A 43,077-nucleotide genomic window follows, 5' to 3' on the forward strand; every position below is an offset into this window, starting at 1 on the left:
GGTCCTAAGACATCAATCATCTGCTCTCCAATGACTAGTCTAAAAACTAGTATTAAGACTATCACTTATTTAAGTGATATTGGTTGTCTGGAGATTCAGGGGGCCAGTCTACTTACACTACAGAATCCCATACTTGGGATAACAATATTAATGTCTCTAACTCAACCGTAACCACCGGTTCAAATACCGTGTTGGAAAGTTCTGGTTATGGTCATTTCGGTAACTCTGGTGAGCCGAGTGATTATGCTGGTCCGGGTGACGTTGCATTGTCTTTCACTGACAGTACTTCAGACTATGCAATGAAGAACAATGTATATTTCAGCAATTCTACTCTGGTGGGTGATGTTGCGTTTACCAGCACCTGGAATGCTAATTTTGATCCAAGTGGTCATGATTCTAACGGTGACGGCGTAAAAGATACCAATGCTGGTTGGGTTGATGATAGCCTGAACGTTGATGAGCTGAATATTACTCTTGATAATGGAAGCAAGTGGGTTGGACAGGCTACATTCAATGCTGAAACCATTTCTCCAGACACAATGTATGATGTTGCAACTAACAGTTTGACCCCTGGTGGAACAGCTGAAGCTAATGGTTGGAATCGCATCATCGATAATAAAGTATTCCAGAGTGGTGTATTTAACGTAGCGTTGAACAACGGTTCTGAATGGGATACTACAGGTCGTTCCGTCGTTGATACCTTGACAGTTAATAATGCTTCTCAGGTTAATGTTTCGGAATCTAAATTAACTTCAGATACTATCGATTTAACTAACGGTTCTTCGCTGAACATTGGTGAAGATGGTTACGTTGATACCGATCATCTGACTATTAACTCCTACAGTACTGTTGCGTTGACCGAATCTACAGGTTGGGGTGCTGATTACAACCTGTACGCCAATACCATCACCGTAACTAACGGTGGTGTATTGGATGTGAACGTTGATCAGTTCGATACTGAAGCTTTCCGTACTGACAAACTGGAACTGACCAGCGGCAACATTGCTGACAATAATGGTAATGTAGTATCCGGTGTATTCGATATCCACAGCAGCGATTATGTTCTGAACGCTGACTTGGTGAACGACCGTACCTGGGATACTTCCAAGTCTAACTACGGCTACGGTATTGTTGCTATGAACTCTGATGGTCATCTGACTATCAATGGTAACGGCGACATGAACAACGGCGACGAACTGGATAACAGCTCTGTAGACAACGTTGTTGCTGCAACCGGTAACTATAAAGTTCGTATCGACAACGCAACTGGCGCTGGCGCAATCGCTGATTACAAAGATAAAGAAATTATCTACGTAAACGACGTCAACAGCAACGCGACCTTCTCTGCTGCTAACAAAGCTGACCTGGGTGCATACACCTATCAGGCTGAACAGCGTGGTAACACCGTTGTTCTGCAACAGATGGAGCTGACCGACTACGCTAACATGGCGCTGAGCATCCCGTCTGCGAACACCAATATCTGGAACCTGGAACAAGACACCGTTGGTACTCGTCTGACCAACTCTCGTCATGGCCTGGCTGATAACGGCGGCGCATGGGTAAGCTACTTCGGTGGTAACTTCAACGGCGACAACGGCACCATCAACTATGATCAGGATGTTAACGGCATCATGGTCGGTGTTGATACCAAAATTGACGGTAACAACGCTAAGTGGATCGTCGGTGCGGCTGCAGGCTTCGCTAAAGGTGACATGAATGACCGTTCTGGTCAGGTGGATCAAGACAGCCAGACTGCCTACATCTACTCTTCTGCTCACTTCGCGAACAACGTCTTTGTTGATGGTAGCTTGAGCTACTCTCACTTCAACAACGACCTGTCTGCAACCATGAGCAACGGTACTTATGTTGATGGTAGCACCAACTCCGACGCTTGGGGCTTCGGTTTGAAAGCCGGTTACGACTTCAAACTGGGTGATGCTGGTTACGTGACTCCTTACGGCAGCGTTTCTGGTCTGTTCCAGTCTGGTGATGACTACCAGCTGAGCAACAACATGAAAGTTGACGGTCAGTCTTACGACAGCATGCGTTATGAACTGGGTGTAGATGCAGGTTATACCTTCACCTACAGCGAAGACCAGGCTCTGACTCCGTACTTCAAACTGGCTTACGTTTACGACGACTCTAACAACCATAACGATGTGAACGGTGATTCCATCGATAACGGTACTGAAGGGTCTGCGGTACGTGTTGGTCTGGGTACTCAGTTCAGCTTCACCAAGAACTTCAGCGCCTATACCGATGCTAACTACCTCGGTGGTGGTGACGTAGATCAAGACTGGTCCGCGAACGTGGGTGTTAAATATACCTGGTAATATTCTTCACTCTGAAGAAATAGGTTATTTAATCTAAATAATGCCCGTCAAGGATTTGACGGGCATTACTGCAAAGGACGCGCAAATGTTATCTGTAGTTAAACCTCTTCAGGAATTTGGTAAGCTCGATAAATGTTTGTCCAGATATGGCACGCGCTTCGAGTTTAATAATGAAAAGCAAGTTATATTTTCAAGTGATGTCAATAGCGAAGATACTTTCGTTATTTTAGAGGGCGTTATCTCTCTGCGTAGAGAAGAAAACGTACTTATCGGTATTACCCAGGCTCCTTATATTATGGGGCTAGCTGATGGTTTAATGAAAAACGATATACCATACAAATTAATATCAGAAGGAAATTGTACGGGATATCATCTGCCAGCCAAACAAACCATCACCCTTATTGAACAAAATCAACTCTGGCGAGACGCTTTTTACTGGTTAGCCTGGCAAAATAGAATTCTGGAATTACGTGACGTACAGCTCATTGGGCATAATTCCTACGAACAAATCCGCGCAACGTTATTATCAATGATTGACTGGAATGAAGAATTACGCTCACGTATTGGTGTGATGAATTATATCCATCAACGTACACGCATATCGCGTTCTGTCGTCGCAGAAGTTCTCGCTGCTTTACGTAAAGGCGGCTATATCGAAATGAATAAAGGCAAACTGGTCGCTATCAACCGTTTGCCTTCAGAGTATTAATCAGGACGCGGGGATGACCAACGGTTTATTCCCGCTCAGTTCGGTCACCAGGTCATTGATGCCATCGCTCATATTTTTAAAGCGCGTCAATGGAGAACGAGTGACCACCACAAATGCGCCAATATTCTTCTGCGGGATCATCGCCATATAGGTAATGAAACCGCCACCACCGCCTGTCTTCTGAATAATCCCCGGACGACCCTCTTTCGGGGCCATATATACCCAGCCTAAACCAAGCGCATCCGCTTTGCCGGGGACATCCATGCCAATCACTTTCGTAAACTGCGCGCGCTGATAAATCAACGTCTGCATGCGATCTGCCTGATTACTGCGCTGATAAAAATCAGATGACAAATACTGCTGCATCCAGCGCATCATATCGCCAGGCGTGGAATAGACGCCGCCGCTGCCAATTGCCGCCAGCGTGTTATTGCATGGACTGGCACCGCGCTCTGCCACCATTAAACGGCGGCACTGATCCGGCGAGGGGGTGTAGGTGGTGTCTTTCATCCCCAATGGACGGGTAATCTGCTCTTCAAACAACTGGGTATAAGGCTTGCCGGACGCATTCGCCAGTGCATCTGCCAGCAGATCGAATGCGAGGTTGGAGTACGCGGCCTGGCTGCCCGGCGCGGCTTTTAGTTTGGCAGTGGAAAGGTATTTCCAGCGTTGCTCGCGCGTTGGCCAGACAAATACCGGACGATGTGCCGCGCCACCGGGCTGTTCACGGGGCAGGGCGCTGGTATGGGTTGCCAGATTCACCAGCGTAATGGGCGTCCCATTGTAGGTTGGCACGCGTGCGCCTGGCGGAGCATATTTACTTAGCGGATCGTTTAACTTCACGGTCCCCTGGTCGAGCAATTTCACCAGCATTTCACTGGTCATTAGCTTGGTGAGGGAAGCAATACGCACTACCGAATCCAGCTGCGGGCGAACGTTATTACCAGGTCGCGTTTCGCCATAACTGCGAAAGACGCGCTGGTTACCGTCGATAACAACCAGCGCCATCCCCGTGGCACCGCTGCCGTAAAAAATATGATCGGCATAACGATCGACAATATCAGAGGCGAACTCCGGTTCAGTGATCGGCTGCGCCGCATGGACGGAGGTCAATGACGCCGCACACAGCACGGCAGAAAAAAGCAGACTACGTTTCAACGGTGGTGTCCATAAATTGAATGAAGGTAACTGAGCGTATTTATACTACTCATTGATGGATTGCAAAGGGCGAATTAGTGCAATAATAGTGTTAAAAACGTAACGGCGCGTAAACACGATCTTTTTCCTGCTCACCAATGCCTGCATTTGTGATCCTGCGCGTGTTAATCCGCTTATGTAAACAATCTTTGGTTTGTGAAATCCGTCGAAACAATTCTTATGCTCAGGCTGGCGAACTAAGCGCCTTGCTATGGGTCACAATGGGCGGTTTCATTTGGCTGACGCTTTGTAGCGGTCATGCGGTTAATACACAGCAGTTGTTAAAACGATAAGAAGTTAGCAGGAGTGCATATGTTTAAGTCTTTTTTCCCAAAGCCGGGACCGTTTTTTCTCTCGGCCTTTGTTTGGGCATTGATTGCCGTTATCTTCTGGCAAGCCGGTGGGGGGGATTGGGTGGCGCGTATCACCGGAGCTTCCGGGCAGATCCCGATTAGCGCCGCGCGTTTCTGGTCGTTGGATTTCTTGATTTTTTACGCTTACTACATTGTTTGCGTAGGACTTTTTGCATTGTTCTGGTTTATCTACAGCCCGCATCGTTGGCAATACTGGTCAATACTCGGTACTGCACTGATCATCTTCGTCACCTGGTTTTTGGTGGAAGTCGGGGTCGCCGTCAACGCCTGGTATGCGCCGTTCTATGATCTGATTCAAACCGCGCTAAGTTCGCCGCATAAAGTCACCATCGAACAATTTTACCGCGAAGTGGGCGTCTTTCTGGGGATTGCGCTGATCGCGGTGGTGATCAGTGTGCTGAACAACTTCTTTGTCAGTCACTACGTGTTCCGCTGGCGTACGGCGATGAACGAATATTACATGGCGAACTGGCAACAACTGCGTCATATCGAAGGTGCCGCACAGCGTGTGCAGGAAGACACCATGCGTTTTGCTTCAACGCTGGAGAATATGGGCGTCAGCTTTATCAACGCTATCATGACGTTGATCGCCTTCCTGCCGGTGCTGGTAACGCTCTCCGCGCATGTGCCGGAGCTGCCGATTGTCGGGCACATTCCGTATGGTCTGGTGATTGCCGCTATCGTCTGGTCGCTGATGGGGACCGGATTACTGGCAGTGGTAGGGATCAAACTGCCGGGGCTGGAGTTTAAAAACCAGCGTGTAGAGGCTGCCTACCGTAAAGAGCTGGTTTATGGTGAAGACGATGCCACGCGCGCGACGCCGCCTACGGTACGCGAGCTGTTTAGCGCCGTACGGAAAAACTATTTCCGCCTCTATTTTCACTATATGTATTTCAACATCGCCCGCATTCTCTATTTGCAGGTCGATAACGTTTTCGGTTTGTTCTTGCTGTTTCCGTCAATTGTTGCCGGTACGATTACGCTCGGCCTGATGACGCAGATTACCAACGTTTTTGGTCAGGTTCGCGGAGCTTTCCAGTACCTGATTAACTCATGGACCACACTGGTTGAGTTGATGTCTATCTACAAACGTCTGCGCAGCTTTGAACATGAGCTGGATGGTGACAAAATTCAGGAAGTAACCCATACCTTGAGCTAAAAAGGAGAAGTAATGTCGCGCGTCAATCATCTATCTTCGCTGTCATTGTTGGCGGTTCTGGTTTTAGCGGGGTGTAGTAGTCAGGCTCCGCAACCGTTGAAAAAGGGCGAAAAAGCGATAGATGTGGCGAGCGTCGTGCGGCAGAAGATGCCTGCGAGCGTGAAAGACCGCGATGCCTGGGCGAAAGATCTCGCCACCACGTTTGAAAGTCAGGGGCTGGCACCGACGCTGGAAAACGTCTGCTCGGTGCTGGCGGTGGCGCAGCAGGAGTCAAATTATCAGGCAGATCCGGCCGTTCCGGGCTTAAGCAAGATCGCCTGGCAAGAGATTGACCGTCGTGCTGAACGGATGCACATTCCTGCTTTTCTGGTGCATACCGCGCTAAAAATCAAATCGCCAAACGGCAAAAGCTATAGCGAACGGTTAGATTCGGTGCGTACTGAAAAGCAATTGAGCGCGATTTTTGACGATCTGATCAGCATGGTGCCAATGGGGCAGACGTTGTTTGGTTCGCTTAATCCGGTGCGCACCGGTGGGCCGATGCAGGTCAGCATTGCCTTTGCCGAACAGCATACCAAAGGGTATCCGTGGAAAATGGACGGTACAGTCCGTCAGGAAGTCTTCAGTCGTCGCGGCGGGTTGTGGTTTGGTACTTACCATTTACTGAATTATCCCGCCAGCTATAGCGCGCCGATATACCGTTTTGCTGATTTTAACGCTGGCTGGTACGCCAGCCGTAATGCCGCGTTTCAGAACGCGGTCAGTAAGGTCAGCGGCGTGAAGCTGGCACTGGACGGTGATTTAATTCGTTACGACAGTAAAGAGCCCGGGAAAACCGAACTGGCAACGCGCAAACTGGCGGGAAAACTGGGGATGAGCGACAGTGAAATTCGCCGCCAGTTAGAGAAAGGGGACAGCTTCTCTTTTGAGGAGACGGCGCTGTACAAGAAAGTTTATCAACTTGCCGAAGCGAAAACGGGTAAATCACTACCCCGCGAAATGTTGCCTGGCATTCAACTGGAAAGCCCGAAAATCACCCGCAACCTGACTACGGCCTGGTTTGCGAAGCGCGTAGACGAACGGCGGGCGCGTTGTATGAAACAGTGATCAAACAGGAATGTCATGCCAGATAAAGCGTTTTAGGTCCTATCTGGCAAGTAAATCTTACTGGCGGCGATGTCGCCAGTGCAGCCATAACGCCACTACTGCAAAAATGAGGCAGCCTACTAAAAACGGGATCAGCCCGAAAATGGTGCCGACACCTAAACCAATTTCCACCCGTGGGCGACCTGTTTCCTGGACCTGCATTAAACGCTCATAGACGCCGGGCGCATGCACTAGCAGGTTCAGCAATTGCGCCCCAGCCCAAAAGCAAAACAGCACAAACAACGCATAGGCAATATTGCCAGGCGTTGAAGAGGCATTGCGATATTTTCCGCTAAACAGCGATTTTGACAGGGTGAAATCAGCCATAAAAACCTCCGGAAGTCATCTGCTTCTCTTCTGGTGTGATACCAGCGGCTTATGGCAAGTCTGACAGGTCATTAAGATTGTCAATATCAGAATCATGGTAAATTGATGTTGGGAATATTCCCGAAGCGTGAATCTTCGTCGTGAGTCACAAAATGACAACCTTAAGTTAAATTTATTAACAATTACGGAAATGTTGTCTACGCCACAGACGGATGTTGCAGAATATGCAAGGATGTTGTTTTTCGTTAACGGAGCTGCCATGAACTTGCCTGTAAAAATCCGCCGTGACTGGCACTACTATGCGTTCGCCATTGGCCTTATATTCATTCTTAATGGCGTGGTGGGTTTATTGGGATTTGAAGCAAAAGGTTGGCAGACCTATGCCGTCGGTCTGGTGACGTGGGTGATTAGTTTCTGGCTGGCGGGGCTGATTATTCGTCGTCGCGATGAAGAAACTGAAAACGCCCAATAAGAATATTACCGGGCGTTTGAATATTACATTGTGGTTTTCAGTGCGTTATCTGCAGCGTGACGCTCCAGCGCCAGCTCAATCAAACGCGTGATCAGGTCGGTGTAACCCAGACCGCTGGCTTGCCACAACTTCGGATACATACTGATGTTGGTGAAGCCAGGCAGGGTGTTGATCTCGTTGATCACCACTTCGTTCTCTGGGGTTAAAAACACGTCTACACGCGCCATGCCTGCGCATCCCAACGTTTGATAGGCCTGAACGGCAATCGCCCGGATCTTATCGTTGATTTCTGGCGCAATGGCTGCCGGAACAACCACTTTCGCGCCATCTTCGTCAATGTACTTGGTGTCGTAGGCATAGAAATCGCTGGTGAGTACGATCTCGCCACAGGTGCTGGCTTGCGGATTGTCGTTGCCCAGAACTGCGCATTCGATCTCACGACCTTTGATCCCTTGCTCAACGATCACTTTATGGTCGAACTCGAACGCCAGATCGACGGCAATTGCGTACTGTTCTTCACTGGTTACTTTGCTGACACCAACAGAAGAGCCCTGATTAGCCGGTTTTACAAACAGCGGTAACCCCAGTTTAGACTCCACTTCGGCAAAACTGATGTTGTGACGATTAGCGCGCGTCAGGGTAATAAATGGCGCAATGTTCAGCCCGGCATCGCGCAGCAGACGTTTGGTGACATCTTTATCCATACAGGCCGCTGAAGCCAGAACATCAGAACCTACAAACGGTAAATTGGCGACCCGCAGCATTCCCTGCAAGGAACCATCTTCGCCCAGCGTACCGTGGACAATCGGGAAAATGACATCCACCGTCGGCAACGGCTGACCGTTTTGCGCGTCGATAAGCTGATGTTCATGTTTACCAGGCACCTGCGCAAGGCTGGTCGCCGAAGGGCGCAACGCAATATGGGCAGGATCGTCTGCATTTAGCAGATAATTGCTGGCATCGCTGACGTGCCATTGCCCTTGTTTATCAATGCCCAGCAGCACAACGTCGAAGCGACTTTTATCAATGGCATCGACAATGTTTTTTGCCGATTGCAGAGACACTTCATGTTCCGCTGATTTACCACCAAAAACGATTCCTACCCGCAGTTTTTCCATCTTAAAAACCTATCCCGTCTAACACAAAGTGCATACATTACCACGACAAAACGGGGGATTCGCGGCCTTCTGACAGAATGTTGCAATCTTCTGCTGACAAAGCGTGCAACGTACTGGTGAAGAAAGTGCGTTATCTCAATGATGTGCGCAAGATCACAAAAATGATGAACGGGAAGCTAATTTATTCCTGGCTTGTATGGCCATGCAGTGAGTTTTTTTCTCTTAATTATAAGTTAACGAAGAGAATATATTTCATAACTTTTATTTATAATAAAGGTTGATAATTAAAAGCCTATATTTTGTGTGGGTAATTATTAAAATAAGAGAAACGTTTCGCTGGTAATCAAACAAAAAATATTTGCGCAAAGTATTTCCTTTGTCATAAAAATAATACTTCCAGACACTATGAAGTTGTGAAACATAATGTTAACTTCTCCATACTTTGGATAAGGAAATACAGACATGAAAAATCTCATTGCTGAGTTGTTATTTAAGCTTGCCCAAAAAGAAGAAGAGTCGAAAGAACTGTGTGCGCAGGTAGAAGCTTTGGAGATTATCGTCACTGCAATGCTTCGCAATATGGCGCAAAATGACCAACAGAGGTTGATTGATCAGGTAGAGGGGGCGCTGTACGAGGTAAAGCCCGATGCCAGCATTCCTGACGACGATACGGAGCTGCTGCGCAATTATGTAAAGAAGTTATTGAAGCATCCTCGTCAGTAAAAAGTTAATCTTTTCAACAGCTGTCATAAAGCTGTCACGGCCGAGACTTATAGTCGCTTTGTTTTTATTTTTAATGTATTTGTACATGGAGAAAATAAAGTGAAACAAAGCACTATTGCACTGGCACTCTTACCGTTACTGTTTTCCCCTGTGACAAAAGCCCGGACACCAGAAATGCCTGTTCTGGAAAACCGGGCTGCTCAGGGCGATATTACTGCGCCCGGCGGTGCTCGCCGCTTAACGGGTGATCAGACCGCCGCTCTGCGTGATTCTCTTAGCGATAAACCTGCAAAAAATATTATTTTGCTGATTGGCGATGGGATGGGGGACTCGGAAATTACTGCCGCACGCAATTATGCCGAAGGTGCGGGCGGCTTTTTTAAAGGTATCGATGCCTTACCGCTTACCGGGCAATACACTCACTATGCGCTGAATAAAAAAACCGGCAAACCGGACTACGTCACCGACTCGGCTGCATCAGCAACCGCCTGGTCAACTGGTGTCAAAACCTATAACGGCGCGCTGGGCATCGATATTCACGAAAAAGATCACCCAACGATTCTGGAAATGGCAAAAGCCGCAGGTCTGGCGACCGGTAACGTTTCTACCGCAGAGTTGCAGGATGCCACGCCCGCTGCGCTGGTGGCGCATGTGACCTCGCGCAAATGCTACGGTCCGAGCGCGACCAGTGAAAAATGTCCGGGTAACGCTCTGGAAAAAGGCGGAAAAGGATCGATTACCGAACAGCTGCTTAACGCCCGTGCCGATGTTACGCTTGGCGGCGGCGCAAAAACCTTTGCTGAAACGGCAACCGCCGGTGAATGGCAGGGAAAAACGCTGCGTGAACAGGCACAGGCGCGTGGTTATCAGTTGGTGAGTGATGCTGCCTCACTGAATTCGGTGACGGAAGCGAATCAGCAAAAACCCCTATTAGGACTGTTTGCTGACGGCAATATGCCAGTGCGCTGGCTAGGACCGAAAGCAACGTACCACGGCAATATCGACAAGCCCGCAGTTACCTGTACGCCTAATCCGCAACGTAATGACAGCGTACCGACCCTGGCGCAGATGACCGACAAAGCCATTGAATTGTTGAGTAAAAATGAGAAAGGCTTTTTCCTGCAAGTTGAAGGTGCATCAATCGATAAACAGGATCACGCTGCGAATCCTTGTGGGCAAATTGGCGAGACGGTCGATCTCGATGAAGCCGTACAACGTGCGCTGGAATTCGCTAAAAAGGATGGCAACACGCTGGTCATAGTCACCGCTGATCACGCCCACGCCAGCCAGATTGTCGCGCCGGACACCAAAGCGCCGGGCCTCACCCAGGCGCTAAATACCAAAGATGGCGCAGTGATGGTGATGAGTTACGGGAACTCCGAAGAGGATTCACAAGAACATACCGGCAGTCAGTTGCGTATTGCAGCGTATGGCCCACATGCCGCCAATGTCGTTGGACTGACCGACCAGACCGATCTCTTCTACACCATGAAAGCCGCCCTGGGGCTGAAATAAAACCGCGCCCGGCGGTGAATTTTCGCTGTCGGGTGGTTTTTTTGCTGTTAGCAACCAGACTTAATGGCAGATCACGGGCGCAAACGCTCATGGTTAAAACATGAAGAGGGATGGTGCTATGAAAATAACATTACTGGTTACCTTGCTTTTCGGACTGGTTTTTTTAACCACCGTCGGCGCTGCCGAGAGAACCTTAACCCCGCAACAACAGCGTATGACCTCCTGTAATCAGCAGGCGACGGCGCAGGCGTTGAAAGGGGATGCTCGTAAGACCTACATGAGTGATTGCCTGAAGAACAGCAAGTCTGCGCCTGGTGAAAAAAGTTTGACGCCACAGCAGCAAAAGATGCGCGAATGTAATAATCAAGCAACGCAACAATCTCTGAAAGGTGATGATCGTAATAAGTTTATGAGCGCCTGCCTCAAGAAAGCCGCCTGATACCTGATAGTGCTAACGGGTGAGCTACGAAAATGGCTCACCCGAAATTTCATACTTCTGCCTTTAGCCCCGTCTCTATAATTTGGGAAAATTGTTTCTGAATGTTCCCAAAAATAATGAATGATGAAAACTTTTTCAAAAAAGCGGCGGCGCATGGGGAGGAACCTCCTTTAACTCCTCAAAACGAACATCAGCGATCCGGGCTGCGCTTCGCTCGTCGCGTCAGACTACCCCGCGCGGTTGGCCTGGCTGGCATGTTCTTACCGATTGCTTCAACGCTGGTTTCGCACCCGCCGCCGGGCTGGTGGTGGCTGGTGTTGGTCGGCTGGGCGTTCGTCTGGCCGCATTTAGCCTGGCAGATAGCGAGCAGGGCCGTCGATCCGCTTAGCCGGGAAATTTACAACTTAAAAACCGATGCAGTATTAGCGGGAATGTGGGTAGGCGTAATGGGCGTAAACGTGCTGCCTTCCACCGCGATGTTGATGATTATGTGTCTGAATTTGATGGGGGCAGGCGGCCCCCGTCTGTTTGTCGCGGGTCTGGTGTTGATGGTGGTTTCCTGCCTTGTCACCCTCGAACTGACGGGCATCACCGTGTCGTTCAATAGTGCGCCGCTGGAATGGTGGCTCTCCCTTCCCATTATCGTCATTTATCCTCTGCTGTTTGGCTGGGTCAGCTACCAGACGGCGACTAAACTGGCGGAACACAAACGCAGGTTGCAGGTCATGAGTACCCGCGACGGTATGACGGGCGTGTATAACCGACGTCATTGGGAAACTATGTTACGCAATGAATTTGATAACTGTCGGCGGCATAACCGCGATGCGACATTACTGATTATCGATATCGACCATTTCAAGAGCATCAACGATACCTGGGGCCATGATGTGGGCGATGAAGCGATTGTGGCGCTTACCCGACAGTTACAAATAACCCTGCGCGGTAGCGATGTGATTGGTCGGTTTGGCGGCGATGAGTTTGCGGTAATCATGTCCGGTACGCCAGCTGAGAGCGCCATTACCGCCATGTTACGAGTGCATGAAGGGCTAAATACATTACGTCTGCCGAATACGCCACAGGTAACTTTACGGATTAGTGTGGGGGTTGCGCCGCTGAACCCACAAATGAGTCACTATCGTGAGTGGTTGAAATCGGCAGATTTGGCGCTTTACAAAGCAAAGAAAGCCGGACGTAACCGCACCGAAGTGGCGGCCTGACGTCCGGCAAAAGTCATCAGGATTTACTGAGTTTTTCTGATTTTTCCATACACTTCGTCATCGCTTCGATCACTGCGGCACGGAAGCCTTTCTCTTCCAGTACGCGTACCGCCTCAATGGTGGTGCCTCCCGGTGAGCAGACCATATCTTTCAGTGCCCCTGGATGTTCTCCCGTTTCCAGCACCATTTTTGCGGAACCCATTACCGCCTGAGCGGCAAATTTATACGCCTGGGCGCGTGGCATCCCGCCCAGCACGGCGGCGTCGGCCATCGCTTCGATAAACATAAAGACGTAGGCTGGCGAAGAACCGCTCACACCGACCACCGGGTGGATCATCGGCTCGGCAATTACTTCCGCTTCGCCAAAGCAGCGGAAAATATTCAGCACATCAGCGGTATCTTCTGGGGTTACCAGCGCGTTTGGCGTTACGGAGGTCATCCCGGCATTAACCAGCGCGGGAGTGTTCGGCATGGCGCGGATAATTTTCCGGTCATGGCCCAGCGCGCGGGCAAGCTGGTCGAGTGTGATACCTGCAGCAATAGAAACGACCAGAGAGTCTTTATTCAGGCTGGAGGTGATTTCGCTAAGCACTTTAATCATGATGCCAGGTTTAACGGCGGCAAAAATGATGTCGGCGATTTGCGCTACTTCTTGCGCCGATTCTGCGGCGTTGATGCCGAACTGGTCATGCAGGGCGGCGACTTTATCCGGGGAGGGGGTATATACCCAGATTTGCCCTGGAAGCACCTGACCGCTGGCAATCAGACCGCCGAGAATGGCTTTTCCCATATTGCCGCAGCCAATAAAACCGATTTTCTTTTCCATTGCCTCACTCCTGCCGTGAAATTCATTGTTTTGATAATCGCTGGCAGAAGCATAAACAGAACTATGCCGGAAGGCAAAAGCGCGACACAATAGAGGATTACCCAACAAAGGATGACTTTATGACAATTTGGGTGGATGCCGACGCGTGTCCCAATGTAATTAAAGAGATTTTGTATCGCGCGGCGGAACGTATGCAGATGCCGCTGGTACTGGTAGCAAACCAGAGTTTACGCGTGCCGCCATCGCGATTTATTCGTACGCTGCGCGTCGCGGCAGGTTTCGACGTTGCCGATAACGAAATTGTCCGGCAGTGTGAAGCGGGCGATTTGGTGATCACCGCAGATATACCTTTGGCTGCTGAAGCCATCGAGAAAGGCGCGGCGGCGCTTAATCCTCGCGGCGAACGTTACACACCAGCGACCATTCGTGAGCGCCTGACGATGCGCGATTTTATGGATACCTTACGCGCCAGTGGGATCCAGACCGGGGGACCAGATAGCCTTTCACAACGTGACCGCCAGGCCTTTGCCGCGGAGCTGGAGAAGTGGTGGCTGGAAGTGCAACGTAGTCGTGGCTAAATGTAATTTATTATTTACACTTCATTCTTGAAAATTTATTGGTATAGTAAGGGATGTATTAAAATTTTCACTTTAAGTGGAATTTTTTCTTTACAATCGAAATTGTACTAGTTTGATGGTATGATCGCTATTCTCATGACACCGGCTTTCGCCGCATTGCGACCTATTGGGGAAAACCCACGATGACACAACCTCTTTTTCTGATCGGGCCTCGGGGCTGTGGTAAAACAACGGTCGGAATGGCCCTTGCCGATTCGCTTAACCGTCGATTTGTCGATACCGACCAGTGGTTGCAATCACAGCTCAATATGACGGTCGCGGAGATCGTCGAAAGGGAAGAGTGGGCGGGATTCCGCGCCAGAGAAACGGCGGCGTTGGAAGCGGTAACTGCGCCATCCACCGTTATCGCCACGGGCGGCGGCATTATCCTGACGGAATTTAATCGTCACTTTATGCAAAATAACGGGATCGTGGTTTATTTGTGTGCGCCAGTATCAGTCCTGGTTAACCGACTGCAAGCTGCACCGGAAGAAGATTTACGGCCAACCTTAACGGGGAAACCGCTGAGCGAAGAAGTTCAGGAAGTGCTGGAAGAACGCGATGCGCTATATCGCGAAGTTGCGCATATTATCATCGACGCAACAAACGAACCCAGCCAGGTGATTTCTGAAATTCGCAGCGCCCTGGCACAGACGATCAATTGTTGATTTTCGAGCGCCTATACTTAACGTTCATCCCGTGAAATAAGGAAGAACGATGCCAACGAAACCGCCTTATCCTCGTGAAGCATATATAGTGACGATTGAAAAAGGAAAGCCAGGACAGACGGTAACCTGGTACCAACTCAGAGCCGATCATCCTAAACCAGACTCGTTGATCAGTGAACATCCGACCGCTCAGGAAGCGATGGATGCGAAAAAACGCTATGAGGACCCTGACAAAGAGTGACCGCATCAGACTGCTCGGAAGGGATTCTGAGTGCCACCACAAGGGATCTGCGTCACATTTTTCACAATTCATGTTTTTCAAATAATTAGAATATTAAACAATAACAATCCATTACTGGAATCATTTGGAATCTTTACATTATGCCGTGCAGGTCTGCTGCTACGCTTTTTGTCATTTGTAGCACAGGTAAGTGTCAGCAGTGGTGCTTAGCGCTTGCCCGGTAATTAACGACGAAATAAAAGTAAGGTGGAAGAACAATGAGTGCGTCGTTGGCGATCCTGACCATCGGCATTGTACCTATGCAGGAAGTTTTGCCGCTCCTGACAGAATACATTGACGAAGATAATATTTCCCATCATAGCCTGCTGGGGAAGTTAAGCCGCGAAGAAGTGATGGCGGAGTACGCGCCAGAAGCAGGTGAAGACACAATTCTCACATTATTAAATGACAACCAGCTGGCCCATGTTTCGCGTCGCAAAGTGGAACGAGACCTGCAAGGTGTGGTTGAAGTGCTCGATAATCAGGGTTATGACGTCATTTTATTAATGAGTACAGCAAACATTAGTAGTATGACTGCGCGTAATACGATCTTTCTTGAGCCGTCGCGAATATTGCCTCCGCTAGTTTCCTCTATTGTTGAAGATCATCAGGTGGGGGTTATCGTACCGGTTGAGGAGTTGCTGACCGTTCAGGCGCAAAAATGGCAAATTTTGCAGAAACCGCCAGTATTTTCATTGGGTAACCCCATTCATGATTCGGAACAAAAAATCATTGATGCCGGGAAAGAATTACTGGCAAAAGGTGCAGATGTCATCATGCTGGATTGTTTGGGATTTAACCAGCGTCATCGCGATTTACTGCAAAAACAGCTCGATGTTCCTGTCTTGCTCTCTAACGTATTGATTGCACGGCTGGCTGCGGAATTACTGGTGTAATTTTGCGTGACAGCCAGCGCCTCTGGCCCCTATAGTGAAGTAGATGTTCAACTACCAGACAGGGCCAGTTTATGCTTCAAAGTAATGAGTACTTTTCCGGCAAAGTGAAATCGATCGGCTTTTCCAGCAGCAGCACTGGTCGCGCCAGCGTGGGTGTTATGGTTGAAGGTGAATACACCTTCAGCACCGCTGAGCCTGAAGAGATGACGGTAATCAGTGGCGCGCTGAATGTGTTACTGCCTGACGCGACCGACTGGCAAGTGTATGAAGCCGGTTCGGTGTTTAATGTTCCCGGTCACAGCGAGTTTCATCTGCAAGTTGCCGAACCCACCTCTTATCTGTGCCGCTATCTGTAATTCCTCGCCTTCCCCTTGAACGGGAGGGCATTTTTCTGAAATGTCCTCTCTTTAACCCATAATAATATTTCCTTTGCTGGGATTTTTTCGATTTCCGATATATTCATAATTCATCAAGGTTGATATAAATATCAGCGAAGATCTCCAGATATTGTTGCGGAACTGGCGACGATAAAAGATAAATCAGATGATGAATGGTGGCGTGCATTGCTGCAAAGTCGCAATGTTCATTTGCGCCAAACGGCATTGCGCAACGCACATACCCCGGTGTTGTTAACGACATTGACTGAGTCTCAGGATCGGTCGCTGGCTATTAATAATCCACAGCTGGCTGCCGATGTGAAAACGGCGTGGCTAAAAGAGGAGCCATCATTACTTTTATTTGTCGATCAACCCGCTCTTTCGCAGTTACGGGATTTAGTGAAAATCGGGGCAACGCGGAAAATTCGCAGTGAAGCGCGTCACCGGCTTGAGGAAAAACAATGAAACAACGCCCCTGGAGCAAGTTACAGCGTAAAACGCATAATATTGCTGCGCTAAAAATTATTGCCCGCCGTAGCGAATGATTATATGCCTGGTGTGGATTCGTACGCCGGATAAGACGCCGCAGGCGTCGCATCCGGCATTAAAGGCAAATCAGCAATTAACGTTGTGCTTCGCCACCTAATCCTTCAATCAGGTTTTGAATTAACGCTGCCAGTTCACCAGTCATCAGGATGAAATCGGCATCAAAGCGCTGGGCGAAATCTTCACGGTCGATATCTTCGTTTTGATCGCGCAGCTCGTCGCAAAACTTCAGACGCTTGAGCGAACCATCGTCGCACATCACAAACTGAATGCGCTGCTGCCAGTCAAGCGCCAGTTTAGTCACCACTTTTCCGGCTTCAATGTGGTTGGTGATCTCTTCGCTGGTCAGATCTTGTTTCTTCGCGCGGATCACGCCGCCATCTTCCAGCAACGATTTCAGCTCGGCTTCATCAAGCAGCTGGAAACCCTGTGCCGTGCTGCCGGAACGTACCCATTCGGTCAGCGTCAGTTCAATCGGGTTTTCCATGCTCAATGGTACAACCGGTAACGACCCCAGGCTTTTACGCAACAGTGCCAGCGTATCTTCCGCTTTTTTGGCGCTGGCGCAGTCCACCATAATCAAACCGTTAACCGTGTCGATCCACATCATTGTCTGGCTAAAACGGCTGAAAGCACGCGGCAGCAGAGAGTGCAGCACTTCGTCTTTCAGCGAATCTTTTTCGGTTTTCTTCAGCTTACGCGCCTGTTCCGCTTCCAGTTTGGCGATTTTCGCTTCCAGCGCCTGTTTAATCACCGGAGACGGGAGGATTTTTTCTTCTTTGCGCGCGCAGATAACAATTTGACCATTGGCAACGTGCGTTAACGCATCGCTGTGCGATCCCATCGGAGGAACCCAGCCCATCTTCGCCATGTCCTGGCTGCCGCATGGGGTAAATGCCATTGAGGCTAGCTGTTTTTCCATCTCTTCTGCACGCAACGAAATCTCGCGGCTAAGACGGTAAACCATTAAATTTTTGAACCACAGCATGATAATTTCCACGGCCTTGTCGTTAAATTTAGCGGGCATGATAACGAATTGTCGGCGGCCTTGCATTGCCAATCCGGTTGTCCGTCTCTACGCTATTGATATTGAAAAAAATAAGGAGAGTACCGTGCGTATAGGTATCGATTTAGGCGGCACCAAAACTGAAGTGATTGCACTGGGCGATGCAGGGGAGCAGTTGTACCGCCATCGTCTGCCCACGCCGCGTGATGATTACCGGCAGACTATTGAAACGATCGCCACGTTGGTTGATATGGCGGAGCAGGCGACAGGGCAGCGCGGAACGGTAGGTATGGGCATTCCTGGTTCGATTTCGCCCTACACCGGTGTGGTGAAGAATGCCAATTCAACCTGGCTTAACGGTCAGCCATTCGATAAAGACTTAAGCGCGCGGTTGCAGCGGGAAGTGCGGCTGGCAAATGACGCCAACTGTCTGGCGGTTTCAGAAGCAGTAGATGGCGCGGCAGCGGGAGCACAGACGGTATTTGCCGTGATTATCGGCACGGGATGCGGCGCGGGCGTGGCATTCAATGGGCGGGCGCATATCGGCGGCAATGGCACGGCAGGCGAGTGGGGGCACAATCCGCTACCGTGGATGGACGAAGACGAACTGCGTTATCGCGAGGAAGTCCCTTGTTATTGCGGTAAACAAGGTTGTATTGAAACCTTTATTTCGGGCACGGGATTCGCGACGGATTATCATCGTTTGAGCGGACATGCGCTGAAAGGCAGTGAAATTATCCGCCTGGTTGAAGAAAGCGATCCGGTAGCGGAACTGGCATTGCGTCGCTACGAGCTGCGGCTGGCAAAATCGCTGGCACATGTCGTGAATATTCTCGATCCGGATGTGATTGTCCTGGGGGGCGGGATGAGCAATGTAGACCGTTTATATCAAACGGTTCCGCAGTTGATTAAACAATTTGTCTTCGGCGGCGAATGTGAAACGCCGGTGCGTAAGGCGAAGCACGGTGATTCCAGCGGCGTACGCGGCGCTGCGTGGTTATGGCCACAAGAGTAAAAAACCCAGGCAATTGGCGCATCATGCCTGATGCGACGCTTGCCGCGTCTTATCAGGCCTGCAAAATGTGCCGGAAACGCAGGCCGATAACGCGTTCATGCCGCATCCGGCAATAAGCAACGCGCAACGTGACAGTAATCTACCCCAGTGGTTTCGCCAGCACCGGACTATCCGCCGCTTGCTGGCGCTTATAGCGACCATACAGCAGCAACGACGACATCGCAGCAAACGAAAGCAGGGCGGCAGGCAGCGCCACGTAATTATATGCCAGCCCCAGCGTCAGCATCATACCACCGCAATATGCGCCGACGGCGCTACCGAGGTTAAACGCTATTTGCCCACCTGCGGCACCTAATAACTCTCCGCCTTTGGCGTTTTGCAGTAACAATATTTGCAGAGGTGCTGAAAGGGCAAATAATCCCGCGCAACAAATAAAAGCAAAAATAAGCGACGTTATTTTCATGCCGCCGCAGAAAAAGAGCATCAGCAGTGCCAGTACAATGATAAAGTCAGTCACTGCTGCAATGCGCAGTGGTGAATAACGTCCTGAAATTCGGCCACTTAGCACATTCCCCAGCACCATCCCTAGCCCCACTAACATCATAATAAAGGTCATCGCCGTTTCCGAAAAACCGGAAATAAACATCATGTATGGCTTTACGTAGCTGAACCAGGCAAATACACCTGCGTTGCCAAACATGGTGGCGGCGAAAATTAACCACGGGGCCGGGCTGCGTAAAAAGTGAAATTGTTCGCGCAGCTTTCCTTTCGCTTCGTCGCGAATATCCGGCACCCAAAAATAGACCGATGCCATCACCACAATATTAAAAACAGCGATCAATAAAAAGGTGTAACGCCAGCTAAATTCCTGACTTAAATACGTTCCCAGCGGAATGCCCAGCAAATTGGCGACTGTCATCCCGGAAACCATCCCCGCCACGGCGGCGGTGACTTTTCCGGGTTTGATAATTTTTGATAACACGATCGCGCCGACGCCAAAAAATGCGCCATGCGGAAAGCCGGATACCAGCCGACCAATGGCGAGCATCAGGTAAGACGAAGAGAGCGTGAACATGGCGTTGCCAATGACGCACAACGCCACCAGAAACAATAAGATATGTTTGAGTGAGTAGCGGCTGGAAAAGAGTGCGATGATTGGCGCACCGACCACCACCCCCAGCGCATAATACGAGATCATATGCCCGGCAGCAGGAATCGAAATTCCTACGTTATGCGCCAGCTCCGTGAGCACGCCCATAATGCCAAATTCGGCCATCCCCAAACCAAACGTGCCCAGAGCCAAAGATAAAATGACTTTTTTCATACCACCATCACAACCACCAGAACGGCTACTAATCACCGTAGCCAATAAAGTGATAGCTTGCAGGATAACGACCAGCGAGGCCAAGAGATAATTCGCCCCTCTGTATTCATTATCCTGCTGAATAGTTATTTCACTGCAAACGCACTTTCCAGTTTGCTGTAGCCCAGGCCGTTGATCTTTTTCACTTTGATCTGCACCGGAATACGCTCTTTCATCGCTTCAACGTGGCTAATCACACCGATGGTTTTGCCACTGGCATTCAGGGCATCCAGCGCATCAAGGGCGGTATCCAGCGTTTCGCTATCCAGCGTGCCAAAACCTTCATCAAGGAACAGCGAGTCAATACGCGTTTTATGGCTGACCAGATCCGAAAGCGCCAGCGCCAGCGCCAGACTGACGAGGAAACTTTCGCCGCCGGAAAGGGTACGGGTATCGCGTACCGCATCTGCCTGCCAGGTATCAACAACCTCGACTTCCAGCGCCTCGCTGGCTTTGCGCTGTAACAGATAGCGCCCGTGCAGCCGGGTAAGTTGCTGATTAGCGAGATGGACTAAATTATCCAGCGTCAGCCCCTGGGCAAACTTGCGGAATTTATCGCCCTCTTTGGAACCTATTAGCGAATTCAGATATCCCCAGTCCTCAACCTGCTGCGTCATTTGAGCAATTTGCTGCATTAAGGTTTGTTGTTGCTGACGGTTGTCTGCATCCTGCTTCAGCTGCTGGCGAATCTCGCCCTGACTGGTGGTATTTTCACGCAACTTTTGCTGAGTTTGCGCTAACTCTTGCTGAATCTGCTCCACCGTCACACTGAGATCCAGGCCGTCAGGTCGGTGTTGCTGATGCTGTGCCAGCGCTTCTGCTGTCTGAGTGACCAGCGTTTGCGCCTGACGGCGCTGGTTTTCCAGATTCTGCTTGAGCTGTTCCAGCTGCGTTAGTGTTTGTTCATCCATTAGCGCCGCAAGGAACGCCTGTTGATCGTCAAAGACGCTCGCCTGTAGCGCGGTGTCAAACTGCGCCTGGGCTTTTTGCAGACTTTGCGCCGCCAGAACGTCCTGTTGCTGTAACGTCTGTTGCTGGCTGTGTAGTGCGAGACATTGTTCATGTACCTGCCGCCAGTTTTCCAGTACCACAGTTTCTTCGCAGTGCGGGAGTTCATCACTTTGCGGCAACGTTTCCAGAATCGGCGTCAGTTGCTGAATACGGTTTTGCAGCGCGGTTAATTCGTTCTGGCGTTGCTGCCAGCGCTGCGCTTCTTGCTGACGCGCCGCCAACCAGCTCTCTTCTTCATCTTCCTGTGGCAATGTCAGCGCATAACCCGCCAATGCCGTTAAGAGTTGCTGCTGGCGTTGTTCAATTTGCTGTTGATACTGGATAATTTGCTGATTATGCGCGGCAATCTGCCCTTGTAATTCATGCCGTTGGCTGAGTAACCGCAGCTGGCGTTCGTGCTCATCTTGTGCATCTAGCCACGGTTGAATATCGTCCTGTGGCTGCAGGGTGATATTGAGGCTGGCCGTGACGGCTTGCCATTGTTGAGTAAGTGCTTGCTCATCTTGTCGGAGGCTTTGCGCTTCGTTTTCATCGCGCTGAAGCTGCTTCGTTAATGCATCCAGTTGCCCACGTAGCGCCGCACCTTCTTCGCCGAGCTTTTTCACTTCTTTTTCCAGCGTTAATAGCCGGGCCTGATTAACGCCAGGCTCCAGCGCCTGATACGCCTCGACCGCCGGGTGGCTGGTGGAACCACAAAGTGGACAAGGCTGACCCGCCTGTAACTGCGCGCGCTGGGCTTCCAGCGTTTTGATGCGTGCTTCCTGCTCGCAAATGGTTTTGACATCGGCAAGTTGCTGCATCTTTTCTTTATAACGCTGGCGCATTTCGTTAAGTGCGGCGTTACGTTGCGTCTGTTCCAGAGTGACATTCTGGATAGCGACCTGTAACTGCGCCAGACGTTTTTGTTGGGGAACAATCTGTCCATGCAGCGCGACCAGGCGCTGACGCAGTGGGCGTTGCTCGGCATGTTGCGCCAGGGCGCTAGCAACTTCATCGGCGGTTAACGTCAACGTAATCGCCGCAAGCGCATTAAGTTTTTGCTCTGCATGGGTTAACTGTTGCTGCCATTGCCGCAGATGCTCGCGATCGCTGGTTTGTTGGGAGAACTGCGCACGCCAACCCGCCAGTTCGTTGTTCCACTGACGGAAGCGGTCGTGTTCCTGTAACCAGGCATTCAGACTTTGTTGCTGCTGCTGTAATTCTGCTGACTGCTTCGCCGCGTGGTGGCGAATGCTCGCCCGAAGCGCCATTGTGCTCTGTAAGCGAGTATTTACTTCTTCAATCTGCTGGCGAGTATGCGCCAGCGCCGCGCTGTGTTCTGCGATGCGTTCCCAGTGTGGACGAAGATTTCGTGCCGGTTGTGCCAGACTGAGCGCCGCCAGTTGAGGTTGCGCTTTTTCTTCTTCGGCTAATGCCTGTTGCAAGGCCTGTTGACGGCGGCTGCCTTCTTGCTGCAATTCGTCCAGACGCGTTAACCAGTTTAGCGATTGTTGTTCTTGCTGCTGCGCGGTAATTAACTGTTTTTCTTCGTCAGTAAGTACCTGCAAACTCGCTGTCAGCGATTGCACTTGTTCTGGCGTGAGCAACGCGACGCCGCTGGCCTGCGCTTGCAGCTTCTCCAGCTCTGTGCGGGCCGATTTGTGCTGCTCAAAAACCATCGCAGAGATTTTCCCGTAGATTTCAGTGCCGGTTAACTCCTCGAGCAATTCCGCGCGTTCTTTGGGTTTGGCATTCAGGAAGGCAGCAAATTGCCCCTGCGAAAGCAGCATCGAACGGGTGAAGCGCCCGTAATCCAGTCCGGTTAACGTCGCCGTCAGTTCCAGCTTATCTTTCACTTTGTCGGCGAGAATTTTGCCGTCTGCGCAGCGCGCCAGCTCTACGCGTGGCACCTGCAAATTACCGTCCGGCTGGTTACGCGCCCGATTCTGGCTCCAGAACGCGCGATACGCTTCACCTTTGACTTCAAACTCCACTTCCGCCAGACATTCGGCGGTATCGCGAGTCATGAGATCATTTTGCGATTGTGAAACGTTAGAGAGGCGCGGGGTTTCGTGATACAGCGCCAGACAAATGGCGTCCAGCAGGGTGGTTTTCCCCGCACCGGTTGGGCCGGTAATAGCAAACAGCCCGTTGCTGGCGAACGGCTCGCGGGTGAAATCAATCTTCCATTCGCCTTTTAATGAGTTCAGGTTTTTCAGGCGCAGGCTGAGAATTTTCATGCTTCGTGTTCTCCGGCGAGGCTATGCAATGTCGTGGCGAAAAGATGCTGCAGACGTTGCTGCTGTGATTCATCCAGTTCTTCCAGTGCCAGACGGCGATTGAACACCTCTTCGACGCTGAGTTCGCTGAGGGTTTCACGCTGTTGGCTGGCTAACACACGCTCGCGCTGTTCACGACTCCGGCGTACCAGCAATACTTCAACGGGCAATGATTCGGTTAATGCCTGGATTTTGCGCTGAATATCATGCAGATACTCATCAGTAGTGATTTCGATATCCAGCCAGACAGGTGGCTCCTGTGATACATCGCGCCACTGTTCCAGCTGTTCGGTAATCGACGCCAGATCGCCTTTCAGCACCGCCATGGGTTGCGTTACCGGTACGTTCAGGTTTTCCACGCTCTCTAATTTGCCGTTTGAAAATGTCACCAGATGGACATATTTACTCTTACCGCATTCATCAAAACTCAGTGGTATGGGGGAACCGCAATAGCGAACATGTTCCATGCCGCCAATAATCTGCGCGCGGTGAATATGCCCGAGCGCGATGTAGTCGGCTGGTGGAAAGTTTTGTGCCGGAAACGCGTCCAGCGTGCCAATATAAATGTCACGCACGGCGTCACTTTTACTGGCACCCACGGTCGTTAAATGTCCCGTGGCGATGATGGGCAGAGGCTGATCGCCGCGCAGTTTGCAGGCATCGGCATAATGTTGTTGATAATAATCAGTAATAGCCGCCAGCAAATGCTGCTGTTTTTCAATACCGTTAAGCCCCGCCTGGCTGGTAATAATGTCACGCGGGCGTAAAAAAGGTATGGGGCACAGCACTGCGCCTGGCGTCCCGTCGCGACGAGGCAAGATTTGCGGCGCATGTCCGGCGCTGGCGACCACGGTAGTATTGAGGAACGCCATGATATCGCGCGATTCATTCAGCGTGGCGACCGAGTCATGGTTTCCTGCCAGTACCACCAGATGACAGCCAGTTTGCTGTAAATTGACAACAAAACGGTTGTATAACGTGCGGGCGTAACTGGGCGGTGAGCCGGTATCGAAAACATCACCAGCAACAATAATCGCATCCACCTGATGGGTTTGTGCTGTCTCCAGCAGCCAGTCAAGAAAAGCCTGATGTTCAGCTTCGCGGCTTTTACTGTAGAAGTTCTGGCCGAGATGCCAGTCTGAGGTGTGAAGGATGCGCATAACGGTTCCCTGGCGAAAAAGCATGGGCGCGATTATACCCAAACAGATGTGCCATTTGCTTTTTTCTGCGCCACGGAAATCAATAACCTGAAGATATGTGCGACGAGCTTTTCATAAATCTGTCATAAATCTGACGCATAATGACGTCGCATTAATGATCGCAACCTATTTATTACAACAGGGCAAATCATGGCGAGACGTATTCTGGTCGTAGAAGATGAAGCACCAATTCGCGAAATGGTCTGCTTCGTGCTCGAACAAAATGGCTTTCAGCCGGTCGAAGCGGAAGATTATGACAGTGCTGTGAATCAACTGAATGAACCCTGGCCGGATTTAATTCTCCTTGACTGGATGTTACCTGGCGGCTCCGGTATCCAGTTCATCAAACACCTCAAGCGCGAGTCGATGACCCGGGATATTCCAGTGGTGATGTTGACCGCCAGAGGGGAAGAAGAAGATCGCGTGCGCGGCCTTGAAACCGGTGCGGATGACTATATCACCAAGCCGTTTTCGCCGAAGGAGCTGGTGGCGCGAATCAAAGCGGTAATGCGCCGTATTTCGCCAATGGCGGTGGAAGAGGTGATTGAGATGCAGGGGCTCAGTCTCGACCCGACATCTCACCGGGTGATGGCGGGCGAAGAACCGCTGGAGATGGGGCCGACAGAATTTAAACTGCTGCACTTTTTTATGACGCATCCTGAGCGCGTGTACAGCCGCGAGCAGCTGTTAAACCACGTCTGGGGAACCAACGTGTATGTGGAAGATCGTACGGTCGATGTCCACATTCGTCGCCTGCGTAAAGCACTGGAGCCCGGCGGGCATGACCGCATGGTGCAGACCGTGCGCGGTACAGGATATCGTTTTTCAACCCGCTTTTAACGCCTTGCTCATCGGACGCAGAGCAGGGCTTATGAATTCTTAACTGGAGTATCTTACGTGCTGGAACGGCTGTCGTGGAAAAGGCTGGTGCTGGAGCTGCTACTTTGCTGCCTCCCGGCTTTCATCCTGGGTGCATTTTTTGGTTACCTGCCCTGGTTTTTGCTGGCATCGGTAACGGGACTGCTTATCTGGCATTTCTGGAATTTATTGCGCCTTTCATGGTGGCTGTGGGTGGATCGTAGTATGACCCCGCCACCGGGGCGTGGTAGCTGGGAACCGCTGCTATACGGATTACACCAGATGCAGTTGCGAAATAAAAAACGCCGCCGCGAACTGGGCAATCTGATTAAACGCTTTCGTAGCGGCGCGGAGTCGCTGCCTGATGCGGTGGTGCTGACCACGGAAGAGGGCGGTATTTTCTGGTGTAATGGTCTGGCGCAACAAATTCTTGGTTTGCGCTGGCCGGAAGATAACGGGCAGAACATCCTTAATCTGCTTCGTTATCCGGAGTTTACGCAATATCTGAAAACGCGTGATTTTTCTCGCCCGCTCAATCTGGTGCTCAATACCGGGCGGCATCTGGAAATTCGCGTCATGCCTTATACCCACAAACAGTTGCTGATGGTGGCGCGTGATGTGACGCAAATGCATCAACTGGAAGGGGCGCGGCGTAACTTTTTTGCCAACGTGAGCCATGAGTTACGTACGCCATTGACCGTGTTACAGGGTTACCTGGAGATGATGGATGAGCAACCGCTGGAAGGCGCGGTACGTGAAAAAGCGTTGCACACCATGCGCGAGCAGACACAGCGGATGGAAGGGCTGGTGAAGCAATTGCTGACGCTGTCGAAAATAGAAGCCGCACCGACGCAGTTGCTCAATGAAAAGGTTGATGTGCCGATGATGCTGCGCGTTGTTGAGCGCGAGGCTCAGACTCTGAGTCAGAAAAAACAGACATTTACCTTTGAGATAGATAACGGCCTCAAGGTGTCAGGCAGCGAAGATCAGCTACGCAGTGCGATTTCGAACCTGGTCTATAACGCCGTGAATCATACGCCGGAAGGCACGCATATCACCGTACGCTGGCAGCGAGTGCCGCATGGTGCCGAATTTAGCGTTGAAGATAACGGACCGGGCATTGCACCGGAGCATATTCCGCGCCTGACCGAGCGTTTTTATCGCGTTGATAAAGCGCGTTCCCGGCAAACCGGTGGTAGCGGATTAGGGTTAGCGATCGTGAAACATGCGGTGAATCATCACGAAAGTCGCCTGAATATTGAGAGTACAGTAGGAAAAGGTACACGTTTCAGTTTTGTTATCCCGGAACGTTTAATTGCCAAAAACAGCGATTAATTCGCCTTTGTCATCTTTTATTGCCATAAGCCAGCCGATGCTGGCTTATTTTCTTTGCAGTCGAAATACGGGCGTTAGATTTTACAATGGTTGGTGATTTTTTGTTCGCATGATTAGCCATGTCTTTTTCATTGAAATAGTGTTTTATACTGGTTGGTGATTTCTTATCGCTATATACCTCTGGTTTTTAGATCCCTTCTTGCTTTAAAACGTTATAAGCGTTTAAATTGCGCTTCAGGTGCTGTCATACTGACTGCATTTACGCGGTAAATCGAAAAACTATTCTTCGCCGCGCCTGGTTGGGAGTATTTCCCGCTAAAATTGTTTAAATATACCGCTGTATCATCCCCAGGGATTGGCACAAAAATTTAACGTTACAACACCACATCCACAGGCAGTATGATTTATGACCCATCAATTAAGATCGCGCGATATCATCGCTCTGGGCTTTATGACATTTGCGTTGTTCGTCGGCGCAGGTAACATTATTTTCCCTCCAATGGTCGGCTTGCAGGCAGGCGAACACGTCTGGACTGCGGCATTCGGTTTCCTCATTACTGCCGTTGGCCTACCGGTGTTAACGGTGGTGGCGCTGGCGAAAGTTGGCGGCGGTGTTGACAGCCTCAGCACGCCAATCGGTAAAGTCGCTGGCGTACTGCTGGCAACGGTGTGTTACCTGGCGGTGGGGCCGCTTTTCGCTACGCCGCGTACAGCTACCGTTTCTTTTGAAGTGGGCATTGCGCCGCTGACGGGTGATTCCGCGTTGCCGCTGTTTATCTACAGCCTGGTTTATTTCGCTATCGTTATTCTGGTTTCGCTCTATCCGGGCAAGCTGCTGGATACCGTGGGCAACTTCCTTGCGCCGCTGAAAATTATCGCGCTGGTCATCCTGTCTGTTGCCGCAATTATCTGGCCGGCGGGTTCTATCAGCACGGCGACTGAGGCTTATCAAAACGCTGCGTTTTCTAACGGCTTCGTCAACGGCTATCTGACCATGGATACGCTGGGCGCAATGGTGTTTGGTATCGTTATTGTTAACGCGGCGCGTTCTCGTGGCGTTACCGAAGCGCGTCTGCTGACCCGTTATACCGTCTGGGCTGGCCTGATGGCGGGTGTTGGTCTGACTCTGCTGTATCTGGCGCTGTTCCGTCTGGGTTCAGACAGCGCGTCGCTGGTCGATCAGTCTGCAAACGGTGCGGCGATCCTGCATGCTTACGTTCAGCATACCTTTGGCGGCGGCGGTAGCTTCCTGCTGGCGGCGTTAATCTTCATCGCCTGCCTGGTCACGGCGGTTGGCCTGACCTGTGCTTGTGCAGAATTCTTCGCCCAGTACGTACCGCTCTCTTATCGTACGCTGGTGTTTATCCTCGGCGGCTTCTCGATGGTGGTGTCTAACCTCGGCTTGAGCCAGCTGATTCAGATCTCTGTACCGGTGTTGACCGCCATTTATCCGCCGTGTATCGCACTGGTTGTATTAAGTTTTACACGCTCATGGTGGCATAATTCGTCCCGCGTGATTGCTCCGCCGATGTTTATCAGCCTGCTTTTTGGTATTCTCGACGGGATCAAGGCATCTGCATTCAGCGATATCTTACCGTCCTGGGCGCAGCGTTTACCGCTGGCCGAACAAGGTCTGGCGTGGTTAATGCCAACAGTGGTGATGGTGGTTCTGGCCATTATCTGGGATCGTGCGGCAGGTCGTCAGGTGACCTCCAGCGCTCACTAAATCACTGAACATTTGTTTTAACCACGGGGCTGCGATGCCCCGTGGTTTTTTATTGTGTTGATGGGTTAGGAATTGATGGAAAGTAAGAACAAGCTAAAGCGTGGGCTAAGTACCCGACACATACGCTTTATGGCACTGGGTTCAGCAATTGGCACCGGGCTGTTTTACGGTTCGGCAGATGCCATCAAAATGGCCGGTCCAAGCGTGTTGTTGGCCTATATTATCGGTGGTATCGCGGCGTATATCATTATGCGCGCGCTGGGGGAAATGTCGGTACATAACCCGGCCGCCAGCTCTTTCTCGCGTTATGCGCAGGAAAACCTCGGACCGCTGGCAGGTTACATTACCGGCTGGACCTACTGCTTTGAAATCCTAATTGTCGCCATCGCCGATGTGACCGCTTTTGGTATCTATATGGGGGTCTGGTTCCCGACGGTGCCGCACTGGATTTGGGTACTGAGCGTGGTGCTGATCATTTGCGCCGTAAACCTGATGAGCGTGAAGGTATTCGGTGAGCTGGAGTTCTGGTTCTCGTTCTTTAAAGTCGCCACTATCATCATCATGATTGTCGCCGGTTTCGGCATCATCATCTGGGGAATTGGCAACGGCGGGCAACCGACCGGTATTCATAACCTGTGGAGCAACGGCGGCTTCTTCAGTAACGGCTGGCTTGGTATGGTGATGTCGTTGCAAATGGTGATGTTTGCTTACGGTGGGATCGAAATTATCGGGATTACCGCCGGTGAAGCGAAAGATCCTGAGAAATCGATTCCGCGTGCGATTAACTCCGTGCCGATGCGTATTCTGGTGTTCTACGTCGGTACGCTGTTCGTCATAATGTCTATCTACCCGTGGAATCAGGTTGGCACTGCCGGTAGCCCGTTCGTGCTGACGTTCCAGCATATGGGCATTACCTTTGCCGCCAGCATTCTTAACTTTGTTGTGCTGACCGCTTCGCTGTCGGCAATTAACAGTGACGTATTTGGCGTAGGCCGTATGCTCCACGGTATGGCAGAGCAGGGCAGCGCGCCAAAAATTTTCAGCAAAACCTCGCGTCGCGGTATTCCGTGGGTTACGGTGCTGGTGATGACTACCGCGCTGCTATTTGCGGTGTATCTGAACTACATCATGCCGGAAAACGTCTTCCTGGTGATCGCTTCGCTGGCAACCTTCGCCACGGTGTGGGTGTGGATTATGATCCTGCTGTCGCAAATCGCCTTCCGTCGCCGTTTGCCTCCAGAAGAAGTTAAGGCGCTGAAATTTAAAGTGCCGGGTGGGGTAGCAACGACCATCGGCGGTTTGATTTTCCTGCTCTTTATTATCGGGTTGATTGGTTATCACCCGGATACGCGTATCTCGCTGTACGTTGGTTTCGCGTGGATTGTTGTGCTGTTGATTGGCTGGATGTTTAAACGCCGCCACGATCGTCAGCTGGCTGAAAACCAGTAATCCTTGCGTTCTGTAAGCCGGTTCAGGAGGAAATCCTGATCCGGCTATTCCGAAAGTTATCCGCCCCCGTCCTCCTCCCCCAAATATCCTTCAGATGATGAGTGATCCTGCATTAGGCTATGGCAAGGTGATCAGATTTTCATCACAGGGGAATTATGATGTTAAATGCATGGCACCTGCCGGTGCCCCCATTTGTTAAACAAAGCAAAGATCAACTGCTTATTACACTGTGGCTGACGGGCGAAGACCCACCGCAGCGCATTATGCTGCGTACAGAACACGACAACGAAGAAACGTCAGTAGCGATGCATAAGCAGCGCAGTCAGCCGCAGCCTGGCGTTACCGCATGGCGGGCGGCGATCGATCTCTCCAGCGGGCAACCTCGGCGGCGTTATAGTTTCAAATTACTGTGGCACGATCGCCAGCGTTGGTTTACACCGCAGGGCTTCAGCCGAATGCCGCCAGCACGACTGGAGCAGTTTGCTGTCGATGTCCCGGATATCGGCCCACAATGGGCTGCGGATCAGATTTTTTATCAGATCTTCCCTGATCGTTTCGCCCGTAGTCTTCCTCGTGAAGCTGAACAGGATCATGTTTATTACCATCACGCAGCCGGACAAGAGATCATATTGCGTGACTGGGATGAACCGGTCACGGCGCAGGCGGGCGGATCAACGTTCTATGGCGGCGATCTGGACGGTATCAGCGAAAAACTGCCGTATCTGAAAAAGCTCGGCGTGACGGCGCTGTATCTTAACCCGGTGTTTAAAGCCCCCAGCGTACATAAATACGATACAGAGGATTATCGCCACGTCGATCCGCAGTTTGGCGGCGACGGAGCGTTGCTGCGTTTGCGACACCATACGCAGCAGCTGGGAATGCGGCTGGTGCTGGATGGCGTGTTTAACCACAGTGGCGATTCCCATGCCTGGTTTGACAGGCACAATCGTGGCACGGGTGGTGCTTGTCACAACCCCGAATCGCCCTGGCGCGACTGGTACTCGTTTAGTGACGATGGCACGGCGCTCGACTGGCTGGGCTATGCCAGCTTGCCGAAACTGGATTATCAGTCGGAAAGTCTGGTGAATGAAATTTATCGCGGGGAAGACAGTATTGTCCGCCACTGGCTGAAAGCGCCGTGGAATATGGACGGCTGGCGGCTGGATGTGGTGCATATGCTGGGGGAAGCGGGTGGGGCGCGCAATAATTTGCAGCACGTTGCCGGGATCACCGAAGCGGCGAAAGAAACCCAGCCGGAAGCGTATATCGTTGGAGAGCATTTTGGCGATGCACGGCAATGGTTACAGGCCGATGTGGAAGATGCCGCCATGAACTATCGCGGCTTCACATTCCCGTTGTGGGGATTTCTTGCCAATACCGACATCTCTTATGATCCGCAGCAAATTGACGCCCAAACCTGTATGGCCTGGATGGATAATTACCGCGCCGGACTTTCTCATCAACAGCAACTGCGTATGTTTAATCAGCTCGATAGCCACGATACTGCGCGATTTAAAACGCTGCTCGGTCGGGATATTGCGCGCCTGCCGCTGGCGGTGGTCTGGTTGTTCACCTGGCCTGGTGTACCGTGCATTTATTACGGTGATGAAGTGGGGCTGGATGGTAAAAACGATCCGTTTTGCCGTAAACCGTTCCCCTGGCAGGTGGAAAAGCAGGATACGGCGTTATTCGCGCTGTACCAGCGAATGATTGCGCTGCGTAAGAAAAGTCAGGCGCTGCGTCGTGGCGGCTGTCAGGTGCTGTATGCGGAAGATAACGTGGTGGTATTTGGCCGCGTGCTGAATCAGCAGCGTGTACTGGTGGCAATCAACCGTGGAGAAGCCTGTGAAGTGGTGCTACCCGCGTCACCGTTGCTTAATGTTGCGCAATGGCAACGCAAAGAAGGCCATGGGCAACTGACAGACGGGATTCTGGCTTTGCCTGCCATTTCGGCTACGGTGTGGATCAACTAAAGCATCTGTTTTATTTATTACGTCGTAGTCACCAGCCCTGACACTACGCAGCGCAAAAAAGCTGCTCAATGTCAGGGCTGAGTTTGTTAAATATTTGTCCCGTTCGATATGAGCGATTTTTGGTATTCTTTGCCAATGAGGTTATGTACAACATGCTCCAGGATAACCCTGTAGTGGAGCAAAGATATGACAATTTCAAATTCGAATTTATTGAAACCGTTTATTCCTGGTACTGAGTTGCCACCTTTTAAAGAGGATGTTTTTTCTAAAACAGAAGAACAATTTAAAAAAAGCCCCCATGGCAAATTGCTTTTCATTTCCGGAAATGAAAACTTAGTAAACATTTCAGCGGAAAAAATCGATGAAATAAAAAATAGCAAAGATTTCTTTTCAAACATTGTAAATATAATAATTTTACTCATTAAGCATCCTGATAAAATTCTGCCCATTCTTCATGGTTGTCCTGCAGAGTCCATCGAACTCATTAAGAATGCGAAACGAACGGGGCAATGGTCATATGAGATGACTGATAAGAACGGGCAGAATATTGAAGTGTCCTATATTTTCACTGATACCATAGATGATAAATCTGATGGAAAATTATGCTTAAAAATCTGTAACTCTTGCAACCAAAATGATTCTAGTACACATGAATATAAAATAGATCATCAACAGTTGAAAAATCACATAAGGCAACTTGAGGAGTGGGCCCTTCTTGAAAAGTTTTATGATAACAACGCTTATTATTCTAAACGTACAAAACAATTAGAGAAGAAAATTGCCGATGCGGGGTTTATAACAGGGAAGGTTAATGCCGATAACTTTAATGTAAAAGAGTTTAAAGACGATATAGCCTCGATGCTTTGTGAACAGCCCCCCATGCGTACACACCAGATTTCTTCATCCGGATACTTATCTGCCGATAAAGTGCCTGATCTCTATAAGACAAATTTGAAAGACGCGCAGAGAGATCTGAAAACAACATCGGTTGACATCGATGGTGTTAGTCTAAAATCAAAAACTCGGGAAAAAATTGCGGAAAAAATTGCGAAAAAAACTGAGGAAAAAATTGCGAAACAAAATGCGAAGACCATTGAGGAGAAGAATAGTGAAAAAAACAAGAAAGAAACAAATCCTGAGGATAATTTTGTCTTAAAATTCTCACCGGAAGAAATCAATGAGATGCTCCTGGATTACAGCGATGAAGAACAAAAAAAATTAAGACCTTTTTTCACTAGTGATCACATCTATTGTTTGTTTGATGCTTTTAGTCAGGGTTTGCATAATGTTGCTCGTAATGGCAGTCCACGGTATGCAGGTTTACTACATCAAATAGCATCCAACTCTGAGATATTACAAGATTTTGATCAACAATTGTTCTGGCGCACGTTTTCAGGAGGAGTCTTCCATCGACGTATCTCTGTGAACAGCGAGCCAGAAAAGACAGATGTATGGCGATTCAGTACACAATTTGATTTTCCACATATAAATGACAACGGAGAGTTGTCCAGAACGGTACTCATGTTCGAGGGGGTTGCTGAAAGCAACTTTAAAGATATCGCCAATCATTCCAGCGAATGTTTTTCTTACAGTTGTTATGCCGCTCCGCTGGATGCGAATGCTAAAAAATAGTGACGCCGGAGCTTGAAGTTTCAGAGCGCCTTGCGTGACGCCTGCGCCATCATCCGCGGATAAAACTGCCAGAAGCGGGTTTCGAGAGCATCGTAATGGGCGTCTAAATCGTACCAGGAGTCACGCAGGGCATCCAGACGTGGGCGACGGCTTGCCATGCCGTTTAACACGTTCTGGATGAAATCCATATCGCGATAGCGCACCAGCCACTGCTCTGACCACAAGTAATTGTTCAGATTGATAAAACGTGGCGGTGAGTCCGGCAAAATCGTCATCACTTGCTCGCGGGCATAACAGACAAATTCCTGTAGCGGAAAGTCCGGCGACAGCTGCGACCAGTGGCGGGAAAGAAAGTGATCCCACATGACATCCAGCGTAATAGGCGCAACGCGGCGAGTTTCACTACGAAACCATTCCCGTGCTTCGCGGACTTCCGGCAGATTGTCGGTTAGTACGTCGATACGCCGATGCATATGAATGCCAGCCACGACGTCGGGCGGAAAACTTTCTTCAGGATTTCCGCGTACGAAATCAGCCAGCAAATTGCCGGAAAGCGAGCTTTCCGCGAGATGGGCTAAATGCAGGTGAGCTAAAAAATTCATCGATTATATTCTATCCAAAGGGGGGTAAAGGTTGCAGGGAGAGCGCCCCGGCACTAGACTACCCGCCTCTTATTTTAGTCTGAGTCAGTGTCATGCGCGTTACCGATTTCTCCTTTGAATTGCCCGAATCCCTGATTGCCCACTATCCCATGCCTGAACGCAGTAGCTGTCGTTTACTGTCGCTGGACGGGCCGACGGGCGCGCTGACGCACGGTACTTTCACCGATTTACTCGATAAGCTCAACCCCGGCGATCTTCTGGTTTTTAATAATACCCGCGTGATCCCGGCGCGTCTGTTTGGGCGTAAAGCCAGCGGCGGCAAGATTGAAGTGCTGGTTGAGCGGATGCTCGACGACAAACGCATTCTTGCGCATATTCGCGCCTCGAAAGCGCCAAAACCTGGCGCAGAACTGTTGCTGGGCGATGACGAAAGTATTAACGCAACAATGACCGCGCGCCACGGCGCACTGTTTGAAGTCGAATTTAATGATGATCGTTCGGTACTGGATATCCTCAACAGCATCGGCCATATGCCGCTGCCGCCGTATATCGACCGTCCGGACGAAGACGCTGACCGCGAACTTTATCAAACCGTTTATAGCGAAAAACCGGGCGCGGTTGCAGCCCCGACCGCTGGTCTGCATTTTGACGAACCTTTGCTGGAAAAATTACGCGCCAAAGGCGTGGAGATGGCGTTTGTCACCCTGCACGTTGGTGCGGGCACCTTCCAGCCGGTGCGCGTCGACACCATTGAAGACCACATCATGCACTCGGAATATGCAGAAGTGCCGCAGGATGTGGTTGACGCGGTACTGGCGGCGAAAGCGCGTGGAAATCGGGTGATTGCGGTTGGCACCACCTCGGTACGTTCGCTGGAAAGCGCGGCCCAGGCGGCGAAAAACGATCTCATCGAACCGTTCTTTGACGATACCCAAATCTTTATCTATCCCGGCTTCCAGTACAAAGTGGTCGATGCGCTGGTGACTAACTTCCACCTGCCGGAATCGACGTTGATTATGCTGGTTTCGGCCTTTGCCGGTTACCAACACACCATGAATGCCTATAAAGCAGCGGTAGAAGAGAAATATCGCTTTTTTAGTTACGGTGATGCGATGTTTATCACGTACAATCCGCAGGCAATTAATGAGCGCGTTGGGGAGTAATTCCGCGGCGCTGGTTTAAACGTTGGACTGTTTTTCTGACGTAGTGGAGAAAAAATGAAATTTGAACTGGACACTACCGACGGTCGCGCACGCCGTGGCCGCCTGGTCTTTGATCGTGGCGTAGTGGAAACGCCTTGTTTTATGCCTGTTGGCACTTACGGCACCGTAAAAGGGATGACGCCGGAAGAAGTTGAAGCCACTGGCGCGCAAATTATCCTCGGCAACACCTTCCACCTGTGGCTGCGCCCGGGCCAGGAAATCATGAAACTGCATGGCGATCTGCACGATTTTATGCAGTGGAAAGGCCCGATTCTTACCGACTCCGGCGGCTTCCAGGTCTTCAGCCTTGGCGATATTCGTAAAATCACCGAACAGGGCGTTCACTTCCGTAACCCGATCAACGGCGATCCGATTTTCCTCGACCCGGAAAAGTCGATGGAGATTCAGTACGATCTTGGTTCGGATATCGTCATGATCTTTGATGAGTGTACGCCGTATCCTGCTGACTGGGATTACGCAAAACGCTCCATGGAGATGTCTCTGCGTTGGGCGAAGCGTAGCCGTGAGCGTTTTGACAGTCTCGGAAACAAAAATGCACTGTTTGGTATCATTCAGGGCAGCGTTTACGAAGATTTACGTGATATTTCTGTTAAAGGTCTGGTAGATATCGGTTTTGATGGCTACGCTGTCGGCGGTCTGGCTGTGGGTGAGCCGAAAGCAGATATGCACCGCATTCTGGAGCATGTATGCCCGCAAATTCCGGCAGACAAACCGCGTTACCTGATGGGCGTTGGTAAACCAGAAGACCTGGTTGAAGGCGTGCGTCGCGGTATCGATATGTTTGACTGCGTAATGCCAACCCGCAACGCCCGAAATGGTCATTTGTTCGTGACCGATGGCGTGGTGAAAATCCGCAATGCGAAGTATAAGAGCGATACTGGCCCACTCGATCCTGAGTGTGATTGCTACACCTGTCGCAATTATTCACGCGCTTACTTGCATCATCTCGACCGTTGCAACGAAATATTAGGCGCGCGACTCAACACCATTCATAACCTTCGTTACTACCAGCGTTTGATGGCGGGTTTACGCAAGGCTATTGAAGAGGGTAAATTAGAGAGCTTCGTAACTGATTTTTACCAGCGTCAGGGGCGAGAAGTACCACCTTTGAACGTTGATTAATATTAATAATGAGGGAAATTTAATGAGCTTTTTTATTTCTGATGCGGTAGCGGCAACGGGTGCACCGGCGCAAGGTAGCCCGATGTCTTTGATTTTGATGCTGGTGGTATTCGGTCTGATTTTCTATTTCATGATCCTGCGTCCACAGCAGAAGCGCACCAAAGAACACAAAAAGCTGATGGACTCCATTGCCAAAGGTGATGAAGTTCTGACGAACGGTGGCCTGGTTGGTCGCGTAACCAAAGTAGCGGAAAACGGCTACATTGCTATCGCGCTGAATGACACCACTGAAGTAGTTATTAAACGTGACTTCGTAGCTGCCGTCCTGCCGAAAGGCACCATGAAGGCGCTGTAATTAAAATTTTTCCCTAAGGGAATTGCCGTGTTAAACCGTTATCCTTTGTGGAAGTACGTCATGCTGATCGTGGTGATTGTCATCGGTCTGCTGTATGCGCTTCCCAACCTGTTTGGTGAGGATCCGGCTGTTCAGATCACTGGTGCGCGCGGAGTCGCCGCCAGTGAGCAAACGCTGATCCAGGTCCAGAAAACGTTACAAGAAGAAAAAATAACTGCTAAGTCTGTGGCACTGGAAGAGGGCGCTATTCTTGCGCGCTTCGACTCCACTGACACCCAGCTGCGCGCTCGTGAAGCATTAATGGGCGTTATGGGTGACAAATACGTCGTGGCGCTTAACCTTGCCCCGGCAACGCCGCGCTGGCTGGCAGCTATTCACGCTGAGCCGATGAAGCTCGGCCTTGACCTGCGTGGCGGCGTTCACTTCCTGATGGAAGTGGATATGGACACCGCGCTTGGCAAACTCCAGGAACAAAATATCGATAGCCTGCGCAGCGACCTGCGTGAAAAGGGCATCCCGTATACCACCGTTCGTAAAGAAAACAACTACGGCCTGAGCATCACTTTCCGCGATGCTAAAGCTCGTGATGAAGCCATTGCGTATCTGAGCAAGCGCCATCCGGACCTGGTGATTAGCAGCCAGGGCAGCAACCAGCTGCGTGCGGTAATGAGCGATGCTCGTCTGAGTGAAGCGCGTGAATATGCGGTGCAGCAGAACATTAATATCCTGCGTAACCGTGTAAACCAACTTGGCGTGGCGGAGCCGGTGGTTCAGCGTCAGGGTGCTGACCGTATCGTTGTTGAACTGCCAGGTATTCAGGACACCGCGCGTGCGAAAGAGATTCTGGGTGCGACGGCAACGCTGGAATTCCGTCTGGTAAACACCAACGTTGATCAGGCCGCTGCGGCATCCGGCCGCGTACCGGGCGACTCTGAAGTGAAACAGACCCGCGAAGGTCAGCCGGTTGTGCTGTACAAACGCGTAATTCTGACCGGTGACCATATCACCGACTCCACTTCCAGCCAGGACGAATACAACCAGCCGCAGGTTAACATCTCGCTCGACAGCGCAGGTGGCAACATTATGTCTAACTTCACCAAGGACAACATCGGCAAACCGATGGCGACCCTGTTTGTGGAGTACAAAGACAGCGGCAAGAAAGATGCTAACGGTCGTGCGGTTCTGGTGAAACAGGAAGAGGTGATTAACATCGCTAACATCCAGTCTCGTCTGGGTAACAGCTTCCGTATCACCGGCATCAACAACCCGAACGAAGCCCGTCAGCTGTCACTGCTGCTGCGTGCCGGTGCGTTGATCGCGCCGATTCAGATTGTTGAAGAACGTACAATTGGCCCGACCCTGGGTATGCAGAACATTGAGCAGGGGCTGGAGGCTTGCCTTGCCGGTCTGCTGGTTTCTATTCTGTTCATGATCATCTTCTATAAGAAGTTTGGTCTGATTGCGACCAGTGCTCTGATTGCCAACTTGATCTTGATCGTCGGTATTATGTCGCTGTTGCCAGGCGCAACGCTGAGTATGCCAGGTATCGCGGGTATCGTCTTAACCCTTGCGGTAGCGGTCGACGCGAACGTACTGATCAACGAACGTATTAAAGAAGAGTTGAGCAACGGACGTACTGTTCAACAGGCAATTGATGAAGGTTATCGTGGCGCATTCAGTTCCATCTTCGATGCGAACATCACCACGCTGATTAAAGTCATCATCCTGTACGCAGTGGGTACCGGGGCAATTAAAGGGTTCGCGATTACTACCGGTATCGGTGTGGCGACGTCGATGTTTACCGCGATTGTCGGTACGCGTGCCATCGTAAACCTGCTATATGGCGGCAAGCGCGTCAAGAAGCTGTCAATCTGAGGAGTGCGATGTGGCACAGGAATATACTGTTGAACAACTAAACCACGGCCGTAAAGTCTATGACTTTATGCGCTGGGACTACTGGGCTTTCGGCATCTCTGGTCTGCTGTTAATCGCCGCTATCGTTATTATGGGCGTGCGCGGCTTTAACTGGGGGCTGGATTTCACCGGTGGTACGGTTATTGAAATTACGCTCGAAAAACCGGCTGAAATTGACGTAATGCGTGATGCATTGCAAAAAGCCGGTTTTGAAGAGCCGATGCTGCAAAACTTTGGTAGCAGCCACGACATCATGGTCCGTATGCCGCCTGCTGAAGGCGAAACCGGCGGTCAGGTGCTGGGCAGCCAGGTTCTGAAGGTGATTAACGAATCCACCAATCAGAATGCGGCAGTGAAGCGTATTGAGTTCGTCGGGCCGAGCGTGGGGGCAGACCTTGCGCAAACCGGTGCGATGGCGTTGATGGCGGCGCTGCTGTCTATCCTCGTGTACGTAGGTTTCCGCTTTGAGTGGCGACTGGCGGCAGGGGTTGTTATTGCGCTGGCGCACGACGTTATCATTACGCTGGGTATTTTGTCGTTATTCCATATCGAGATTGACCTGACCATTGTGGCATCGTTGATGTCAGTTATCGGTTACTCGCTTAACGACAGTATCGTGGTATCGGACCGTATTCGTGAAAACTTCCGCAAGATCCGTCGCGGTACGCCTTACGAAATCTTTAACGTGTCCTTGACCCAGACGCTGCACCGTACCTTGATCACATCCGGTACTACCTTGATGGTTATCCTGATGCTGTACCTCTTCGGTGGTCCGGTACTGGAAGGCTTCTCGCTGACCATGCTTATCGGTGTTTCCATCGGTACTGCATCTTCCATCTACGTAGCATCGGCGCTGGCTCTGAAACTGGGTATGAAGCGCGAACACATGCTGCAGCAGAAAGTGGAAAAAGAAGGGGCGGATCAGCCGTCAATTCTGCCTTAAGGGTGTTTTAAATCCGTTCTGTTAAAAAAACCGTGGCGTATTTGCGCTGCGGTTTTTTTTGCCTGTTTCACATGCAACTGAATACGGTTTGGTTGTAGAAAGAGTTCTGACATATACTTTGTATTAATAGTTAATACATGGAGATCGCTTATGCGCAAAATTACCTCAGTAAGCGTTGGCGAACAATTAGATAGTTTTATTACACGGATGGTCCAGTCTGGTCGTTATGGCTCGGCCAGTGAAGTAATGCGTTCAGCGCTTCGTCTATTGGAACAACAAGAATCCAGGGATGAAGCTGTCAGAAATGCTGTTATTGAAGGTCTTGAGAGCGGTGAAAGTTCGATGACGCTTCGTGATATCGCAGCAGAAAGGAAGCAAAAACATCGTGTATAAGCTTAGCGGAAAAGCTGTTGAAGATTTCAGAGGGATCTATGACTACACGCTGGGAAAGTTTGGTGAGGAGCAGGCGGATCGCTATACCGACTCTCTCGGCATTTTTCTGGATACACTCTCTCAAATGCCCGAGATAGGGCAAGACTATGATGCGATTCCAGAGGTAAAGAAGATCGCATTTAGGTTTCACACTGTTTATTACGTTATAAGAGTCGATGACATTCTCATTGCGCGCATTCTTCATCAGCTGATGGAACCTCGCCGTCACTGGTAATGTGAGAATTTCTTGACTCAGGATTGCGAAAATCCCCGCATCTTGGGAAACTGCGCGTAACCCTACATTTCATCCAGGTAACTTTTCATGGCTATCATCCCAAAAAACTATGCGCGGTTAGAAAGCGGCTATCGCGAAAAAGCATTAAAAATCTATCCGTGGGTCTGCGGTCGCTGTTCCCGTGAGTTTGTTTATTCCAACCTGCGTGAACTTACCGTTCACCACATTGATCACGACCATACCAATAACCCGGAAGATGGCAGTAACTGGGAATTGCTTTGTCTCTATTGCCACGATCATGAGCATTCGAAATATACCGAAGCGGATCAGTATGGTACGACCGTTATCGCAGGGGAAGATGCGCAGAAAGATGTCGGTGAAGCGAAGTACAACCCATTCGCTGACCTGAAAGCGATGATGAACAAGAAGAAGTGATAAAAAATGCCGGATATGAAATCCGGCATTCTCACAATTAGAAGTTGTAACCTACTACCAGGTAACCACCCCAGCCGGTAGAGCGAACGTTGAAGTTGCCGTTGCCGAAGTTCAGTTCTGCATCGTCGTTCCACTGACCACCGTCGTGCCAGTAACGAGCTACGACAGAGTAGTGCCAATGATCGTAGTTCAGAGCCAGAATATGGCTGGAAGCGATAGAGTTATTAGTACGGGTCTTAATACCGTTGATTGCGTTACCGCTGTCATCCCCTAAATCGGAACCCCAGTCGAAGTTGGTGAAGCCGATGTAGCTCAGCTGACCGCCCCACAGATCGGTAATCGGCACAAAGTATTTAATTTTGAAACGGTAACCGTCCCACTCGTTTTCGTTCGCTGCGCCATAGTTCTGCCACTGGTATTTCGCATAGACGTTCATGGACAGGCTCATCGGCAGACCAGTATCGATGTCGGTACCCAGACCCATGTACCAGGTGCTCTGGCGACCATCTTTATTACGACCCATGTCGTAAATGTAGTTGTTCGCGAAGTACCACTCTTTGAACGGACCGAAGCTAAGGTCAGTATTGGTCAGTTTGTCGATGGAGAAACGCGGTTCGATTTCCATAAACAGCGGAGAACCGTGGTTCCAGATACCTTTTGCATCGGAGTTACCGCCGAAGAATACCGGCGCATCCGCATAACCATAGAAGTCGAACCAGTCTTTTTTAGCGAATGCTTCGTACTCAAGGTAGGTATCGTTGCGGATCTGCGGTCCGAAACGGGTGTGATAGCTTCCGACAACGTTAACGCTCTGGTGCCACCAGTCGGAAAGATACTGCGGTTTGTCGTTTTCAGCTGCGTTGACAGTAAAAGACGAAGAGAGCGCCAGTACCGCACCGGCTGCCAGTAATGTTTTTTTCATATGTATGCCACTGTTTGAAAATCCCTTGCGGGAGTGAAAAAGGCGCAAATTGCGTTTCTAAATATTTCGTATACAGAGGAGCCTATTATAAAAATCATTGCTCACAAAAATATGTTTCGTTTCACAGTTCTATCATTTACGTAATCGATTGCGTTCACGTTTACACACATTCGGGCGGGGATTGTACTGACTTTCACCCTTGTTGCAAACTTTTACTATCAATCCAGGTGATGTAAGCGGAGTAACAAAATGACGGGAAAAGATGTTGCGGGACGCACAAAATCGCCCCGCTATACGTTTACTGCATAACAGGTTGAATGTCGTGGATACGTACAAAGTCTAACTGTTCTACAGAAATCCCCTTTAACTGTAACGGAATATCAACATCGCTGGGGACGAGGACGCTGGCAGGGGCATTAATCAATTGATTCTGCAAATTGATTTCCTGAAAGTTGTCTATTGTTCCCTGAATTTGCCCATATTCAACAGTTCCGCTGAATGCGGGCAAGGGGTCATTCGACTCGCCCTGAATACGTAGCGTCAGGGTGGTGCCATCTGTATCATGCGTAATATTCACTAGCGACATACGTAAAGTACCGATCTGGCTTTCCAGTCTTGCCGGTGTTTTCGCTCCAGGCAGAAGGTAAACCCCACTGCTGGATTTTGCATTCAGCCTGTTTTGCTGAGTGATTTTGACGGTTTCTTTATCCGGTGCGCCGTAAAACCCCGTCCTTCAGGGCGGGGATATAAGGCGCGGTTTTCCACCTGACCAGGTGTTTGCTGTTGTTCAATGTATTGGCGGATGACGGATATTGGCGCACCTCCGCAGCTACTGGCAAAATAGCCAGGACTCCACAAAACGCCTTTGTAGTAATACCTGACTGCAATATCTGGTCGATCTCGTCGCAGTCACCTACCCGATACACCTTTGAGGCTGTTTACCAGACTGGATATCGCCAGTTTGGGAGGATAGTTAATTAACAAATGGACGTGATCTGGTTCGCCATCCATTTCAACCCGTTCAGCTTCAAAATCAGCACATACATTTGAAAAGTAAGTGCGTAGTTTTTCTGTCGCGTCATGGTCAAAAATCTGGCGTCGGTATTTGGGACAAAGACCAGGTGAACATG

The 43,077-nt window shown here is 50.4% G+C and carries 40 protein-coding genes and 4 pseudogenes; 32 read left to right on the top strand and 12 right to left on the bottom strand.

What is annotated here, in order from left to right; all coding sequences use genetic code 11:
- Nucleotides 1-110 precede the first annotated feature (110 nt).
- Together ACJHWR_RS22700 and iprA are read left to right on the top strand one after the other, a co-directional pair.
- Nucleotides 111-2,333, top strand: a pseudogene (locus ACJHWR_RS22700) (autotransporter outer membrane beta-barrel domain-containing protein); the annotation flags it as partial.
- 85 nt (nt 2,334-2,418) lie between these two features.
- Complete coding sequence (gene iprA, locus ACJHWR_RS22705) at nt 2,419-3,042, top strand: hydrogen peroxide resistance inhibitor IprA (protein WP_001295817.1); 624 nt, start codon at nt 2,419-2,421, stop codon at nt 3,040-3,042.
- Here iprA and ampH read toward each other — a convergent pair whose 3' ends face one another.
- The gene (ampH, locus tag ACJHWR_RS22710) at nt 3,043-4,200 is read right to left on the bottom strand and encodes a D-alanyl-D-alanine-carboxypeptidase/endopeptidase AmpH (RefSeq protein WP_000830741.1); all 1,158 of its coding nucleotides are present in this window, start codon (nt 4,198-4,200) and stop codon (nt 3,043-3,045) included.
- A 351-nt stretch (nt 4,201-4,551) separates the two neighbouring features.
- On the opposite strand from ampH, the gene sbmA reads away from it, so the two are divergent.
- Together sbmA and yaiW are read left to right on the top strand one after the other, a co-directional pair.
- Nucleotides 4,552-5,772 carry a peptide antibiotic transporter SbmA gene (gene sbmA, locus ACJHWR_RS22715; RefSeq protein WP_001308435.1) on the top strand — a complete coding sequence of 407 codons (1,221 nt, stop codon included), beginning with the start codon at nt 4,552-4,554 and terminating at the stop codon, nt 5,770-5,772.
- A gap of 12 nt (nt 5,773-5,784) precedes the next feature.
- On the top strand, nt 5,785-6,879 hold the full coding sequence (yaiW, locus tag ACJHWR_RS22720) for a surface-exposed outer membrane lipoprotein YaiW (RefSeq protein ID WP_000092047.1): 1,095 nt from the start codon (nt 5,785-5,787) through the stop codon (nt 6,877-6,879).
- Nucleotides 6,880-6,936: 57 nt separating this feature from the next.
- Here yaiW and ACJHWR_RS22725 read toward each other — a convergent pair whose 3' ends face one another.
- Complete coding sequence (locus ACJHWR_RS22725; RefSeq protein ID WP_000763151.1) at nt 6,937-7,245, bottom strand: YaiY family protein; 309 nt, start codon at nt 7,243-7,245, stop codon at nt 6,937-6,939.
- Nucleotides 7,246-7,504: 259 nt separating this feature from the next.
- On the opposite strand from ACJHWR_RS22725, the gene ACJHWR_RS22730 reads away from it, so the two are divergent.
- Nucleotides 7,505-7,717: a DUF2754 domain-containing protein gene (locus ACJHWR_RS22730; RefSeq protein WP_001295334.1), complete on the top strand. Its 213-nt coding sequence runs from the start codon at nt 7,505-7,507 to the stop codon at nt 7,715-7,717.
- Between the two features lie 23 nt (nt 7,718-7,740).
- Here ACJHWR_RS22730 and ddlA read toward each other — a convergent pair whose 3' ends face one another.
- A complete protein-coding gene (gene ddlA / locus ACJHWR_RS22735; protein WP_000413677.1) occupies nt 7,741-8,835 on the bottom strand; it encodes a D-alanine--D-alanine ligase in 1,095 nt (364 codons plus the stop codon).
- A gap of 77 nt (nt 8,836-8,912) precedes the next feature.
- Here ddlA and ACJHWR_RS22740 point away from each other — a divergent pair, with 77 nt between their 5' ends.
- The 5 genes from ACJHWR_RS22740 (at nt 8,913) to adrA (ending at nt 12,729) form a co-directional block, all read left to right on the top strand.
- Nucleotides 8,913-9,116, top strand: coding sequence for a hypothetical protein (locus ACJHWR_RS22740; RefSeq protein WP_001317654.1), 204 nt, complete (start codon nt 8,913-8,915; stop codon nt 9,114-9,116).
- A gap of 181 nt (nt 9,117-9,297) precedes the next feature.
- Nucleotides 9,298-9,558: an anti-adapter protein IraP gene (iraP, locus tag ACJHWR_RS22745; RefSeq protein ID WP_000792975.1), complete on the top strand. Its 261-nt coding sequence runs from the start codon at nt 9,298-9,300 to the stop codon at nt 9,556-9,558.
- A gap of 99 nt (nt 9,559-9,657) precedes the next feature.
- The gene (phoA, locus tag ACJHWR_RS22750; protein WP_000814385.1) at nt 9,658-11,073 is read left to right on the top strand and encodes an alkaline phosphatase; all 1,416 of its coding nucleotides are present in this window, start codon (nt 9,658-9,660) and stop codon (nt 11,071-11,073) included.
- A gap of 118 nt (nt 11,074-11,191) precedes the next feature.
- Nucleotides 11,192-11,512: a phosphate starvation-inducible protein PsiF gene (gene psiF, locus ACJHWR_RS22755; RefSeq protein WP_001295332.1), complete on the top strand. Its 321-nt coding sequence runs from the start codon at nt 11,192-11,194 to the stop codon at nt 11,510-11,512.
- A gap of 101 nt (nt 11,513-11,613) precedes the next feature.
- Nucleotides 11,614-12,729 carry a diguanylate cyclase AdrA gene (adrA, locus tag ACJHWR_RS22760; protein WP_000484048.1) on the top strand — a complete coding sequence of 372 codons (1,116 nt, stop codon included), beginning with the start codon at nt 11,614-11,616 and terminating at the stop codon, nt 12,727-12,729.
- A gap of 16 nt (nt 12,730-12,745) precedes the next feature.
- On the opposite strand, the gene proC is transcribed toward adrA, so the two are convergent.
- Nucleotides 12,746-13,555, bottom strand: a complete 810-nt coding sequence (gene proC, locus ACJHWR_RS22765; protein ID WP_001304841.1) for a pyrroline-5-carboxylate reductase — start codon at nt 13,553-13,555, stop codon at nt 12,746-12,748.
- A 119-nt stretch (nt 13,556-13,674) separates the two neighbouring features.
- Between proC and ACJHWR_RS22770 the strand changes: the two genes are divergently transcribed.
- From ACJHWR_RS22770 to ACJHWR_RS22800, 7 genes and pseudogenes are all read left to right on the top strand, one after another.
- Complete coding sequence (locus tag ACJHWR_RS22770) at nt 13,675-14,133, top strand: YaiI/YqxD family protein (RefSeq protein WP_000158159.1); 459 nt, start codon at nt 13,675-13,677, stop codon at nt 14,131-14,133.
- Between the two features lie 182 nt (nt 14,134-14,315).
- Nucleotides 14,316-14,840 carry a shikimate kinase AroL gene (aroL, locus tag ACJHWR_RS22775; protein ID WP_000193393.1) on the top strand — a complete coding sequence of 175 codons (525 nt, stop codon included), beginning with the start codon at nt 14,316-14,318 and terminating at the stop codon, nt 14,838-14,840.
- Between the two features lie 49 nt (nt 14,841-14,889).
- On the top strand, nt 14,890-15,081 hold the full coding sequence (gene yaiA / locus ACJHWR_RS22780; protein ID WP_001142439.1) for a protein YaiA: 192 nt from the start codon (nt 14,890-14,892) through the stop codon (nt 15,079-15,081).
- Between the two features lie 257 nt (nt 15,082-15,338).
- Nucleotides 15,339-16,016 carry an AroM family protein gene (locus tag ACJHWR_RS22785; protein ID WP_001276417.1) on the top strand — a complete coding sequence of 226 codons (678 nt, stop codon included), beginning with the start codon at nt 15,339-15,341 and terminating at the stop codon, nt 16,014-16,016.
- A gap of 71 nt (nt 16,017-16,087) precedes the next feature.
- A complete protein-coding gene (gene ppnP / locus ACJHWR_RS22790; protein ID WP_000941942.1) occupies nt 16,088-16,372 on the top strand; it encodes a pyrimidine/purine nucleoside phosphorylase in 285 nt (94 codons plus the stop codon).
- A 147-nt stretch (nt 16,373-16,519) separates the two neighbouring features.
- Nucleotides 16,520-16,858: pseudogene (locus ACJHWR_RS22795) on the top strand (DUF2773 domain-containing protein); the annotation flags it as partial.
- Nucleotides 16,855-16,938 (top strand): hypothetical protein, encoded by an 84-nt coding sequence (locus ACJHWR_RS22800; protein ID WP_122991693.1) that lies wholly within the window; start codon nt 16,855-16,857, stop codon nt 16,936-16,938. The pseudogene ACJHWR_RS22795 and the gene ACJHWR_RS22800, both read left to right, overlap by 4 nt.
- Before the next feature lie 77 nt (nt 16,939-17,015).
- On the opposite strand, the gene rdgC is transcribed toward ACJHWR_RS22800, so the two are convergent.
- Nucleotides 17,016-17,927, bottom strand: a complete 912-nt coding sequence (gene rdgC, locus ACJHWR_RS22805) for a recombination-associated protein RdgC (RefSeq protein ID WP_001366457.1) — start codon at nt 17,925-17,927, stop codon at nt 17,016-17,018.
- Between the two features lie 124 nt (nt 17,928-18,051).
- Here rdgC and mak point away from each other — a divergent pair, with 124 nt between their 5' ends.
- Entirely contained in the window at nt 18,052-18,960 is a 909-nt protein-coding gene (gene mak, locus ACJHWR_RS22810; RefSeq protein WP_001219310.1) for a fructokinase, read from the top strand.
- A 139-nt stretch (nt 18,961-19,099) separates the two neighbouring features.
- Here the strand turns inward: mak and araJ are convergent, their stop codons facing one another.
- The 3 genes from araJ to sbcD form a co-directional block, all read right to left on the bottom strand.
- Nucleotides 19,100-20,284, bottom strand: coding sequence for an MFS transporter AraJ (gene araJ / locus ACJHWR_RS22815; RefSeq protein WP_023141598.1), 1,185 nt, complete (start codon nt 20,282-20,284; stop codon nt 19,100-19,102).
- Between the two features lie 125 nt (nt 20,285-20,409).
- Nucleotides 20,410-23,553: an exonuclease subunit SbcC gene (gene sbcC, locus ACJHWR_RS22820; protein WP_000698847.1), complete on the bottom strand. Its 3,144-nt coding sequence runs from the start codon at nt 23,551-23,553 to the stop codon at nt 20,410-20,412.
- A complete protein-coding gene (gene sbcD, locus ACJHWR_RS22825) occupies nt 23,550-24,752 on the bottom strand; it encodes an exonuclease subunit SbcD (RefSeq protein ID WP_001221324.1) in 1,203 nt (400 codons plus the stop codon). Before sbcD ends, sbcC begins: the two co-directional genes overlap by 4 nt.
- 189 nt (nt 24,753-24,941) lie before the next feature.
- Here sbcD and phoB point away from each other — a divergent pair, with 189 nt between their 5' ends.
- The 6 genes from phoB (at nt 24,942) to ACJHWR_RS22855 (ending at nt 33,764) form a co-directional block, all read left to right on the top strand.
- The gene (gene phoB / locus ACJHWR_RS22830) at nt 24,942-25,631 is read left to right on the top strand and encodes a phosphate response regulator transcription factor PhoB (protein WP_000113933.1); all 690 of its coding nucleotides are present in this window, start codon (nt 24,942-24,944) and stop codon (nt 25,629-25,631) included.
- Between the two features lie 57 nt (nt 25,632-25,688).
- Nucleotides 25,689-26,984, top strand: a complete 1,296-nt coding sequence (gene phoR / locus ACJHWR_RS22835) for a phosphate regulon sensor histidine kinase PhoR (protein ID WP_000893614.1) — start codon at nt 25,689-25,691, stop codon at nt 26,982-26,984.
- 406 nt (nt 26,985-27,390) lie between these two features.
- A complete protein-coding gene (brnQ, locus tag ACJHWR_RS22840; RefSeq protein WP_000149635.1) occupies nt 27,391-28,710 on the top strand; it encodes a branched-chain amino acid transporter carrier protein BrnQ in 1,320 nt (439 codons plus the stop codon).
- Between the two features lie 75 nt (nt 28,711-28,785).
- The gene (proY, locus tag ACJHWR_RS22845) at nt 28,786-30,159 is read left to right on the top strand and encodes a proline-specific permease ProY (RefSeq protein ID WP_001295329.1); all 1,374 of its coding nucleotides are present in this window, start codon (nt 28,786-28,788) and stop codon (nt 30,157-30,159) included.
- Between the two features lie 155 nt (nt 30,160-30,314).
- The gene (gene malZ / locus ACJHWR_RS22850) at nt 30,315-32,132 is read left to right on the top strand and encodes a maltodextrin glucosidase (RefSeq protein ID WP_001329781.1); all 1,818 of its coding nucleotides are present in this window, start codon (nt 30,315-30,317) and stop codon (nt 32,130-32,132) included.
- A 186-nt stretch (nt 32,133-32,318) separates the two neighbouring features.
- Nucleotides 32,319-33,764, top strand: coding sequence for a hypothetical protein (locus tag ACJHWR_RS22855; RefSeq protein WP_000155925.1), 1,446 nt, complete (start codon nt 32,319-32,321; stop codon nt 33,762-33,764).
- Between the two features lie 20 nt (nt 33,765-33,784).
- On the opposite strand, the gene acpH is transcribed toward ACJHWR_RS22855, so the two are convergent.
- A complete protein-coding gene (gene acpH / locus ACJHWR_RS22860) occupies nt 33,785-34,366 on the bottom strand; it encodes an ACP phosphodiesterase (RefSeq protein ID WP_001009885.1) in 582 nt (193 codons plus the stop codon).
- Between the two features lie 92 nt (nt 34,367-34,458).
- Between acpH and queA the strand changes: the two genes are divergently transcribed.
- The 8 genes from queA to yajD all read left to right on the top strand — a co-directional run bounded on the left by queA (nt 34,459) and on the right by yajD (nt 41,025).
- A complete protein-coding gene (gene queA, locus ACJHWR_RS22865) occupies nt 34,459-35,529 on the top strand; it encodes a tRNA preQ1(34) S-adenosylmethionine ribosyltransferase-isomerase QueA (RefSeq protein WP_001266492.1) in 1,071 nt (356 codons plus the stop codon).
- Between the two features lie 54 nt (nt 35,530-35,583).
- The gene (gene tgt / locus ACJHWR_RS22870) at nt 35,584-36,711 is read left to right on the top strand and encodes a tRNA guanosine(34) transglycosylase Tgt (protein WP_000667319.1); all 1,128 of its coding nucleotides are present in this window, start codon (nt 35,584-35,586) and stop codon (nt 36,709-36,711) included.
- A gap of 22 nt (nt 36,712-36,733) precedes the next feature.
- Entirely contained in the window at nt 36,734-37,066 is a 333-nt protein-coding gene (yajC, locus tag ACJHWR_RS22875; RefSeq protein ID WP_000007629.1) for a preprotein translocase subunit YajC, read from the top strand.
- A 27-nt stretch (nt 37,067-37,093) separates the two neighbouring features.
- On the top strand, nt 37,094-38,941 hold the full coding sequence (gene secD / locus ACJHWR_RS22880; protein WP_000934822.1) for a protein translocase subunit SecD: 1,848 nt from the start codon (nt 37,094-37,096) through the stop codon (nt 38,939-38,941).
- A 10-nt stretch (nt 38,942-38,951) separates the two neighbouring features.
- Nucleotides 38,952-39,923, top strand: a complete 972-nt coding sequence (gene secF / locus ACJHWR_RS22885; protein WP_000046637.1) for a protein translocase subunit SecF — start codon at nt 38,952-38,954, stop codon at nt 39,921-39,923.
- 150 nt (nt 39,924-40,073) lie between these two features.
- Nucleotides 40,074-40,316 carry a type II toxin-antitoxin system ParD family antitoxin gene (locus ACJHWR_RS22890; RefSeq protein ID WP_001226938.1) on the top strand — a complete coding sequence of 81 codons (243 nt, stop codon included), beginning with the start codon at nt 40,074-40,076 and terminating at the stop codon, nt 40,314-40,316.
- On the top strand, nt 40,309-40,590 hold the full coding sequence (locus ACJHWR_RS22895) for a type II toxin-antitoxin system RelE/ParE family toxin (RefSeq protein WP_000277485.1): 282 nt from the start codon (nt 40,309-40,311) through the stop codon (nt 40,588-40,590). Before ACJHWR_RS22890 ends, ACJHWR_RS22895 begins: the two co-directional genes overlap by 8 nt.
- Nucleotides 40,591-40,677: 87 nt before the next feature.
- Entirely contained in the window at nt 40,678-41,025 is a 348-nt protein-coding gene (gene yajD / locus ACJHWR_RS22900) for an HNH nuclease YajD (RefSeq protein ID WP_000974813.1), read from the top strand.
- Nucleotides 41,026-41,062: 37 nt separating this feature from the next.
- Here the strand turns inward: yajD and tsx are convergent, their stop codons facing one another.
- From tsx to tnpA, 3 genes and pseudogenes are all read right to left on the bottom strand, one after another.
- Entirely contained in the window at nt 41,063-41,947 is an 885-nt protein-coding gene (tsx, locus tag ACJHWR_RS22905) for a nucleoside-specific channel-forming protein Tsx (RefSeq protein ID WP_001295328.1), read from the bottom strand.
- A gap of 298 nt (nt 41,948-42,245) precedes the next feature.
- A pseudogene (locus ACJHWR_RS22910) lies at nt 42,246-42,656 on the bottom strand (DUF3251 domain-containing protein); the annotation flags it as partial.
- Nucleotides 42,617-43,077 (bottom strand): annotated as a pseudogene (gene tnpA / locus ACJHWR_RS22915) (IS200/IS605 family transposase); the annotation flags it as partial. The pseudogenes tnpA and ACJHWR_RS22910, both read right to left, overlap by 40 nt.

This window comes from Escherichia sp. WS568, assembly GCF_046486085.1.
In the GTDB taxonomy this organism is placed as follows: domain Bacteria; phylum Pseudomonadota; class Gammaproteobacteria; order Enterobacterales; family Enterobacteriaceae; genus Escherichia; species Escherichia coli.

Coding starts and splice junctions, on each gene's coding strand:
- iprA (WP_001295817.1), top strand. CDS start 2,419: ATGTTATCTGTAGTTAAACCTCTTCAGGAATTTGGTAAGCTCGATAAA.
- sbmA (WP_001308435.1), top strand. CDS start 4,552: ATGTTTAAGTCTTTTTTCCCAAAGCCGGGACCGTTTTTTCTCTCGGCC.
- yaiW (WP_000092047.1), top strand. CDS start 5,785: ATGTCGCGCGTCAATCATCTATCTTCGCTGTCATTGTTGGCGGTTCTG.
- ACJHWR_RS22725 (WP_000763151.1), bottom strand. CDS start 7,245: ATGGCTGATTTCACCCTGTCAAAATCGCTGTTTAGCGGAAAATATCGC.
- ACJHWR_RS22730 (WP_001295334.1), top strand. CDS start 7,505: ATGAACTTGCCTGTAAAAATCCGCCGTGACTGGCACTACTATGCGTTC.
- ddlA (WP_000413677.1), bottom strand. CDS start 8,835: ATGGAAAAACTGCGGGTAGGAATCGTTTTTGGTGGTAAATCAGCGGAA.
- ACJHWR_RS22740 (WP_001317654.1), top strand. CDS start 8,913: ATGTTGCAATCTTCTGCTGACAAAGCGTGCAACGTACTGGTGAAGAAA.
- iraP (WP_000792975.1), top strand. CDS start 9,298: ATGAAAAATCTCATTGCTGAGTTGTTATTTAAGCTTGCCCAAAAAGAA.
- psiF (WP_001295332.1), top strand. CDS start 11,192: ATGAAAATAACATTACTGGTTACCTTGCTTTTCGGACTGGTTTTTTTA.
- adrA (WP_000484048.1), top strand. CDS start 11,614: ATGTTCCCAAAAATAATGAATGATGAAAACTTTTTCAAAAAAGCGGCG.
- proC (WP_001304841.1), bottom strand. CDS start 13,555: ATGGAAAAGAAAATCGGTTTTATTGGCTGCGGCAATATGGGAAAAGCC.
- ACJHWR_RS22770 (WP_000158159.1), top strand. CDS start 13,675: ATGACAATTTGGGTGGATGCCGACGCGTGTCCCAATGTAATTAAAGAG.
- aroL (WP_000193393.1), top strand. CDS start 14,316: ATGACACAACCTCTTTTTCTGATCGGGCCTCGGGGCTGTGGTAAAACA.
- yaiA (WP_001142439.1), top strand. CDS start 14,890: ATGCCAACGAAACCGCCTTATCCTCGTGAAGCATATATAGTGACGATT.
- ACJHWR_RS22785 (WP_001276417.1), top strand. CDS start 15,339: ATGAGTGCGTCGTTGGCGATCCTGACCATCGGCATTGTACCTATGCAG.
- ppnP (WP_000941942.1), top strand. CDS start 16,088: ATGCTTCAAAGTAATGAGTACTTTTCCGGCAAAGTGAAATCGATCGGC.
- ACJHWR_RS22800 (WP_122991693.1), top strand. CDS start 16,855: ATGAAACAACGCCCCTGGAGCAAGTTACAGCGTAAAACGCATAATATT.
- rdgC (WP_001366457.1), bottom strand. CDS start 17,927: ATGCTGTGGTTCAAAAATTTAATGGTTTACCGTCTTAGCCGCGAGATT.
- araJ (WP_023141598.1), bottom strand. CDS start 20,284: ATGAAAAAAGTCATTTTATCTTTGGCTCTGGGCACGTTTGGTTTGGGG.
- sbcC (WP_000698847.1), bottom strand. CDS start 23,553: ATGAAAATTCTCAGCCTGCGCCTGAAAAACCTGAACTCATTAAAAGGC.
- sbcD (WP_001221324.1), bottom strand. CDS start 24,752: ATGCGCATCCTTCACACCTCAGACTGGCATCTCGGCCAGAACTTCTAC.
- phoB (WP_000113933.1), top strand. CDS start 24,942: ATGGCGAGACGTATTCTGGTCGTAGAAGATGAAGCACCAATTCGCGAA.
- brnQ (WP_000149635.1), top strand. CDS start 27,391: ATGACCCATCAATTAAGATCGCGCGATATCATCGCTCTGGGCTTTATG.
- proY (WP_001295329.1), top strand. CDS start 28,786: ATGGAAAGTAAGAACAAGCTAAAGCGTGGGCTAAGTACCCGACACATA.
- malZ (WP_001329781.1), top strand. CDS start 30,315: ATGATGTTAAATGCATGGCACCTGCCGGTGCCCCCATTTGTTAAACAA.
- ACJHWR_RS22855 (WP_000155925.1), top strand. CDS start 32,319: ATGACAATTTCAAATTCGAATTTATTGAAACCGTTTATTCCTGGTACT.
- acpH (WP_001009885.1), bottom strand. CDS start 34,366: ATGAATTTTTTAGCTCACCTGCATTTAGCCCATCTCGCGGAAAGCTCG.
- queA (WP_001266492.1), top strand. CDS start 34,459: ATGCGCGTTACCGATTTCTCCTTTGAATTGCCCGAATCCCTGATTGCC.
- tgt (WP_000667319.1), top strand. CDS start 35,584: ATGAAATTTGAACTGGACACTACCGACGGTCGCGCACGCCGTGGCCGC.
- yajC (WP_000007629.1), top strand. CDS start 36,734: ATGAGCTTTTTTATTTCTGATGCGGTAGCGGCAACGGGTGCACCGGCG.
- ACJHWR_RS22890 (WP_001226938.1), top strand. CDS start 40,074: ATGCGCAAAATTACCTCAGTAAGCGTTGGCGAACAATTAGATAGTTTT.
- yajD (WP_000974813.1), top strand. CDS start 40,678: ATGGCTATCATCCCAAAAAACTATGCGCGGTTAGAAAGCGGCTATCGC.
- tsx (WP_001295328.1), bottom strand. CDS start 41,947: ATGAAAAAAACATTACTGGCAGCCGGTGCGGTACTGGCGCTCTCTTCG.